Here is a 57,671-nt window from a genome sequence, read left to right on the forward strand (position 1 = left end):
ACAGTTTTTCTCTCTTCAACTGATGCCAATTTCTCTCTTGCTCACTAATCTCTGGCTCCAGGCGATCGCCCTCAATACCGTTTTATTAGCGATCGCTTTTTTGGCCCCGAAAAAATTACTGACCCCCCTGGGTTATCTCCATGCTTGGCTCTTAGGCGTTATCGTCTGGGGATGTTTGGAATGGCAGGGCTATGGCGTGGTCATGTTCTATTTCTTGGTGGGTTCAGGCGTGACCAAAATTGGCCTAGAACGCAAGGAAGCAGAAGGGATTGCTGAAAAGCGGTCAGGGCAACGGGGGCCAGAAAATGTTTGGGGCTCGGCACTCACGGCTACAATCTGTGCCTTATTAACCCTAATTTTTACGCCTGACTGGTATCCTTTCTTAATCCTGGGGTATGTCGCCAGTTTTAGTACCAAATTAGCTGATACTACTGCCAGTGAAGTGGGCAAAGCCTACGGGCAAAGAACTTTTCTGATTACCTCGTTACAACCGGTGCCCAGGGGAACAGAAGGGGCAATGAGTTTGGAAGGTACGATCGCCGGTATTGTGGCCTCTCTCTTAATGGCACTGGTAGCTTGGGGATTCGGTATGATCAACCTCTTGGGGATTGGCCTCTGTGCGATCGCGGCCTTTGTGGCGACCAATATTGAAAGTGTGATCGGTGCAACGCTCCAGAGTCGTTGGTCTTGGTTAACCAATGAAGTGGTAAATATCATTAACACCTTGATCGGAGCCTTATTGGCAATGGGTTTGGCTTGGCTACTTGCTTAAAATCACTCAAACCGGCTCATATAAAGTCGTTCTTTGTCGATAGGGTCTGCCCAGAGATTGAATCGCCCCTTGGAGTTGAGACACCGTTAGACCCGTTCCACCCTTGGCTCCAGCCATTGTCGTAATATGTTCCTCCATCAGGGTTCCGCCTAAATCATCACAGCCCCACTGCAAGGCTGCCGTTGCTCCCGTTAACCCTAACTTGACCCAACTGGGTTGATGATGACGCATCCAAGGGCCAAGATAGAGTCGAGCAACAGCCGTTAGTAGCAGAGTCGGAGCTAACTGGGGTTGATCATGCCCCACCCGTTTTCTGAGAGCTAAGGGAGCCTGTTCTCCCACAAAGGGCAACAGCACAAATTCGCTAATTCGAGTCGGATAGTTTTTTGCTTGAGCCGTTTTTTGCAGCGATCGCAGATGATCTAGATGTTGAATTTGTTGCGCTGGTGTTTCAATATGACCGGAAAGCATGGTGCTAGTGGTCGGCATTCCTAAACGGTGGGCCAAACTGACAATTTCTAACCAAGTCGAGGTAGAGATTTTCTCTGGACAAATTATTTTGCGAACAGAATCGACCAAAACTTCGGCAGCAGTGCCGGGCATGGAATCTAATCCGGCTTCTTGGAGATTAGCAATCACCTGTTCATAGGATAGGTGGTCTTGTCTAGCAATAAATTGAATTTCTTGAGGTGAAAAAGCATGGAGATGGAGTTGGGGAAATTGAGCTTTTAGGGTGGTGATCAAATGACGGTAATAAGCGAGAGTCGAACCCTTTAGCTTTGCCTGGGGATTCAAACCGCCCTGCATACAAATTTCCGTTGCGCCCTGTTCAACAGCCTCCGCCGCCTTGCTCAAAATTTGTTCACTATCTAACCAAAAAGCTCCTTCTGTTTCTGCATCTCGACGGAAAGCACAGAAATTACAATGCTGTTCGCAGATATTGGTAAAATTAATATTGCGATTGATGACATAGGTAACGGTGTCCCCCACCAATTGCGATCGCAGTTGATCTGCAGCTATTTGTATGGCTTGAATCGCTTCAGTTTCTTGGGTCGTCAATAAAAACAGGCCTTCTGAGCAAGTTAGCTCTTGTTGGGCCAAAGCTTTATCTAAAATATGGGTAAGAGATGGCGAGGTGACAGATAAGCTTGATACCATAATGACCTATTTATTGCGGTTGACATTTTCCAGCTCTAATTAAACCAATCCGTTTGGCGATCGCCTCCTCCCGTGAAGAAAAAGGCCCCCAATACTTAGGATAAACTGATATCTGAGCCGGATCTAAGGCTTGTATCTCACAGTTCCCACCGTCTATTTTAAGAATGTACCAATAAACTTGTTCTGTCATATCATTCCTGCCCTGGCCAGGCGATCAATCCCATGAATTCAAATATATCTCAACCGGTTCAAAGACTTTAAGTGATCATGCAAAATTAATTACATACTCAGTCCCGAAGCCTTCAAGCACTTTTGTGAGGGTGTGACCTTTAGTTGATGAAGGAAAAGAAAAGTGTTAACATGGGATGAAAAGTGACAAAGAGGAAACAATGATGACAGCAAAACTAATTAATGTAGAGGGTTCAAAGATAAAAATAGAACTAACATTAGAACTCAGTCGTTCAATGTTGGATACAGAAATAAATATTCAAAAAGGCTTAAACGAAGTAGGTTGCATCGCCAGCAAAGAAGCCTTGAAATATTTAGATACAGATGGTTCACCCTTAAAAATCGGTGAAGAAATCTGGAAGAGTAAGGGAGAGCAACCGAAAGAATATCAAACACCTTATGGTGAGGTTATAGTGAATCGTCATGTATATCAGCGTTCACCTTTGAGGAAAAACGTATTGCCCCTTAGAAAGAGAAGCAAGGATAATCATAACATCAACGCCATTATTGGCAAAACAGGTATCCTCAAAAATGTCAGGGATGGCAGGCAAAGAGGTGAAAAATGATTTATTAGAAAATCATGGTAGAAAAGTAGCGCTATCCTATATCCAAAGATTGAGTGAAGCAGTAGGAAGTGTGGTACAGGCAAAAGAAGAAGCGTGGAGTTATGCCCCGCCCAAGGAGGATAGCCAAATTGCAACAGTGGGAATAGGATTAGATGGAACCTGTATGCTGATGTGTGAGGATGGCTACCGTGAAGCAATGGTGGGAACCGTTTCCCTATACGATAGTGAAGGCGAACGTCAACCTACAATCTATCTAGGTGCGGCACCAGAGTATGGAAAAAAGAGTTTTCTAGAAAGATTAGAAAGAGAAATTGAGCGAGCGAAAAACCGTTATCCAGAGGCAACATTGGTCGGGATAGCAGACGGGGCAGAATCAAATTGGAAGTTTTTAGAAAAGCAAACGGAAGAACAGATATTAGATTTCTATCATGCCTCTGGTTACTTAGGTGCCTTGGCAGAAGCGTTGCATCCGAATACCGTGTCAAAACAAAAAGAATGGTTGACTGAAAATTGTCGAGAACTCAAGCATGAAAAAGGAAAAGCAGGAGAACTGCTAAATCTGATGAAAGAAGTCAAAGAAGAAAAAAGTCATTCTAAGAATCTTACCGAGAAACTACAAGCGGCGATTACTTATTACGAGAATCATCAGCATCAAATGGATTATGCTGAATACATAGAGAAAAAGTATCCGATTGGTTCAGGTGTTACGGAAGCAGCTTGTAAGACGTTGGTCAAACAACGATTATGTTGTTCAGGGATGCGATGGAAGGAAAAAGGAGCAGGAATTATTTTGAGCCTACGAGCTTTGGTATTGACCAAGGAACGATGGAGTCAATTTTGGGCAAAACTTGATCAATATGGGTTCCCTGTAGAACCCTGATTACAACAGCTTTTATCAACTAAAGGTCGCACCCGCTCATAAGGGTGTGACCTTTAGTTGATGAAGGAAAAGAAAAGTGTTAACATGAGATGAAAAGGGGTGCATCCCACTTAAGATAATACATTGACACTCAAAAGAGGAGAGTGATTGAGATAAGCACATCGTAGCCGAAGAATACGAGAAACATTATGAAGATGCCAACGTGCTCCCGACAATTTAACCCTAGCTCCCACCTGTTTAATCTTAGACTCCACATCACCAGAACCAATCACAATACCAAGCTGTTGATAGTATTGGTAATCAGGGATACGCTGATAATACTTCGTCAAATAGGCTTGAAAATTCTTTGCCCTCTTGCTTTTGACTCCATCAAACGCATCTATTGCCTTGTTTGCCTTGTTCACAAAACCCCGCCACAGTAAATGCTCCACTGCTTCTAGCCGTTTGAGAGAGCCACCCACTTTGAACAGATTCTCCTTGAGATGATACCAATCCAACACCTCTCGTCGTATCAGCCACGATTGAGTGGCGAAACTCTCTACCGCATTCCAGATTCCGGGATGACCATCTCCCAAAAAGGTCACTATTGGGGACAAAGGTTGAACATTGCTCCAATTCTTTAAGCCCTCTGGGTCTTGGAAAAAGGCTTCACAGACATTGCCATGAAGACTCACCAGTTTATAATCTCGCCACTGTCCCCCTTCCTTCTCCTCGCCCCGCAGACAAATCTTTCCCCCATCTATACTGACCCCCGCACTCTCTGACTGAGCTTGAGCTAAGGGCAGTTCTGTCCGTTCTACCAAGCGATGTAAACTGCTATGTCCTACTTTTATCCCCATCAACTCCTCTATATCTTCTTCTGCTTGTTGGTAGGATGTTTTCGCACTGGCTCTTAGACAGCATTTCTCTAAACCTGGACTTAAGACGATTTTTGGCGACACCTTTAGTTTTCTGGCTTGTTTTTGGCTTATTTCCACTTCTCCGACTAGGGTTTTGATTTTTCGCTTGTTTCCAGACCGTTTTTTTCCCCCTTCTGAAAAAAAAACTCCCCCATTGTTGGCCCCACAATTTCTAACATCTGGGTTCTGACTTCTACTTCGATGCTTCCAAAGTCCTTCTGTTTCTCTGGTTCCGTATATTTGCGCAGGATACGGGCTGATTCGGTGAGATGCTGTTTTAACAGTGCTTTTTCTTCTGGGGGAATCGGTAACATACTTTTTTCGCTCATCAGTTTTTTTCCATTTTACCCCAGATTCTATGTACTACTTTATCCGGGATGTACCCGATGAAAAGTGACAAAGAGGAAACAATGATGACAGCAAAACTAATTAGGGTCTGCTGAAAAAGTCCACAAAACGAACCTAGATGCCACAGGAGGCGAAAAATGGTGACTTCAGAGAGTAGTTTCCAATTTCAACCCCCAGTTTTCCAACGACGTGCATGGGCTTTGAGCCTCCAAAGGCCATAACCTTGCACCTGATCGTTTTTAAAATGCTTGAAAGCATTATCTGGCAAGGGTTCTATACTTATTCAGCAAGCCCTAATTAATGTAGAGGGTTCAAAGATAAAAATAGAACTAACATTAGAACTAAGTCGTTCAATGTTGGATACAGAAATAAATATTCAAAAAGGCTTAAACGAAGTAGGTTGCATCGCCAGCAAAGAAGCCTTGAAATATTTAGATACAGATGGTTCACCCTTAAAAATCGGTGAAGAAATCTGGAAGAGTAAGGGAGAGCAACCGAAAGAATATCAAACACCTTATGGTGAGGTTATAGTGAATCGTCATGTATATCAGCGTTCACCTTTGAGGAAAAACGTATTGCCCCTTAGAAAGAGAAGCAAGGATAATCATAACATCAACGCCATTATTGGCAAAACAGGTATCCTCAAAAATGTCAGGGATGGCAGGCAAAGAGGTGAAAAATGATTTATTAGAAAATCATGGTAGAAAAGTAGCGCTATCCTATATCCAAAGATTGAGTGAAGCAGTAGGAAGTGTGGTACAGGCAAAAGAAGAAGCGTGGAGTTATGCCCCGCCCAAGGAGGATAGCCAAATTGCAACAGTGGGAATAGGATTAGATGGAACCTGTATGCTGATGTGTGAGGATGGCTACCGTGAAGCAATGGTGGGAACCGTTTCCCTATACGATAGTGAAGGCGAACGTCAACATACAATCTATCTAGGTGCGGCACCAGAGTATGGAAAAAAGAGTTTTCTAGAAAGATTAGAAAGAGAAATTGAGCGAGCGAAAAACCGTTATCCAGAGGCAACATTGGTCGGGATAGCAGACGGGGCAGAATCAAATTGGAAGTTTTTAGAAAAGCAAACGGAAGAACAGATATTAGATTTCTATCATGCCTCTGGTTACTTAGGTGCCTTGGCAGAAGCGTTGCATCCGAATACCGTGTCAAAACAAAAAGAATGGTTGACTGAAAATTGTCGAGAACTCAAGCATGAAAAAGGAAAAGCAGGAGAACTGCTAAATCTGATGAAAGAAGTCAAAGAAGAAAAAAGTCATTCTAAGAATCTTACCGAGAAACTACAAGCGGCGATTACTTATTACGAGAATCATCAGCATCAAATGGATTATGCTGAATACTTAGAGAAAAAGTATCCGATTGGTTCAGGTGTTACGGAAGCAGCTTGTAAGACGTTGGTCAAACAACGATTATGTTGTTCAGGGATGCGATGGAAGGAAAAAGGAGCAGGAATTATTTTGAGCCTACGAGCTTTGGTATTGACCAAGGAACGATGGAGTCAATTTTGGGCAAAACTTGATCAATATGGGTTCCCTGTAGAACCCTGATTACAACAGCTTTTATCAACTAAAGGTCGCACACCTCCAGTTCCATTGAGTTTTCCAAAATTTAATTTATTGAGTGCAGACTGGGCTGAACTAGGAGTCATAAGCTTGACATACTTTAAATAATTGTAATGAATAAATTATAGCAAGCTTTTAACTCTTTTCTGCTTAAAATTGATGATTTATCAATTTATTAGCTCCAAAATATACGCTCCAAATTCGTCCTTTTTTCAATCTCTAATTGATGATGTTCTTAGATTGAATCCTAATCACACACTGTCTTTTTTTCTCCAAGACGAGTAACCCGTCAAAACCCATACTCTGTAAGGTTTCTGGGTTTCGTACTCATTCTTTTTGTGAGAAATGCGGGAAACAGCGCAACGGCAAGCAGGACGTTTTGTGTTAAGTAATGAGACGAAATTATTTACACATGACTTTGATGTTATACAAGCTTTTCAGTCTGATTTTTGTGTAATTAATTTTGTACAGCTACTTAGCGACCAACCAGTTAGATAAAGAGTCATGGAGTGATGAACAACTGCTTGTTCACTACAAGCAACAGCAAGGCATAGAGAGCAGCAATTCTAAATTTCAGCAATTCTCAGTTTTAGACACAGCAAGCCTTTTAGGGATTTAAAGAACATTTTAAAGGGGTTTTTGGGGCAATCCTAGGCGTACTATTGTGCCTAAAAGCTTGAAGACTCGTAAAATGAACTTGTTAATCCCGTTGAATTTTCCCCCGTATTACGCGAACTAAAATCTGAAACCCTTGCTACAGTGCAAATTTAGAATTGCTGCTAAAAGATTAAGTAATTTCGCTAATTCATAATTGTTGGTGTCAATATTTTGCCAATCCTCCTATTTGGGGCTTGCTGAATAAGGATGAAATCCTTGCTAGACAATACTTTCAGGCATTTTACAAGGGTGTGACCTCTAATTGATAAATCCTTGTTTAATGAGTCCTTTTGCCGGTAGATACTTCAGAACATCGTATGTTACGATTGATTGAAAAATCGATGTCCAGTAAACTTTTTAAAAACCTTATTTAATATCAACTAGAGGTCGCACCCTTTTACAAACGATCAGATGCAAGGTTATGGCATTTGGAGGCTCAAAATCCATGCACTTTGCTGGAAAAATGTGAGGTAAAACTGGAAACTGAGCTCTGAAGTCACCATTTTTCGCACCCTGTGGCATCTAGGTTCGTTTTGTGGACTTTTTCAGCAAGCCCTATTTGAAGCTAAATATACTCATGAATATCACTCCCGTGAACTAGCTGCTAAAACCTGTAGAAGAAAATTGTTATCCATCGCCGCCAAATAACGCTTCATCTTCAAGCTTTTTTGAGATGGCTCATGTTTAAGCAAATTAATACTTAAACGACGGAGCAAGCCCAAATTATCAGCCGCATTACCTTGACGCACTCGACTCGCATCCTCATTAAAAGTGACATCTAAAACCCAATGCAGACTATTTTCAATACTCCAGTGAGAACGAATCACATGGCTATGACGTTCGGCATCCGTAGGAAGACTGCTAATATAATAGCGAAACGTCTCTGTTGTTTTATGACCGAATTGAGTTTTACTTTTAACGGGTGCGACCTTTAGTTGATAAAAGCTGTTGTAATCAGGGTTCTACAGGGAACCCTGATTGATCAAGTTTTGCCCAAAATTGACTCCATCGTTCCTTGGTCAATACCAAAGCTCGTAGGCTCAAAATAATTCCTGCTCCTTTTTCCTTCCATCGCATCCCTGAACAACATAATCGTTGTTTGACCAACGTCTTACAAGCTGCTTCCGTAACACCTGAACCAATCGGATACTTTTTCTCTAAGTATTCAGCATAATCCATTTGATGCTGATGATTCTCGTAATAAGTAATCGCCGCTTGTAGTTTCTCGGTAAGATTCTTAGAATGACTTTTTTCTTCTTTGACTTCTTTCATCAGATTTAGCAGTTCTCCTGCTTTTCCTTTTTCATGCTTGAGTTCTCGACAATTTTCAGTCAACCATTCTTTTTGTTTTGACACGGTATTCGGATGCAACGCTTCTGCCAAGGCACCTAAGTAACCAGAGGCATGATAGAAATCTAATATCTGTTCTTCCGTTTGCTTTTCTAAAAACTTCCAATTTGATTCTGCCCCGTCTGCTATCCCGACCAATGTTGCCTCTGGATAACGGTTTTTCGCTCGCTCAATTTCTCTTTCTAATCTTTCTAGAAAACTCTTTTTTCCATACTCTGGTGCCGCACCTAGATAGATTGTATGTTGACGTTCGCCTTCACTATCGTATAGGGAAACGGTTCCCACCATTGCTTCACGGTAGCCATCCTCACACATCAGCATACAGGTTCCATCTAATCCTATTCCCACTGTTGCAATTTGGCTATCCTCCTTGGGCGGGGCATAACTCCACGCTTCTTCTTTTGCCTGTACCACACTTCCTACTGCTTCACTCAATCTTTGGATATAGGATAGCGCTACTTTTCTACCATGATTTTCTAATAAATCATTTTTCACCTCTTTGCCTGCCATCCCTGACATTTTTGAGGATACCTGTTTTGCCAATAATGGCGTTGATGTTATGATTATCCTTGCTTCTCTTTCTAAGGGGCAATACGTTTTTCCTCAAAGGTGAACGCTGATATACATGACGATTCACTATAACCTCACCATAAGGTGTTTGATATTCTTTCGGTTGCTCTCCCTTACTCTTCCAGATTTCTTCACCGATTTTTAAGGGTGAACCATCTGTATCTAAATATTTCAAGGCTTCTTTGCTGGCGATGCAACCTACTTCGTTTAAGCCTTTTTGAATATTTATTTCTGTATCCAACATTGAACGACTTAGTTCTAATGTTAGTTCTATTTTTATCTTTGAACCCTCTACATTAATTAGGGCTTGCTGAAAAAAGCTGAAACCTTTACGGAGAAAAATAGTAGGCGAATTAAGAACCGCTAGAATGCACGAAAATAGGGTAGAATGCCTCAAAACCATTGCATTAAGAAGAGAGAAAGCAGATGTACCGAAAGCAACAGTACTCAATTGAAACACCAGAAAACTTGAAAAATCTGTTCGGCGGGCAGTTAGACGAAGAAAATCGTTGGATAGAAATGTCAAAAATGATTCTTTGGGAAGAATATGAGGAAGAATATGCAAAAAACTTCACAGAAAAAAAAGGAGCCCCAGCCAAATCATTTAGAATGGCATTAGGAGCATTAATTATCAAAGAAATTTCAGGAAAAAGTGACAGAGAAACAGTAGAACAAATAAAAGAGAACCCTTATTTACAGTACTTTATAGGAATGGAAAGCTATAGTAGCAAAGAAGCATTTAATGCGTCAATGATGGTTCATTTTCGTAAAAAAATAGGAATGGAATTAATAAATAAAATTAATAAAGAAATAGAAAAAAAGCGACGGGTGTAGCGTCAGAAAAAAAAGAAAATGAAGGAAAGTTATTGTTAGATGCGACTTGTACACCAGCAGATATAAAATATCCAACGGATATAGGAATATTGAATGATGCCAGAGAAAAAACAGAAAAAATAATAGATAAGCTGTATGAAGAAATAAAAGAGAAAAGGAAAGAAAAGCCGAGGACTTATAGGGAAGTGGCAAGAAAAGAGTACTTAGCCATAGCAAAAAAACGTCGTGTGTCAAAAAAAGAAAGAAGAAAAGGAACAAAAAAACAACTAGGATATATAAAAAGAAACTTGTCTCATATAGAAAAAATGATAGAAGAGGGAGCAAAGTTAGAAAAACTAACGAAAAAAGAGCAAGAAGAGCTTGTAACGATAGGAAAAGTGTATGAGCAACAGTTAGAAATGTATGAAAAAAAGACAAATAAAGTAGAAAACAGAATTGTGAGTGTAAGCCAACCTCACGTGCGTCCAATAGTGCGTGGAAAAGCGGGAAAAGCAGTAGAGTTTGGAGCTAAAATATCGGCAAGTAATGTGAATGGCTTTGTCTTCTTAGACAAATTAAGTTGGGATAAATAGGGCTTGCTGAAAAAAGCTGAAACCTTTACGGAGAAAAATAGTAGGCGAATTAAGAACCGCTAGAATGCACGAAAATAGGGTAGAATGCCTCAAAACCATTGCATTAAGAAGAGAGAAAGCAGATGTACCGAAAGCAAAAGTACTCAATTGAAACACCAGAAAACTTGAAAAATCTGTTCGGCGGGCAGTTAGACGAAGAAAATCGTTGGATAGAAATGTCAAAAATGATTCCCTGGGAAGAATATGAGGAAGAATATGCAAAAAACTTCACAGAAAAAAAAGGAGCCCCAGCCAAATCATTTAGAATGGCATTAGGAGCATTAATTATCAAAGAAATTTCAGGAAAAAGTGACAGAGAAACAGTAGAACAAATAAAAGAGAACCCTTATTTACAGTACTTTATAGGAATGGAAAGCTATAGTAGCAAAGAAGCATTTAATGCGTCAATGATGGTTCATTTTCGTAAAAAAATAGGAATGGAATTAATAAATAAAATTAATAAAGAAATAGAAAAAAAAGCGACGGGTGTAGCGTCAGAAAAAAAAGAAAATGAAGGAAAGTTATTGTTAGATGCGACTTGTACACCAGCAGATATAAAATATCCAACGGATATAGGAATATTGAATGATGCCAGAGAAAAAACAGAAAAAATAATAGATAAGCTGTATGAAGAAATAAAAGAGAAAAGGAAAGAAAAGCCGAGGACTTATAGGGAAGTGGCAAGAAAAGAGTACTTAGCCATAGCAAAAAAACGTCGTGTGTCAAAAAAAGAAAGAAGAAAAGGAACAAAAAAACAACTAGGATATATAAAAAGAAACTTGTCTCATATAGAAAAAATGATAGAAGAGGGAGCAAAGTTAGAAAAACTAACGAAAAAAGAGCAAGAAGAGCTTGTAACGATAGGAAAAGTGTATGAGCAACAGTTAGAAATGTATGAAAAAAAGACAAATAAAGTAGAAAACAGAATTGTGAGTGTAAGCCAACCTCACGTGCGTCCAATAGTGCGTGAAAAAGCGGGAAAAGCAGTAGAGTTTGGAGCTAAAATATCGGCAAGTAATGTGAATGGCTTTGTCTTCTTAGACAAATTAAGTTGGGATAATTACAACGAATCGGGAGATTTACAAGCGCGAATAGAAGAATATAAAAGGGAAACAGGATGTTATCCGGAATCGGTTCATGTGGATAAAATCTATCGAACAAAAGCGAATCGAGCTTATTGTAAAGAAAGGGATATAAGAATGAGTGGTCCCCGATTGGGAAGACCGCCGAAAGAGGTGAGCAAAGAAAAAAAGAAAGAGGCACGCTCAGATGAAAGAGTGCGTAATGCCATTGAGGGTAAATTCGGACAGGGAAAGAGGAAATTTAGTCTTGGTCGAGTGATGGCCAAACTACCTGAGACCTCGGAAACGGTAATTGCGATGAACTTTTTGGTAATGAATCTTTCTACTCTACTTCAGAAGACAAAAAGTAAAAAGTTGTAGAGTCGTTTTTCTTGTGAAAAATGGTGTTAATTTTCCTCTCTTTTGTGAGGAGTGATTTGTGTTGACCTTTTTAGACAGAAAGGAACAATAGATTAAACAAAATCTGTATTTTGATTTGTTTCCATAAGGATAAGTTATCTATGCTTTTTCAGTCCATACTTCCCTAACCCACATTTCTTTCGTTTTTTGACTTTTTCAGCAAGCCCTAATTAGTTTTGCTGTCATCATTGTTTCCTCTTTGTCACTTTTCATCTCATGTTAACACTTTTCTTTTCCTTCATCAACTAAAGGTCACACCCTGCTGAATAAGGATGAAATCCTTGCTAGACAATACTTTCAGGCATTTTACAAACGATCAGATGCAAGGTTATGGCATTTGGAGGCTCAAAATCCATGCACTTTGCTGGAAAAATGTGAGGTAAAACTGGAAACTGAGCTCTGAAGTCACCATTTTTCGCGCCCTGTGGCATCTAGGTTCGTTTTGTGGACTTTTTCAGCAAGCCCTATTTGAAGCTAAATATACTCATGAATATCACTCCAGTGAACTAGCTGCTAAAACCTGTAGAAGAAAATTGTTGTCCATCGCCGCCAAATAACGCTTCATCTTCAAGCTTTTTTGAGATGGCTCATGTTTAAGCAAATTAATACTTAAACGACGGAGCAAGCCCAAATTATCAGCCGCATTACCTTGACGCACTCGACTCGCATCCTCATTAAAAGTGACATCTAAAACCCAATGCAGACTATTTTCAATACTCCAGTGAGAACGAATCACATGGCTATGACGTTCGGCATCCGTAGGAAGACTGCTAATATAATAGCGAAACGTCTCTGTTGTTTTATGACCGAATTGAGTTTTACTTTTAACCATCACAACAGTTGCTAAACCGACCCACTGATTTTGGCGATGCAATGCGGAAAGCTGATTGATTGACACTGTCCAGACTTGACGAGTTTCTAAACGGTAATGTCCTTTTTCTGTCTTCTCATGATAACTGTATTCAATTCCTTGCCAGTTCTGAGCGACCGCTTGTTTAAACCAATCCCTAACTTGTTTATTAAGTTTGCCCTGATTTCCTTTGAGAGCCAATACATAGTCACCTTCACCTTGCTTTATTTGTTTTGCGATTTCTGTCTGCGTTCCCATTGCATCTAGGGTTACTACTGCCCCCTTGATGTTAAGTAACTTCAGTAACAAGGGGACTGCTTTTATTTCATTAGATTTACTATCTACTTTCTTTTGCGCTAACATCAGTCCCCGCTCACTACTCCACGCACTTATGCTGTGTAACGCATTTAGTCCTTTTTCCCTATCATAAGAACCTCTTTTCGTTTTTCCATCTATCTGTATCAGCTCTATGTCCATTTTCTCCGTTAGACTGCTTATCCAGCTCAGAAAACTTTTTTCTAGTTCTTCTGTTTCCAACATTCCAAATACTCTTCCAAAGGTATCGTGAGAGGGAATTCCCTTTGGTAACTCTAGAAACATTTCTAGCCATTCTCGTTTGGCTTTGCCATAGGCTTCAATTGCTACGAAGCCATCTGCCCCTGACAATACTGCCAATATTCCTATGGTGACAATTGCTGTTAAGTTATGGTCTTGCCTTCTCCCTGTTCTCGGTTCTTTTAGGCACTGAAAATGTTTCAGTATGCTTCTTTTGATAATTTTGACTTCTTTTTCTTGTTGTGGGGTTAGAACTCTTGCGCCGAAGCCTTTTGCCATCTTTGACCTCACTCACTTACTTTTTTTAAATAATAAGCTGTCATCACTCTAAGTGGATATAAGGTAGAATATATAGACTTACTTTTTTGTATGACTATGCTGACGTTAAACTTCTTAGACCAAAAGACCAAGAAAGAGCTACAAAAAGCCCTTAAAACGGAAGAGCACGCAGTTACAAGAGAGAGAATATTGATTATGTTACTGAGAAATGAAGGAAAAACGTATGATGAAATATCAGGATTATTAGGATGTTGCAAACGACAAGTGTGGTACTGGTGCAATAATGGAAATCCGAAAGAGATAGAAAGCTTAAGAGACAAAAGAAAAAAAGGAAATCACAGGAAAGTAACAGAAGAATACATAGAGAAATTGACGGAGATAATAATCAAAGAGCCTGAAGAGTTTGGATATGAATTTGGACGTTGGACAGTAGCAAGACTATCAACTCATATGGAAAAAGAAACGGGTATATTGTTAGGAAATACACAACTTAGAAATATGCTTAAAAAAAAGCGATTTGTCTACATCTGGGCAAAATATAGTCTAGAAGATAAAAAAGATGAGCAAAAAAGAGAGGAATTTAGAAAGAAAGTTGAAGAGTACAAGAAGCTTTTGAAAGAAAAGCCAGAATCAATCCAGATATGGTTTTGGGATGAAAGTGGCTTCAGCTTAAGAGTAATACGGAGAAAACATTGGACAAAAAAAGGAAAGCGTAAAAAAGTGAGGGGAGATAGAAGAAAAGGAAGAGTCAATGTAATGGGTGGTATTAGATATACTGACAAAAAACGGTGGGTTGATTTGATTCCCACTGGTAACTCTCAGAACTTCAAGAGTGTATTATTAAAATTTTACAAAGACATACAAAGAGAATGGATAGAACAAGGAAATAAAAAAGAAGACTTTGAAAAGAATGGTCCGAAGATTGTGATTATTTTAGATAATGCGAGCTTCCACAAAAAGCAAGAAATTCTAGACGAGAGCACGGAAGAAATGCCAAACATTATTTTGGAGTTTTTACCCCCCTATAGTCCCGATTATAATTTAATGGAATTGGTATGGCATTCAGCAAAAGAATATATTGCAAATAAATTATTCAAATCAATTGAAGAATTAGAATCTCTCATCCATAAACTTCTTAATGAAGGTGGATTGACAATATGTTGGGGACGTAAAATCAAAAACAAGGGCTCAAGTATTATTGCAAGTTAAACTGATGACAGCTTAATAGCCTTTTCTTCTCTTAGATGACTGCTTCTTTTTTACACTATATTTCTCTCTTTTTGTCTGTATTTTTTGTAACAAATAAGATGCGATTACCCTGTAAAAACCACCTTAATAGAGACATTAACATCAGCTTTAGAACAACACTACGGAAAGTTCGGTTATCTACTGTCAGTTATTCCTTTTGATTCATGGCTGAGTAGTCCTCGTCTTTCAGAAATTCGGGATAAATTGCAGACAGAAGTAATTTTAGGAGCGAATTTTCTTAATAAATTAGTTGCTCATTATTTAATTGTGGCCATGCAGGTTGATCACGCTCTAGATTGGCTAACGGAAGAGAATACTCTGATTATTACGCCTGGCGATCGCGGAGATGCCATTTTAGGGATGATCCAAGCCCATCAATCTATTAATTATCCTCAAATTGCAGGAATTTTATTAACCACCGGTTTTAAACTCGCACCTCCTATTTTAAAACTTTTGGAAGGTTTGCCTGAATGTCCTCCTTTATTAACGGTTGATGCTAATACCTATGATACTACCGCTAGTTTAGGTAAAATTTATAGCTCTTTAACTCTTCAGGATCAAGAAAAAATTGATCGTAGTATTCAACTCTTTGAGCAATATATTGACCTAGAAAAACTAGAAAACAACATCCAAACAGTTCAGGTAAAAGGAATTACCCCCAAACTCTTTATTTATAGTTTACTTCAACAAGCGAAGAGCCATAAACAGCATATTGTCTTGCCAGAAGGCCATGAACCCCGCATTTTAAAAGCCGCCGCAATTTTATCAACCCAAGAGATTGTTAATCTAACCCTATTAGGTAAAAAAGCAGAAATTGAAGCGATTATCAAAAAACAGAATATTCCTCTCGATCTTGATAAAGTTACTATTATTAATCCTCAAGAAGCTGACTGCTTCGAGAGATATGTGCAAACTTTTTATGAATTACGGAAAAATAAAGGGTTAACTCTAGATGCTGCCAGGGATAATTTAACTGATATTTCCTATTTTGGTACAATGATGGTCTATTTGGGAGATGCTGATGGCATGGTTTCTGGTTCCGTTAATACGACTCAGCATACCGTTCGTCCAGCCTTACAAATCATTAAAACTAAACCTGGATTTTCTTTAGTTTCCTCGGTCTTTTTCATGTGTTTAGAAGATCGGGTTTTAGTCTATGGCGATTGTGCTGTCAAGCCTAATCCAACGGCGGAACAATTAGCAGAAATTGCCCTATCTTCTGCGGAAACAGCCCAGATTTTTGGCATTATTCCCAAAGTTGCTCTATTATCCTATTCCTCCGGCAGTTCGGGTCAAGGTGAAGAGGTGGAAAAAGTCCGAACAGCGACTCAATTAGCGAAGGCCAGAAATCCTCAACTTCTGTTAGAAGGGCCAATTCAATACGATGCAGCCGTTGATCCCATTGTCGCAGCCCAAAAATTGCCCCATTCCCTGGTCGCAGGTCAGGCCAATGTCTTCATTTTTCCAGATCTGAATACGGGCAATAACACCTATAAAGCCGTTCAACGGGAAACTAAAGCGATCGCGATCGGTCCTATTTTGCAAGGTCTAAAAAAACCTGTTAATGATTTAAGCCGAGGCTGTACAGTAGAAGATATTGTCAATACGGTGGTGATCACTGCCATTCAAGCAGGCAATTTAGCAGTGTACAGTGACTAATTATCTGTCGCCGAACAATGCGAGGAAAGAGAGTCTGGCACTATGCCATCCCAAATGGAGCTTTATGAGTTAGAATTTCCGGGCATATGTAGGGCAATATCTACTTGATCCCATAAATTAACACAAATACTCAAGAGTAGGCAAGTATTTTCCATCACTGGAATAGTCTTCTTCTGTTTATGAAGGAGATCGCAAGTGATAATAGAAACTTCATTTTTTATTTCTTCGATATTAGTAAACTTACCACTCTGAATGTCTTCTATAACAAATTTCAAATTTTGAATAATCTGATTTTTTATTTGTTTATCAACACTATCGTTTTCTAAGTTTGTTAATTCATAAATGGCAGATCGAATGGCATTAATAACTTTTTCAACTTGGTTCTTTGAAGCAAATATTGTTTGATTTTCTAGGGATTTTGCATACTTCTTGAGGGATAGTAAATTATACTTCAAACGTTCATAATCTGAGATTTATCAAAGCGTTGAAATCGTAAGGTGAGCAGAGAATCAAGCTCCTCCTTATATTTTACGTTAGCATCCTCAAGACATCCTGAAATTGCTGCAGAAAACTGCGTAAAATCTTCATAATATTTTGCGTATAAACACTTCTTCTTCACAAACTTCCACAGTCTTTCAATTAAATTCAAGTTAGGAGAATAAGGAGGTAAGTACAGTAACTCTATTCCTAATGATTCTGCCAACTCCTGCACAATTCGGCATTTTTGATAACGAGCATTGTCTAATACCAACGTAATCGGTATTAATAGTCCTAATTCTGCTATCTTTTCTAGGAGTTCACAAACCTGAGTTCCCGTAATATAAGAACTGTTCGTTACCATAATTACTTCATGGGTAATTGCATTTAATGCTCCTAACACATTAAAACGTTTTCTCCCTGATGGTGACTTAATAAAAATCCTCTTGAAGCACCATATAAAATTTACAAATGCTCCCATTACAAAATGAGAGGCATCTACAAAGAAAACTGCCCTTTTTCCTGCTTTTGCCTCTTCTAGCCTTGGTTCTAGCTCTTTTTCTCTATAGCTATCCTGAGCTTCTACATCTGCTTTTGATGGAATTGTTCCCACCTTTAGACACCTCATTCCTATTGACTTTAAAAATTTTCTGACTTGCGTCGGACTTCTTTTTATTCCTGTTAATTCTTCTATTCTTTTTACTGCTTCATTTATTGTTGCTGGTGGATTTGACTCAAAATATGCCTCAATTGTCCCTTGATGCTCTGTTAACTCACTTTTCGGGCGATTAAATTTTATTTCTTTTAGTTTTTCTATCCCGCCCTCTTGATAATCACGGATATAGCTTGTCACCGTATTTACTGAAACTCCTGCGAATTGAGCAATTTTTTGATGAGACAATCCCTGACTTTTTAGCCATAAAACTTCCATCTTTAGCTGCACTCTAGGATGCGGGTGATTAAACCGACCGTAAGACAACAGTCTTTTGTCTTCTTCTGTAAATTCTAACTTAATCATTTCTCAGCCTCTTGACTAATTTTTCTATTTTTATTATATTATCTCTTATTTTTAGAATTCGCAACCTGTGACCGTGTTTAGTATACTCCAGTTTCGGTCACTTAAAGAACCACTCTGACCCCATAGTAATACGCCTCCTTCATTTTTTCTGGGCTGTAATCTTTTAGAAGAGTAGCAATTACATCTCTACTAGTGAAACTAATCAGCGATCGCTCTTATCTTGATTATAATAAAAATAATCTGTCCTTGTAAACAAGAGGTATAAGCTAATGATTATGCAAGTCCAGCCAAAAATCATTTATACACCCGATGAATATTTGGCGATCGAGATTGCCTCAGAGACAAGACATGAATATATTAACGGAGAAATGATTTCTATGACGGGGGGCACACCTGAACATAATGAGATTGCTAGTATTCTTAATGCCATCCTCAGAATTAACCTTAGAGGAAAACCCTATAGTATTTTCATCGCGGATCAAAGACTGTGGATTTCAGAAAGAAAACTTTATACTTATCCTGACGTAATGATCATTCAATGCCCAATTCAATTGCAAACAGGTCGAAAAGATACGGTTACAAATCCCATTTTAATTGCAGAAGTACTTTCTCAATCGACTAGAAGCTATGATAAAGATGAAAAATTTTCAGCATACCGAACCATTCCTAGTTTCAAAGAATATTTATTTATTGATCAATATAGTCAACATATCGAACATTATTCAAAATCTAATTTTAAGCAATGGATTTTTAGTGAATATAATAACCCAGAAGATTGTATACAATTAGTATCAATTGGCTGTGAAATTTCTCTTTTAGAAATCTATGATAGCATTGAGTTTAAAAACAATTAATTTAGCCTTTTTAACGGCTACTTCAGCTTAAAATTAATCACTTTTCTAGTGCTTAAATGAATCGGCTAATTGGTGATCGCCTCTCTTCGATTTAGCTTGCTAGGGAAGTCATTTTAATTGTTGTATAATAACTACGTGACTCTTGAATCTACGTGTTTTTATTTGTTTGGATGAGGATGAATTTTATATGCAGCTAGAACCATTACAAATTCACGATGAGCAGAAACAGTTTGTACAGAATGCGATCGCTACTCGTTTGAAAAAAATGTCCGAATTTGCTAAAACTTGTGAGCTTGAAGCCAATCGCTCCAGTGGATTTAAACGTAAAGGACGATTGATAAATGGCATCTTGGGAGGTCTAACAGCACTGATCGGAGTTACTATCGCTGCTCTTCCCAGTAATGAGATTTGGCCTATTCCTATACTTAATCGTATTTCCGGTATTACGCAAGTTAATACAAGTGATATTAGTAGATCCCTAGGGCTTTTTGGTGCAATAACAGGTTCTGTAATTGGTACGATTGGTCAATTTCTTGATCCGACAAAATCCCGACAACGGGCTATTGATTTGCAGTTATTAAAGGTTAAACTTAGCAACTTGACAGAAGAAAATCAGATAATTTTTTTAGGCTTAAAAAATACTAATCCAGATACAATTGAGTTTATCAATTTGAACAAAAGCCTAATGGAGGAGTTCACTAATATTCAGAAAGAGGCATTTGAGCAGGGCGTAAATATTTAACATATTCCTTGTTAAGGCACTGGTTAAGTGTAGTTGTTGGGCTAAAACGCTTGCCGTGCAAGGGATTAGCAGAGAATACAAAGTTGAAGTAATTCCTACCAAGTTAAACCTTTTTGGAGAATACCAATGGTGACAGCAGAAACTTTTCTCGTTGTAAAATGATAACGGATAAAGTTATGAAACATCCAGAAGATATCGAGAACTCGTTGCAATCCTGAGACCGATTGAGCATAGATATTCTTACGACGGCGAAAGGCAGCTAAATAGGGCTTGCTGAAAAAGTCTACAAAACGAACCTAGATGCCACAGGGCGTGAAAAATGGTGACTTCAGAGATCAGTTTCCAATTTTACCCCGCAACTTTCCAGCAAAGTGCATGGATTTTGAGCTTCCAAATGCCATAACCTTGCACCTGATCGTTTCCAAAATGCCTGAAAGTCTTGTCTAGCAAGGATTTCATTCGTATTCAGCAAGCCCTAAATAGCGTCTGATAGCACTGTTAAATGCCTCTACCTGATTGGTATGTACCTCCTTCTCCTCTGGTTTTTCTCTTGTCTCAGGATGTTCAGGTTTGGGAGTTTCTACCTTATCCAATTTACCTCCCGTATCTCGACGTTTACTACTTTTGTTTGTGAGTCTCACACTTAATCCTTTTGGTAATACTTTACGCGGACGAGGTAGTTGCTGGCCTTGCTTCTCTGTCTTCAAAGTTTTATGGCAAATATCAAACAACAATTTACTGTATCGCCTTTCCACTTCGATGCTTTCAACGTCCTTCAGTTTCTCTGCTTCCGTATATTGGCGCAGGATACAGGCTGACTCGGTTAGATACTGGTTTAACAGTCCTTTTTCTTCTGGAGATATCGGTGACATACTTTTCTCGCTCATCAGTTTTTTTCCATTCTACCCCAGACTTTATGTACTATCGCGCCTGAGTGTACCTAATTGAAATTCCCCAAATCCTTGATATACTTGATGTATCTGACCAACGTTAATTGTAATTATTTGCAAAAAGAATTGAGGCTTAAAACAAACTGATGACAATCTATAACCCCTCCCTCCGTCAAGAACCTCGTTATGAACCGGCGGCGGTGTTACCCGTTACCCGTGATACCTCTCTACTAGATTGGTTACAGGAGACCCATCGTTTGATCCCGCGTGAAAAGGAAGATCCGCAGTTAGAACCTTTAAACGATGATGTTGAAATTTCAGAATTAATGGATGTGGATGATCACCTCTATGATGATGTCGAAGATGATCTCGATTTGAGCGATGAAGACTAAGGATGTTAGTCAAAGACTGGTTTGAGGATGTTTCCAGCCAAGAGAATATCCTTTTTGTCCCCTAAATCTCCCAAGACAGGGGGACTTACTGGTATATTTTTTGTGGGAAATTGCCTAAAAGAAAAATCATTATGAATGCCAAGTCTCCATCCTTAGATGTCTTGAAAAAGCCGACAGGTATCCAATTGTTGGTTTTGTTAACCGTGCTACTCCTCGGCTTAAGTGTGGGTCTAGGCCCCATAGATAGTAATTTTCAGGCTTTTCCAGATCTAACTTTATTGTTGCCCCTGGGCGTAACGGCTCTGTTGAGTGGATTACTGGGCTATGGGGTTGTACCGTTACTACGACAACTCAAGGCGGGGCAAGTTATCCAGGAAGATGGCCCCCAATCCCATTTAAAGAAAGCCGGTACACCGACTATGGGAGGGATTTTTTTTGTCCCTATTGCGATCGCCGTTGCCTTTCTCTGGACAAAGTTTAATCTGGACGTGGTAGCAGTCGGTTTAGTGACCTTGGCCTATATGGGGATCGGTTGGGTGGATGATTGGCAAATTCTTCGACAACAATCCAATAAGGGTCTTACCCCTCGCCAAAAATTAATCCTACAAATTGTGATCGCGGTTGCCTTTTGTGTTTGGATCTTTTTTAGCCAATCGGCTGAGATTACCCAGGTGCAGTTACCTGGACTAATCATTCCCCTCGGTTTTTTCTTTTGGTTCTTGGCGAGTTTTACCCTGGTAGCCGAAAGCAATGCCACCAATTTAACGGATGGGGTGGATGGTTTGGCTGCTGGAACCGCCGCGATCGCTTTTATGGGATTGGGGGTTTTGGTCTCTGGTGACTCACCCGCCTTAGGTATTTTTTGTGCCTGTGTGAGTGGAGGCTGTTTAGGCTTTGTCCAGCACAATCGCAATCCCGCTAAAGTGTTTATGGGCGATACAGGTTCCCTGGCTTTAGGGGGAGGATTAGCGGCTGTTGGCTTAATTAGCGGTAATCTTTGGGGTCTATTGCTATTAAGCGGTATCTTCTTGGCTGAATCCCTATCGGTTATTGCCCAGGTTGGTTACTATAAAGCCACTAAAGGCCCTGATGGTAAAGGCAAACGTCTGTTTAAAATGGCTCCCCTTCATCATCATTTAGAACTCAGTGGTTGGGCAGAAACTCAGATTGTCGGTATGTTTTACCTGATCAATGCCCTATTAGCGATTTCTGCGGTTTTACTCTCTTAGGTCTTAAGTTCAAAGTTCACACATCATTTTTGACCTAAATTGTCCCTAAAACAGCAATTATCCCCTCAAGGTAGGGGATTTTTTACAGCGATCACCGCTTTCTACTCATTTTGAGGTTGCCTAGAGGGTAAGCTCCAAACGGTTAAGCTTGTTTAAATTGACGGGTATAAACCTCGTCTTCTTTTCCAGTTTCAATTTTTAGATCGGAGCGAGGATAGGCAACACATAACAGGACATAACCTTCTGCCTGAAGTTCAGGAGAAATTCCCATGCCATCAGCTTGATCAACGATTCCCTCTAAAATCAAGGCCGCGCAAGTTGTACAAACTCCGGCTCCACAGGAGGTCGGTAAATCTAAGCCCGCATCCTGGGCCACGGCTAAAATAGTTTTATCTTCAGGAACCTGAATGGTATAAATATTTTGATCGTGATAGATCTCAACGTTATAGGTCTGGGACATAATGGAGTTAATAGCTATATAGTTTAAGTTTGGACCCAGATTATCTTAGCAAGTTTTTGTTTCGCTTGGCGCAATTCGCTGACTCAATCAGCAACTTCATGGCCCGCATCGGCGATCGCATTTCTAATATCAGTTTCGGCAGCCGTGGTGTCCACCGTGACTAACTTAGTCGCCACATCTACCTTGACCAGAGCATTGGGGTCTTGATTATGGATGGCTTTGGTAACACCTTCGGCACAACCTTCACAGGCAATACTCGATACCGTCAAAGAAATCGTCATAAAAGTCTATTTTCGGGATAATTATCGAGGTTAAGGAGAATTTTTACCACCTTAGGACAGAAGAGTCTAACCCTTGTTCCAGCTTAATTTTAGCATCCTTTTCAAACCAGACAATAATCTGATCCGGCGTAAGGTCTTCTACGGGCGTTTGGGTCTCTTCGGCAATCAGTTTTAACAGACGCAGGGAAGAAATGGTTAAACGAGTGAGAAACTTTTCTGGTTGAGTTAATAATGCCCTATCCACCGCCCCTGATTCAGTTTCGGTCAAAAATTGGGAAGATCGATCATTAATCATAATCAATAGTGATGACTAGCGTTACAAAAGATATTATCACAATGTAATTGGAGTCATTGACTTAACATCTCTTTTGGGGAACCGAATGAAAGTTTCTCAACACAGCAAAGTTACTTTTTAGAAGGCGAATTTTGAGGTGAGACAGGATACCATTTTTGATACCATTGCTCCATTTCATTAATTTCCTTGGTCTGGGCCTCAATAATCGCCTGAGCCAATTTTTTCATTTCGGGATGTTGACTATTGAGCAGTAAATGTTGAGACATCATGACAGCCATTTGGTGATGAGGAATCATTTCTTCAATAAAGACTTGATCAAAATTCTTGGCCTTACTTAATGCGGTTAGATCTGTCTTCATATTAGACATCATACCTGAATGACCCCCGTGCATCATACCGCCCATGCCTCCCATATTATTACTATTTGGCTTGGGAACGCTGGTTCCATACCACTGTTTATACCACTCCTGCATTTGCTTAATTTCTTGACTTTGACTGACTTTAATATTTTGAGCAAGTTGCTTGATTTCGGGATGTTGAGCACGAGTTAGTGCTAAATCGGCCATGGAGATCGCGCTTTCGTGGTGAGGAATCATCATAATAATGAAGTGTTGATCGTCCATCATGCCCATTCCCCCTCTGTGGTTAGAACCCGCTGACGGTTGGGGTTTAGGAGCCATTTGAGCCAGAAGAGGCGTAATCGAAGTCAATAGTAGGGGAGATAGGGTCAGGAGACTGAGACACAAAACACTGACTCTCGAAACAGATGGCCATGAGTTTTTCATGAATTTTTCTAAAAATTTTAACTGAGAAAATCAACAAGTTTGACGACCTGTCGAATGTGTCGATCATAACATAATTTTTCAAAAATAACCTGAAGCTAGATACCTAATCATTTTCTTTAAATTGACAATCGTTAGTAAATTTTTTCTGTTGAATAAAAATGGTTCTTCTTTATCAATTCTAGAACTTTATTTTTGAAATAAAATAACATCTTCTTGTTCATAGATTTTTTGAAAACGGCGATCGCCTTCTACTTTGGTTAAAAAAGAGGAAACTAACGCTGGTGAACTTTCCCAGCCTGGATGACGACGATTTAACAAAATATAATCAAATTGTCCTAGATCCAAATTTTCAGAGCCATTCACAGCCAGTTTAACGAGAGGACGGTGAGTAAGATGAGGGGCAATTTCCGCGCTAGTTAACACCCCACCCTCGGTTGTAATAGCAGCAATCGCCTGATTGGTTGCCTGCCAGGTATCCCAGGAAGAGAGATAACGATTGGTAAAATAGCCCACTTTAGCCAAAGCAAAAAAGCAAACTAAGGCCCAAAGGAGAATCCAACGGGGACGCTGAAGCCAACTTTTTTGGGCTGCTACAGTATTAATGACCACTAATAATAAAAAAGGTAAAATCGGTAGAGAATATTGATGTAATAAATCTTTTTGACCTTCGTCATTGGCCAGTAAATTCATCAATAATGCCGGTAATGCTGCGATCAAAGGTAATAGATAACGCGGTTTAAGACCCCAAATCAGAGGAATGAGTAATAATAGTAAATAACCTAAGTTCGTGCCATTGAATAATCCCCCTCCTAATAGTCCAGGTTTTAACCAGAAATTCTGAAAGATTTCTAGATAGGAATTGCCTAGATAACTATAGCGAGAGAGATGTCGATTAATGGATTCAGGATTATGGGTAAAAAAAGGAATGATCACTTTACTGGCAATTAAAAACCAACTACTACCTAGAATAAAAGCGATCGCGCCGTAGAGATAATTTTTTTCTAACCAGAGCCAAATTCCTAAACTAGCAACCGTTAACCCTAGAATACCTTTGCAACTACAAACGATTAACAACGCGATTATAAAACCGATTAAAGAGCGTTTTTTCGCAGCAAAAATTGCCCAGAGTAGGGCCGGTAGGGCTATGACATCAGGATGAAAGTCAAAAAGGTTAAGGTTAAAAATGAGCGGATAAAGTAAATAAACACCACTTAAGGTTAGAGCTAGTTGATCTTTAATATTTGCCTGTTTCGCTAATTGATAAATTGGAATCGCCCCCAAAGAAAGCGTGATCGCCTGAATCATCAATAACCAATACACTGACGCATAAATTTTATAAAATAAAGCCAGAGGATAGAAAATTAGAGCGGCATGGTCTCCGAGAATATGGGCATCTAAAAAGGAAGAAATTGGCGGTTTATCCTGACTAATTAAAAAAATAGCCTGATCAAAAATCCCTAAATCCCAGGCAGTGGATTGATACAGAAAATGTCTAAGGCTACTGGCGAAAAACAACACACAAGTACTTGTGAATGCCATGCCCCAAAGAGCGTAACGATTGCGAGACTTGTTCATTATTATTAAACGGATCAAGGTTATCAAAAAAATTGGGTCATGGAACTGGAGACAATCATAACTTAAGAAAGTCTTAACTTCCTAGCGAATAAATCACTTCTAAAATAAAACTGTCAACCTTCTCTGCCATTCTTGCTGGAATTAGCAATCATCACTTTTCATTCAAAACAGACTTAATATAGTCATTGACAGTACCCTTCTTTTTTACCTTTATTCTACTTTAATGATCCGATGAAAATTTTAGTCTTAAATGCCGGCTCTAGTAGTCAAAAAAGTTGTCTTTATAATCTTCTTGATCCTCGTGAAGGAAATACCTTAGACATAGATCTCCCCCAACCCGTTTGGGAGGCAATGATTGATTGGACAGCCCAGGAAGGCCAAGGACTTTTAAGGGTTGAAGCTAACGGGATTAAACAGACCATTCAACTTTCTAACGGTGATCGCCTAGCAGGGATTACCACTATGTTAAATACCCTACAAACAGGAGATACCCAAGTTGTAGAAACGCTCCAAGAAATTGATCGGGTCGGCCATCGAGTGGTATATGGCGGCAGTTATTATTCCGAAGCCACTCAAATTACCCCAGCCGTGAAAGCTGTCATTAAACAACTGATTCCTCGCGCTCCTACTCATAATCCCGCCCATTTAGAAGGCATAGAAGCGATCGAGAAAATTCTAGGGACAGTTCCTCAAATTGCAGTATTTGACACCGCTTTTCACACCACAATTCCTCCGGCGGCGGCCTTTTATCCCATTCCCCAAGCCTGGACAGCAATGGGTATTTATCGTTATGGTTTTCATGGCACAAGTCATAAATTTTGTGCTCAACAAACGGCAAAAATTCTACATCAATCCCTAGCGAATTTAAAGATCATTACCTGTCATATCGGTAATGGAGCGTCTTTAACTGCCATCAAGAATGGCTTAAGTATTGATACCACGATGGGATTTACCCCCCTAGAAGGTCTGATGATGGGGAGTCGCAGTGGTTCAATTGATCCGGCGATTTTGATTTATTTGATGCAGGAGAAAGGATTTACCGCCGAGCAACTCAATCATCTCTTAAATAAAGAATCGGGATTGAAAGGCGTTTCTGGTCTTTCTACGGATTTACGGGTTATCTTACAAGCTATCAAAAACGGTAATGAACAGGCAGAACGGGCTTTTGAAATGTATATTCATCGTTTTCGGGCCTGTGTTGGGCAAATGTTAGCCTCCCTGGGAGGTTTAGATGTTTTGGTCTTTACCGCCGGAGTCGGAGAAAATTCGGCTATTGTCCGAGAAAAAGTTTGTGCGGGATTTACTTTTTTAGGTTTAAAGCTAGACTTAGAAAAAAATGCTCAGTCTCCCCTAAATGAGGATATTGCGACTCCAGACTCTACCATTCGCATCCTAGTTATTCATACCGAGGAAGATTGGGCGATCGCGCAAGAATGTTGGCAATTTAATCTCGCAGAATAGACCCTTTATCAAACTTTCAGTATATGTCAAGCCCTTCTCAAGACCCATCTTCTGCCCAGCATAAAGAGCAAGATCTTTTTGATTATTATTACCATGCTCCAGGGAGTATGCCTGGAACGCTCAAAATCCAATCCGATGCCACTCCCACTGGTATTACTCTGATTGATTATACGGCAGAGACCTTGACTTCTTCCTGTTTCCTTGATCCAGAGGAATGCCGTCCTTATTTAGATGAAAAATCTGTTTCTTGGATTGATGTTCAGGGTTTAGGCAGTGAAAGTACCCTCAGAAAATTAGGAGAAATTTTTTCCTTACCTCCCTTAATTTTAGAAGATGTTGTCAATGTCCCTCAAAGACCTAAGCTCGAATATCATCCCGACTTTTTATTAATTACTACGCAAATGATCATGCCCAAAAAAGGTCATGGTTTTTGGATTGAACAAGTTAGTTTTATTTTGGGCAAAAATTATCTAGTCACTATTCAGGAAGAACCTTGGCGCGACCCTTTTGAGCCAGTTCGACAACGACTTCATCAAAATATTGGTTTTATTCGTCACTTAGGAAGTGATTATCTCTGTTATTCTCTCACCGATGCCATTATTGATAACTTCTTTCCGGTGCTAGAAATCTACGGCGATCGCCTAGAAGACCTAGAAGAAGAAGCCATTAGTCATCCTAACTATCGTACCCTGGCTAAAATTTATCAAATGCGGCGAGAATTGTTAGCTTTTCGTCGAGTCATTTGGCCCCAACGGGAAATTTTTAATACTTTAATTCGGGACGGGGATAACTATATCAGCCCTAATGTGCGTAATTATTTTCGGGATTGCTACGATCATACGATCCAAATTATTGATGTGATTGAAACCTATCGAGAATTAGCCTCTGGTTTAACAGATGTTTATCTGTCCGCAATGGGTCATAAAATGAATGAGATTATGAAGTTTTTAACCATTATTTCTACCATTTTTATTCCTCTTACTTTCATTGCAGGGATCTACGGCATGAACTTTAATACCGAGAAATCTCCCTATAATATGCCGGAATTAAATTGGCGTTGGGGTTATGTTGCTTGCCTATCCGTCATGGTGATCATTACTATCTTTCAACTGTACTTTTTCTGGCAAAAAGGCTGGTTCAAAAAAAGCTTGTTAGAAAAAAACAAATAAAGTAGGAGAAAGAACTTTAAGGGCAAAACAGATCATCTTCGTCATCTAGCTGAACATCCCATTTCGCTGACAAAACCTGAGTTACCATCGCTTCTAGGTTGGTCATCTCCAAGGAACTTCCCTGACTGAGTATCTGGTTAGGGCTAGAAATCGGTAATAAACGGAGTTGGCGATTTTCTTGCACGAGATCAATAATGGCTTGAGTTTCTTCTCTGCTAATTCTCAAGTAGTCAAAACTGGAAATATTAATATAAAGTGATTGATTGGTAACAATCGTTGCCTGGCAGTTATCCGCAAAAACTTCTAGTAGCCAACCTTCCCCTTCACTTTGTAAATCCCCATCTAGGGTATAAATATAGTGAACTTGTTCAAGATCATCTAGTAAACGAAGCATATCCTCTTTATTGACAATGATACCTGTATCAACAATACAAGGAGCGGGTAAAGTGGGGAGAGATTGGTCGTAGTTCATGGAAACTTCCAAATTATGGTTTCGACATGGGACAGATTGGCTAAAATACTTACGATGGTAAAACAATCTCTTGGCACCTTGGCAACCCAGGGATCGCTCTCCGTTTTTATCTTAACGCAATAAGTCCTAACGGTTTTTAAAAATTTAACAAAGTGTTCAATTGTTAGGGCGTGTCATCAATTCAGCAATTCCAAATCCAGAATGTAGTTCAAGATACAAAAGTCTTGAAGTGCTTACGGTCAAGGGGTTTTGTATCAATATGTGGAATCAGCGTAATGCTCTATTTAGTTATTGATCAAGTTTGTTCTACCTGTAAATAATTAGGGCTTGCTGAATAAGGATAAAATCCTTGCTAGACAATACTTTCAGGCATTTTACAAACGATCAGATGCAAGGTTATGGCATTTGGAGGCTCAAAATCCATGCACTTTGCTGGAAAAATGTGGGGTAAAACTGGAAACTGATCTCTGAAGTCACCATTTTTCGCGCCCTGTGGCATCTAGGTTCGTTTTGTTGACTTTTTCAGCAAGCCCTAATTAGTTGAGGATTAACAAGATTGAACAGGAAACCAAAGGGAAGTCCAGCAATGATTAAGTTCAGCTATCTTGAGCAAGCTTAAAGCCTTACTACCGTTAATGCTCCAACTTATACCCTTTTTTTCTGACGATGACCAACCACCAAATCTACCCCTTTTTCCATACGACCACTACCAATACTTTTACCGACTTTTCGCCAACCTTCGTAGTTGATGATTTCTGAGTGATGTTTCTCTAAATAACCAATGAGTTCTAACAAGACCTTGTTATTGCGTGCAACAACCTGATGTTTCAAGTAGTTGAGGGCAATGTCAGTCTGACCATGCCATAGTTGTGAGAGTAAAAACTTGATATGATTGGATTTTTCTTCTTTGTTGAAAGCAATCATAGACATCAGATTGCGCACTTTTTTGCATAGGTGATACCAGTCTAAAATGACAACAGGTAAAACACCAAAGATAGCCAAGAGGCGATGGCGAATGACTTTTGCCCCATCGGTGATAGCAACAATATTCAACGGTTTTGATTCCTTTTGATAGAGGTCGAGAATTCTCGCTCTAACGACTGTGGCAAGACTTATCGGTTCTTCTACATCAGTATCAAGAGAAGCAACGAGATATTCAAATTCCCCTGTGGGGGTTTGCAACATTGCCACATCGGTAAGGACGGCGGGAGTCTTATCCTTGGTGGTATCTGGACTTGGAGTATGGGCAGTAGATTGATTACGCGAATTACGCTCAGGCTTTTGTCCTTTGACTTGAATACCATCGTCAAATAGGAGAATTTCTGACTCCTCTACGTTATAAATCTCTACGTTTTGCTTTATCTGAATCTGCTCAGATGTGGTCGATTCTAACGATTCTTGTACAGTTTGTCGGATTTGCTGACTATAGGTTTCGGCTTTCCCTTTCACTATTTTCCAAATGGTCTGGTCACTCAATAAGTTTTCTCCTGTTACTCGTTCTACTAAACCAGCTACATTCTCATAACTGAGCCGATTCGCGTAATAACCGCATAATTTCTCTAGTCTCTGACTCACAAACCTTTCCTGCAATTGCTCCGATAACTGAAAATAGTTGCTTTCTTTTTTATTCTTTTGATACTTTTGATACTTTTGTAAATAAAACTCAAACTGACCGTGTAATGTTTTTATGCAGATTTTTCTCGTACCATTACACCACAAGTTTAGTTCTTCTTTTACTTTTTCCGTGAACTCGTTTTGTGCCTGTGTCAGCAAGGTTGCCTCTATTTCAGGCAATACTTTCTGTTTCATCTGTTCTACACCTCCTTCTATGTCATGTAAGCTTTGGGCTCCTATTTCCAAGGTCAATGGGGTGCGACCTTTAGTTGATGAAGGAAAAGAAAAGTGTTAACATGAGATGAAAAGTGACAAAGAGGAAACAATGATGACAGCAAAACTAATTAATGTAGAGGGTTCAAAGATAAAAATAGAACTAACATTAGAACTAAGTCGTTCAATGTTGGATACAGAAATAAATATTCAAAAAGGCTTAAACGAAGTAGGTTGCATCGCCAGCAAAGAAGCCTTGAAATATTTAGATACAGATGGTTCACCCTTAAAAATCGGTGAAGAAATCTGGAAGAGTAAGGGAGAGCAACCGAAAGAATATCAAACACCTTATGGTGAGGTTATAGTGAATCGTCATGTATATCAGCGTTCACCTTTGAGGAAAAACGTATTGCCCCTTAGAAAGAGAAGCAAGGATAATCATAACATCAACGCCATTATTGGCAAAACAGGTATCCTCAAAAATGTCAGGGATGGCAGGCAAAGAGGTGAAAAATGATTTATTAGAAAATCATGGTAGAAAAGTAGCGCTATCCTATATCCAAAGATTGAGTGAAGCAGTAGGAAGTGTGGTACAGGCAAAAGAAGAAGCGTGGAGTTATGCCCCGCCCAAGGAGGATAGCCAAATTGCAACAGTGGGAATAGGATTAGATGGAACCTGTATGCTGATGTGTGAGGATGGCTACCGTGAAGCAATGGTGGGAACCGTTTCCCTATACGATAGTGAGGGAGAACGGGGTACATCCCGGATAAAGTAGTACATAAAATCTGGGGTAAAATGGAAAAAAACTGATGAGCGAAAAAAGTATGTTACCGATTCCCCCAGAAGAAAAAGCACTGTTAAAACAGCATCTCACCGAATCAGCCCGTATCCTGCGCAAATATACGGAACCAGAGAAACAGAAGGACTTTGGAAGCATCGAAGTAGAAGTCAGAACCCAGATGTTAGAAATTGTGGGGCCAACAATGGGGGAGTTTTTTTTTCAGAAGGGGGAAAAAAACGGTCTGGAAACAAGCGAAAAATCAAAACCCTAGTCGGAGAAGTGGAAATAAGCCAAAAACAAGCCAGAAAACTAAAGGTGTCGCCAAAAATCGTCTTAAGTCCAGGTTTAGAGAAATGCTGTCTAAGAGCCAGTGCGAAAACATCCTACCAACAAGCAGAAGAAGATATAGAGGAGTTGATGGGGATAAAAGTAGGACATAGCAGTTTACATCGCTTGGTAGAACGGACAGAACTGCCCTTAGCTCAAGCTCAGTCAGAGAGTGCGGGGGTCAGTATAGATGGGGGAAAGATTTGTCTGCGGGGCGAGGAGAAGGGGGTGTGACCTTTAGTTGATGAAGGAAAAGAAAAGTGTTAACATGGGATGAAAAGTGACAAAGAGGAAACAATGATGACAGCAAAACTAATTAATGTAGAGGGTTCAAAGATAAAAATAGAACTAACATTAGAACTAAGTCGTTCAATGTTGGATACAGAAATAAATATTCAAAAAGGCTTAAACGAAGTAGGTTGCATCGCCAGCAAAGAAGCCTTGAAATATTTAGATACAGATGGTTCACCCTTAAAAATCGGTGAAGAAATCTGGAAGAGTAAGGGAGAGCAACCGAAAGAATATCAAACACCTTATGGTGAGGTTATAGTGAATCGTCATGTATATCAGCGTTCACCTTTGAGGAAAAACGTATTGCCCCTTAGAAAGAGAAGCAAGGATAATCATAACATCAACGCCATTATTGGCAAAACAGGTATCCTCAAAAATGTCAGGGATGGCAGGCAAAGAGGTGAAAAATGATTTATTAGAAAATCATGGTAGAAAAGTAGCGCTATCCTATATCCAAAGATTGAGTGAAGCAGTAGGAAGTGTGGTACAGGCAAAAGAAGAAGCGTGGAGTTATGCCCCGCCCAAGGAGGATAGCCAAATTGCAACAGTGGGAATAGGATTAGATGGAACCTGTATGCTGATGTGTGAGGATGGCTACCGTGAAGCAATGGTGGGAACCGTTTCCCTATACGATAGTGAAGGCGAACGTCAACATACAATCTATCTAGGTGCGGCACCAGAGTATGGAAAAAAGAGTTTTCTAGAAAGATTAGAAAGAGAAATTGAGCGAGCGAAAAACCGTTATCCAGAGGCAACATTGGTCGGGATAGCAGACGGGGCAGAATCAAATTGGAAGTTTTTAGAAAAGCAAACGGAAGAACAGATATTAGATTTCTATCATGCCTCTGGTTACTTAGGTGCCTTGGCAGAAGCGTTGCATCCGAATACCGTGTCAAAACAAAAAGAATGGTTGACTGAAAATTGTCGAGAACTCAAGCATGAAAAAGGAAAAGCAGGAGAACTGCTAAATCTGATGAAAGAAGTCAAAGAAGAAAAAAGTCATTCTAAGAATCTTACCGAGAAACTACAAGCGGCGATTACTTATTACGAGAATCATCAGCATCAAATGGATTATGCTGAATACTTAGAGAAAAAGTATCCGATTGGTTCAGGTGTTACGGAAGCAGCTTGTAAGACGTTGGTCAAACAACGATTATGTTGTTCAGGGATGCGATGGAAGGAAAAAGGAGCAGGAATTATTTTGAGCCTACGAGCTTTGGTATTGACCAAGGAACGATGGAGTCAATTTTGGGCAAAACTTGATCAATATGGGTTCCCTGTAGAACCCTGATTACAACAGCTTTTATCAACTAAAGGTCGCACCCGGAGAAGGAAGGGGGACAGTGGCGAGATTATAAACTGGTGAGTCTTCATGGCAATGTCTGTGAAGCCTTTTTCCAAGACCCAGAGGGCTTAAAGAATTGGAGCAATGTTCAACCTTTGTCCCCAATAGTGACCTTTTTGGGAGATGGTCATCCCGGAATCTGGAATGCGGTAGAGAGTTTCGCCACTCAATCGTGGCTGATACGACGAGAGGTGTTGGATTGGTATCATCTCAAGGAGAATCTGTTCAAAGTGGGTGGCTCTCTCAAACGGCTAGAAGCAGTGGAGCATTTACTGTGGCGGGGTTTTGTGAACAAGGCAATAGATGCGTTTGATGGAGTCAAAAGCAAGAGGGCAAAGAATTTTCAAGCCTATTTGACGAAGCATTATCAGCGTATCCCTGATTACCAATACTATCAACAGCTTGGTATTGTGATTGGTTCTGGTGATGTGGAGTCTAAGATTAAACAGGTGGGAGCTAGGGTTAAATTGTCGGGAGCACGTTGGCATCTTCATAATGTTTCTCGTATTCTTCGGCTACGATGTGCTTATCTCAATCACTCTCCTCTTTTGAGTGTCAATGTATTATCTTAAGTGGGATGCACCCGGGAGAACGTCAACAGACAATCTATCTAGGTGCGGCACCAGAGTACGGAAAAAAGAGTTTTCTAGAAAGATTGGAAAGAGAAATTGAGCGAGCGAAAAACCGTTATCCAGAGGCAAAATTTGTCGGTATAGCAGATGGTGCAGAATCAAATTGGAAGTTTTTAGAAAAGCAGACGGAAGAACAGATATTAGATTTCTATCATGCCTCTGGTTACTTAGGAGCGTTGGCAGAAGCGTTGCATCCGAATACCGTGTCAAAACAAAAAGAATGGTTGACTGAAAATTGTCGAGAACTCAAGCATGAAAAAGGAAAAGCAGGAGAACTGCTAAATCTGATGAAAGAAGTCAAAGAAGAAAAAAGTCATTCTAAGAATCTTACCGAGAAACTACAAGCGGCGATTACTTATTACGAGAATCATCAGCATCAAATGGATTATGCTGAATACTTAGAGAAAAAGTATCCGATTGGTTCAGGTGTTACGGAAGCAGCTTGTAAGACGTTGGTCAAACAACGATTATGTTGTTCAGGGATGCGATGGAAGGAAAAAGGAGCAGGAATTATTTTGAGCCTACGAGCTTTGGTATTGACGAAGGAACGATGGAGTCAATTTTGGGCAAAACTTGATCAATATGGGTTCCCTGTAGAACCCTGATTACAACAGCTTTTATCAACTAAAGGTCGCACCCGGTCAATGGACTATTTTGACCGAAAATATTGCCTTTATCGTCACGAATTACGAATTCTATCGTTACTTTCATCCTTTTTACTCCTTTTTTTTAGATAATCTGATTTTTTGCTTTCTCTTCATTTTATCTAACGCCTGATGTGAGTTGGAGCATGGAATGGCGTAAACTCGTTTAATTGATGCTTTCTCTAATTAAAGGGGGGGCTAAAACCCTTGCTGACTACTAGGTTATTTTAACTCACATCAGACGTATCTAATCATCAAGGTTCATCGGTAGTTACTATGCTAAGTCATTTTATCAACTCATAAAACCCTTGCTGTATAAGGCTTTCAGTTAAAACTGTCAGTTGACTTGGCATGAATTGAGTGTAAAGACAAGGAATCCCTTTCTTGGCATGGGTTCTGGAGTAGATAACCTCATATTTGGCGTAATCAATACTGAGGAACCATCATCAACTAATTATTTACAGGTGGAGTCTTTTCGTCTCGAGCTAGACGACACCACTGCCATGTGCTCCCGACTAAGGACGAGGCCATAACTTGACATCCTCTCCGCCGTAGAACGGCGAAGATTCCTAAACCTCACGATTTAGGTTTCTGCTTCATTCACCGTCGCATACCACAGTTTTAAAAACTATGTACTGTCTTACACAGAGTCCACAGACTTTTACCCCATTTCAGAAGCCCGATTCCGTGTGTCCCACGGTACGGTTTCAGCAAAATGCTTTTTGTACTTATTGCTTAGACTTTTTACCTTGCCAAGCCTTTCTAGCAAGAACCCCCTAGGCCTAGTTTTCAAGGTGTGATGCCGACCACTTGGTTTTCGTATTCAGCACCTCGATTCTAACACCTTGTAAAGCCGTCCTAGAAGGACGGGGTTTCAGACCCATTTTTTTCGATGAAACTTTCTCTTCTGAACCGTTTCCAATATTGCTTGCAGGGGGCTTGTTTAACGGCCCAACCTGATACCCTCAAGGCGATCGCTGCCATGACTCCCCATCTTAGTTTTGGCAAATCTTTATCCCTCACCGATTGGCAGGACTTGACGACCCCTGAGCAAATTTGGGTTGTCCTCATTCCCTTAATGCTTTTTTACCATGACTGTCCAGCCGCTTTTTATCAACAACTCCGGCTTTTACAGATGAATCAATGGCTCAATCCCTCAGAAACAGAGGCGATCGCCCTGATCTTTCAAATCATGAGCTTAATTTTACGGGAACGATTTGATCCGAGACGTGATTTAGTCAGTAATTTGGCCTGCCTGTCCGATTTCTGGAAGTTTGATTTTGAAAACGGTGAAGCCTTTTGGTTATCAGCAATGCTAGAGAAGCTAACCACCGCGATCGCTGATCACCTTTCTCTCTATCAGGTAAGACAATCTCTATTTCCACCCCAATCAGAACAAGAAGCCCCTGGTCTAGCTCTCTATTGTTGGCTAGATAGCCCCGATCACTTTAGCCTCAGTTGGCAACGAGCGAAGGTCACGCAAAATCCTCTGGCGATCATTTTAACCGGAACTTTGAGTGGGGCTTATAATGGAGGGGTAGGAATGCCCGCGAACGAATCTCTAACCTTCGAGTCTCAACCCCTAGAAACGCTCTTAGGCAAACTAAGCCAGAACTTATACTATCGCTGGTCTGGAGGACAATCGCCCGATCTCAATCGTCCCCAACCAGTGACAACGGCCCCTCTAGTAATGCAACGCCGTCTTGGTTTAAAATTAATTTCGCAGTGTGAGTATCAATAAGTCGATTTCGTCTTAAAGGTGAGGAGTTTTTCGTTCGTTTAGTGCTTCTGTTACTTTTCTTGGCCTTTGGCAAGATGAAACCTTTTCCTGATTGGCATCATTCTCTACAAGACTATTGGCAAAAAACCCAGATGTTTCGTCATCGTTTCAGTGAACATCCCTGGGTTTCCTTAAATACCCCTTTAGGGCGATCGCCCCAGCCAATTAACGGCCAAACTGAGCCGCAAACTTCTTGGTGGGAAAAATTGCACTGCTCTAAAATGGGAAAACGGATTCATCCTCCCATGATGTTTGGTATTGCAGTTATTTCCCTGACCAGTATTGTGGGCTATCGTTTTTATAATCAACCTCAACTCGCTGTCGGTAGCACCTCTCCTCTGACTATTGTGGCCCCTCGCGAGGCTCAATTTCCCGACGAAAAAACAACTGAGGAAAAACGGAGGGCTGTGCGGACTGGTATTGTGCCTCGTTTAAAGCGAGATACGGCTCTGACCCAGGAACTCAAACAAAATCGCGGTCAGCTATTAGATCAGATTAATCAACTGCGAAAAATTGGAGCCCCTTTTCCCTTTCTCAATCCCCAGCTTGTTCCCTTACTAGAGCAACAAAACCTGCGTAGTCGTCCCGAACCTGAATGGCAAAGTCTTAGAGAAAAACTTCTGACCCTGAGTAATTTATCCAATCTAGAAATAGAGAAAAATCCTTTACGCTCAAAACTGCCCAAAAGTCTGCAAACTCAAAGCGTTACAACCATTAAAGAGCTTATTCCCAAAATTGATGCGGCCCGCGATCGCTACCGACAGGTATTAAGCAAGCTATCCAAGGTTAATCTAGATCGTCTCTCCTCCGAGATCATTGTCACCGCCCTACAACTCAATGATCCAACCTGGCAAACAACTCAGCAGGTCATTATTCAAGTTTTTGATCGCATCCTTGTTCAGGGACTACCACCCGGCATTTCTCCTACCCTACTCAGAGAAACTATCGATCTACATTTACGCAATATCCTTCCCACTCAGTCAGAACGAGTGGCCACAGAGGTTTTATTTGCCCTGTTGGATAACCAATACAATTTAACGGTTGATAAGGAAGAAACCAAACGTCAGGCAGAACAAGCGGTGTTGGGCGTAGAACCCTTGATGGTTACGATTCAAAAGGGAGCCGTGATTGTCAAAGCGGGGCAAACCATTGACCAATCGCAATTTGTGTTATTAGATGGCTTGGGTCTCAGTCAACGGGGCATTAATTGGGAGGGGCTAGGACTAACAGCCGTTTTAGTGAGTGGTTCGGTCATTATCTTTTTGCTTTTGGGGCAACGGATTCATCGTCCTTTACGCCGTCGCGATCATTTGCTGCTCTGTCTGCTCAGTGTGAGCGCGCCCTTAATGTCGCTATTGAATCCCCGTTATACGGATTTACCCGCCCTGGGTTTATTAGTCGGCAGTTTCTATGGCCCAACTTTCGCCGTTTCCCAGGTGATCCTCGTGGGGGGCTTGTCTGGTTTTGCGGTTGAAAATATCAACTGGGAATATCTGTTGGCCGGTTTGGCGGGGGGAATTGTGGCCGGATTGATCGCCAATAAACTGCGATCGCGGGACGATTTGGCCGTACTGGGTCTGGGAGTAGGGGTTGTTCAAGGGGGCTTTTATTTGCTCTCCTATTTCTTACTTAGCACTAGTGTTCCCGCCCTATGGTACGTCATTTTACCTGGAGCGATTATCTATGGTTTATTGGGAACGGCCTGGACAATTGTGGCGATCGGCATTTCTCCCTACCTGGAACGTTTATTTGACGTGGTCACTCCTATTCGGTTAGTGGAATTGGCTAATCCTAACTGTCCCCTCTTACAACGTTTAGCCAAGGAGGCCCCAGGAACCTTTCAGCATACTCTCTTTGTAGCTTGCCTGGCGGAATCGGCGGCGAGGGAACTGCGTTGTAATGTGGAGTTAGTGCGAACGGGAACTTTGTACCATGACATTGGTAAAATGCACGATCCCCTCGGTTTTATTGAAAATCAGATGGGGAAAGTTAACAAGCATGATCTGATCAATGATCCCTACGCCAGTAAGACCATTATCAAAAAGCACGTTAGTGAAGGGCTAGAAATGGGACGGAAGTACGGTTTGCCCCAGGTGGTGCGCGACTTTATTCCCGAACATCAAGGGACTCTGCTGATTTCCTATTTTTATTATCAAGCCAAGGAAGCCGCTGAAAAAGCAGGACAGCCTCCCATTGCCGAAGCGGATTTTCGCTATGATGGCCCGATTCCCCAGTCACGGGAAACTGCGATTGTGATGTTAGCGGATAGTGCCGAAGCAGCCCTGCGATCGCTCAAGGAGGCTAATACGGATACCGCTCTAGTGATGGTTCACCGTATTTTTAAGGCGCGATGGCGTGATAATCAACTCAAAGATAGTGGCTTGAAATATGAAGAACTGCCCCTGATTGCGGAGGTGTTTGTCCGGGTCTGGCAACAGTTTCATCATCAACGTATTGTTTATCCTAAAGCCGCCCTAGAACCTGCCACGCTGGAAACAACGGCGATCGCGGCTCCTGAAGTGAGTCAGGTTTAAGCTGGATATTTTTGGGCGTTTTAGGCTATTCAATGAAGATCTTTTTCGATACAATCCCAGGTAACAGTTTGGAGCGATCGTCATGGATGTGAAAGCGGCAGTGGCCTGGGAAGCGAGTCAACCTCTCAGTATTGAAACAGTTCAGCTAGAAGGGCCTCAAGCAGGGGAAGTTCTAGTCGAAATTAAAGCCACGGGGGTTTGTCATACTGATGCCTATACCCTGTCAGGAAAAGATCCAGAGGGTTTATTTCCGACTATTTTGGGCCATGAGGGGGCTGGTATGGTCGTAGAAGTGGGAGAAGGGGTCAAAAGTTTAAAGCCAGGCGATCATGTTATTCCGCTCTATATCCCTGAATGCCGAGAATGTGAATATTGTCTCAGTTTTAAAACCAATCTTTGCCAGGCGATTCGACTTACCCAGGGTCGAGGCTTAATGCCGGATGGGACTAGTCGTTTTTCCTATCAGGGCAAAAAACTGCACCACTATATGGGCACTTCTACCTTTGCCAACTACACCGTATTACCCGAAATCGCCCTAGCCAAAATTCGGGAAGATGCTCCCTTCGACAAAGTTTGTTATATCGGTTGCGGCGTAACGACCGGCATTGGAGCGGTAATTAATACGGCAAAAGTGGAGCCAGGTTCTACGGTCGTCGTTTTTGGTTTGGGAGGAATTGGACTCAATGTTATTCAAGGGGCCAAGTTAGTCGGAGCCAGAATGATTGTCGGGATTGATATTAATACTAATCGACGTGAACTAGCAGAGAAGTTTGGCATGACCCATTTTGTCAATCCCCAGGACATTGAGGGAGATTTAGTCGCCTATCTGGTGGAGTTAACCAAGGGGGGAGCCGACTATAGCTTTGAATGTGTTGGTAATGTCAATCTCATGCGTCAGGCCTTGGAATGTTGTCATAAGGGTTGGGGCGTTTCTACCGTCATCGGTGTGGCAGGGGCTGGGGAAGAAATTGCTACGCGTCCTTTTCAATTGGTCACGGGAAGGGTTTGGCAGGGATCGGCCTTTGGCGGTGCCAGGGGACGGACGGATGTGCCGAAAATTGTGGATTGGTATATGGAGGGAAAAATTAAGATTGATGAGTTAATTACTCAGGTATTACCTCTCAGTCAGATTAATGAGGCGTTTGAGTTAATGCACCAAGGTAAATCGATTCGCACGGTCATTACCTTTCCAGATTGATACAGCCCTTATCAGGATATTGACGCACAGTTTTTTTAGAAACCTTGCTCAGTAAGCATTTTAGCTTTTTGTCTTTACACTGTGATCAAGCAAAGTGCTGTCTTCAGCAAACCCTAATTAAATTTACGACGTAATTTTTCTGCCCATGAATGAAAAGAGGCGGGCGTGGTTCGAGACGGTTTTTCTTCCTGTAAGTAACGATAATATTCCCAAATTGACCAATAGGGGCAACCTGGTTCTAAGCGGACTCCAGCCCAATGTAAATATTGTAAAAATTGCTGATGATTTGGATCATACAAAAGATGGTCTTTTTCAATAAATTGAGAACTTTTTGCCCAATTACCTGGAGCATTACCCGGTCTGCGAACCAGATTAAAACGGCGTGGAATTCGTTTCAAAATAAGATAATTAAGAATGGGTTGATCAGAGGTCTTTTGGGAAAAATCAAAGTACTCCGGATGAGCGGCGCATTCTGCAAATGTTTGATAGAGCTCTGCTTCACTGATTAAATTTCTTTTTGATGCCCAGAAACCGCCATTAAAAACATCTTGGCATTCTACTTCTGTCAAAACACCTGCCTCTAAAATTTTTGAGGTAAAGACATTAGCAATTCCTCCTTTGTGTTGATAATCACAGCTTAGAAAATCGTACTCATTCAAATAATCTAGATTGTCAATAATTTTCTCGAAAACGACAATATCGGTATCAATGTATAAAAATTCCTCGAAAGCACCATACCAACAAGCCTGTTTGCGAAATTGGTTAGCCCTGGCAAAAAATTTCTCTCCAAACGTTTGTTGTAATTGCTGAGAAAGTCGCTCAATCAGGTCTAAATCTTCGTAAAGAGTGACCCCAAAGCGTTCTTGTAAAATACTCGCAACCTGTTGATAATGATCATCGTAGGGAATCAGCACAATTTCTATCTCAGAATCATGCAGTCGAATGCTGTTTAAAAGCGCGATCGCCTGCTCCGTTGCTCGATCATTGGCTGTAATATAAATGCCTCGTTTCATTGACTTTGCTTGAATCTCCAACATCTCAAAATAAAGTAGTCTGCAAGGATTGGAATCAGTGACAAAAACTCCCACCACAATGGCAGGAGTTCAAAAATTTGAAGACTCAATCTAATTAGTCTAAATCAGGCATGAAGAGAGTTGGTTCACTTTCACGATCAATTCCTTTCTCAAAACCAGCAGCAGCAGCCCGCGCACGACCAGCGTGCCAGAGATGTCCAACTAGGAAGAAGAAACCGAGAACGAAGTGAGAAGTCGCTAACCAAGCACGGGGAGACACATAGTTAAACGAGTTAACGTCTGTAATAACGCCACCTACTGAGTTCAAAGAACCGAGGGGAGCATGGGTCATGTATTCAGCCGCCCGACGGACTTGCCAAGGTTGAACATCATTACGAAGTTTGTCTAAGTCCAGACCATTGGGGCCACGCAGAGGCTCTAACCAGGGGCCACGGAAATCCCAGAAACGCATGGTTTCACCACCAAAGATAATTTCTCCAGTCGGCGATCGCATTAAATATTTTCCTAAACCAGTGGGGCCTTGGGCAGAAGCAATATTAGCTCCCATCCGTTGGTCACGTACTAGGAAGGTAAAAGCTTGGGACTGAGAAGCTTCCATGCCAGTGGGGCCAAAGAACTCACTGGGATAAGCCGTATTGTTAAACCAAACGAAGACCGAAGCGATAAAGCCCATTAAGGACAACGCACCGAGACTGTAGGCAAGATAAGCTTCCCCCGACCAGATTAAGGCACGACGCGCCCAACCAAAAGGTTTGGTTAAAATGTGCCAGATACCACCGAAGATACAAATCAAGCCGATCCAAATGTGACCGCCGATGATATCTTCCATGTTGTTAACACTGATGATCCAACCTTCACCGCCAAAGGGAGCTTTGATCAAATAACCAAAAATCGTTGCGGGATTCAGGGTCGGATTGGTAATAATCCGTACATCACCACCACCAGGCGCCCAGGTATCATAAACCCCACCAAAGAACATGGCTTTAAACACCAACAACAAGGCACCACAACCCAACAAAATCAGGTGATAGCCAATGATGTTCGTCATTTGGTTTTTATCTTTCCAGTCATAACCAAAGAAGCTGGAATATTCTTCGAGGGTTTCGGGGCCGCGAATGGCGTGGTAGATTCCGCCTAACCCTAAAACGGCTGAAGAAATTAAGTGCAATACTCCCACTACAAAATAGGGGAAGGTATCAATGACTTCACCACCAGGGCCAACGCCCCAACCGAGGGTAGCTAGGTGAGGTAGTAAGATTAAACCCTGTTCGTACATGGGCTTTTCAGGAATGAAGTGGGCCACTTCAAAAATAGTCATGGCCCCAGCCCAGAAGACAATCAAACCAGCGTGGGCAACGTGAGCACCGAGCAATTTACCTGATAAGTTGATCAGACGGGCATTACCCGACCACCAAGCAAATCCAGTAGAGTCAATGTCACGACCCCCCCCGACCATAGAAGTATTAGAGAGCGTTACCACGGGGAAGAACCTCCTCAGGGAAAATAAAGTTTTCGTGGGGTTGATCCTGCGGAGCCATCCAAGCTCGCATCCCCTCATTTAATAGGATATTCTTAGTGTAGAACGTTTCAAACTCTGGGTCTTCAGCAGCCCGTAGTTCTTGGGAAACAAAGTCATAGGCACGCAGGTTTAAAGCTAAACCGACGATACCCACGGCACTCATCCACAGGCCCGTTACCGGCACAAAGAGCATGAAGAAGTGTAACCAGCGTTTGTTGGAGAAAGCGATCCCGAAAATCTGTGACCAGAAACGGTTTGCTGTCACCATTGAATAGGTTTCTTCGGCTTGAGTCGGTTCAAAAGCGCGGAAGGTATTGGCTTGATCACTATCTTCAAACAAGGTGTTTTCTACCGTTGCACCATGAATCGCGCAAAGTAAAGCACCACCGAGAATTCCCGCAACACCCATCATGTGGAAGGGGTTGAGAGTCCAGTTGTGGAAACCTTGTAGGAAGAGAATGAAGCGGAAAATTCCAGCTACGCCAAAGCTAGGGGCAAAAAACCAGCTAGATTGACCCAAGGGGTACATTAAAAAGACGCTGACAAAGACAGCAATGGGGCCAGAGAAGGCGATCGCGTTATAGGGACGAATGCCAACCAGACGGGAAATTTCAAACTGACGCAGCATAAAGCCGATCAAGCCAAAAGCACCGTGCAGAGCCACAAAGGGCCACAGACCACCGATTTGACACCAGCGAGTAAAATTACCTTGGGCTTCAGGGCCCCATAAAAAGAGAATGGAGTGACCGAAAGCGTCGGCGGGAGAAGAAACAGCAACGGTTAAGAAGTTAGCACCTTCGAGGTAGGAACTGGCTAACCCGTGAGTGTACCAAGAGGTAACAAAGGTGGTTCCCGTTAACCAACCACCGAGGGCAAGGAAGGCACAGGGAAATAGAAGTAACCCAGACCAACCAATGAATACGAAGCGATCGCGCTTTAACCAGTCATCGAGGGCATCAAACCACCCCTGTTCTGCTGGGGCGCGTCCGACAGCAATCGTCATAATTTCAATCCTCTTGCTTATTTTAATCCTCTTGCCCGAATCGGAATCAAAGGCAAGATCTCTTAAGGGGACATTGGGTATTTCGCGTTAAATCTCATTGTCTTATAAGACGAGACCCTTGAAAACTGGCTCAGTTTAACTGCATCCGGTTTTCTCAACGCGATTCATCCTATCCCAGAGGCATTCGTCAAAAAGACCTAGCCTATTACCTTATTTTTAAAGGGGGATTTTGCCAGGAAAATCCTAGCTAGTGGGGGTTTGGGCAGTTATAAGTCATAATCTACTTTAAACATTATTAGCAAAAAATTTACAAAATGACATATTTTTTCTCATTGTTTTCCTGGCCAGGGGAGCATCATCTATTTCGTTAAGCATTTCTACTTAAGAACATATTCTGCCTGGTTTTGAGCCGCGATCGCCGTTAGCCGCTCGAAATTGGGACAGGAAACCGCTAATCTAGAAAAAGACCAGGAAAAAGGAAAGGTGACTGTGGCGTTTAAGATTGGTTTGTTGGGCTTAGGGACAGTGGGGTCTGGAACCGTTGCTATTCTCCAAGATCCAGTGGGTCGGAGTCCTCTACTTAGGGAAATTGAGATCCATCGGGTGGGGGTACGTTCCTTGACAAAAGTGCGAAGCGTGAGTCTGGCTGCCGATCTATTGACCACTGACCTGGAAAGCATCGTCACTGATCCCGAAATTACCATTATTGTCGAACTGTTGGGGGGATTGGAACCGGCGCGATCGCTGATCTTGAAAGCCATTGCCCACAAAAAACATATTGTTACGGCCAATAAAGCGGTCATTGCTCGTTATGGCGATGAAATTTATACTGCGGCCAATGCTGCCGGAGTCTATGTCCTACTAGAAGCGGCTGTTGGTGGGGGAATTCCGATTATCAAACCCCTGAAGCAATCCCTAGGAGCCAATCGGATTCAAAGCATTATGGGGATTGTCAATGGTACAACTAACTATATCCTCACCCAAATGACCCATGAAGGGGCAGATTTTGCAGATGTGTTGGCGATCGCGCAGAAATTGGGCTATGCCGAAGCCGATCCCTCCGCCGATGTGGATGGTTTGGATGCCGCCGATAAAATTGCCATTTTGGCCTCCCTCGGTTTTGGTGGACGAGTCAAGCGAGAAGATGTTTACTGTGAAGGTATTCGTCAAGTGAGTGCAGTAGATATTGCCTACGCCGATAAATTAGGATTTGTGATTAAGTTATTAGCGATCTGTGAAACAGCGACAGAGCCTCACACAGAAGCATTACAAAGCGAAGAATCCGATGCCTTACAACTGCGAGTTCACCCGACCCTCTTACCCAAAGAGCATCCCTTAGCCAATATTAACGGCGTATATAACGGTATTTTGGTGACAGGGGAACCTCTCGGTCAAGTGATGTTCTATGGCCGAGGAGCCGGAGCTGGCCCTACCGCTAGTGCTGTCATTTCCGATATGGTTAATATCGTGGGTATTCTGTCCAGTAGCGACGATAATCCTGCCCTCGACCCGTTACTTTGTTGCACCCATCAACATTACTGTCAAATAACGCCGATTGAAGCTTTAGAGACACGTTTTTATGCCCGTTTTATTTGTCGAGATGTACCCAAGGTGATCGGTCATTTAGGCATGAGTTTTGGGGAGCATGGAGTTAGTTTAGAATCGGTTGTCCAAATTGGACTTCAGCAAGATTCCGCCGAAATTGTGGTCGTTACCCATAATGTTAGAGAAGGAAATTTCCGTGATGCTTTAAAAAGTATCAGTGAATTAGCCTCGATTAAATCCATTCCTAGCGTTTTACGGGTTTTATAGATTATTTAAAACCGCTCCTGAACGATCAACCACCATAATATCCCACTGCCCATTTTGGGCGACTTCAAAGGCAATTCTATCGCCATCGGCACTAATGGTAGGATTGCGGGTTTCAAAATTGAGAGACTCGCTTAAATTGCGTTTTTGCTGGGTTTCCCGATCATACAAATAAATATCCGATTTACCCTGACGACTGGCACTAAAGACAATATAACGCCCGTCTTCGGTAATAGCAGGATGGGAGGCAATTTCATTCAGAGAGTTTAGGCCTGGCAAATCCACTAATCGGCGGCGTTGAGTATCGAACAAATAGACTGCCTGGGAACTATTGCGATCGGAAACAAAAACCACATAGGGAGACGCTATCTGTGGGGTCAGTTCTTCGGCAGGACTATTTAATCCTCTACCCCCTGAGTCAAAAGGAAAATTAAGATAACGGGGATAACCACCACAAGCCGTTAGTAAATTAAGGGTCAAATAAGCGATCGCCCAAGGGGTAATCTGTTTCAACGGGCCTTTGAAGGTGAGGTTAGGGAGGATTAAGGAGGGTAGGGAGGAGCGTACTCGGTGAATGATTTTACGGGGGCGATTTAACGTCATTAAGGAACTTGAACAACTTTTATGCCAACTATAATAACCAAATGATCGATCCGCGATCGCCGCTTAACTTTTCACAACTTGCCCCAAAAAGTAGCAAAAATAACAGCCAAGAGGGCAGCCCTTACCCTGAGCCGATTCCATATTTAGAGTTATATTTTGATTGACTACACTATATCTGTGGTGTAAGCTAAGATAAATAGGGCAGAGTGACCCCTAAGCAACGTCCTCATTAAGCAACGTCCTCACCCGTTATCTTCATCATTAAACCTGTTCTATGCAACCAACACTGTCCCCCACGTTAACAGCCCCAAAAACTGATCACCCTTTCGCTCCCTTCGGCCTGTCTAACCCCAGTCATAAAATGATTCAAGTTATACGTCGTGATGGTTCCTCGACTGGTCTCAATATCAGCAAAATTCGGATTGTCGTTGAATGGGCCTGTCGCGGCTTGGAGGTTAATCCCATCGCCTTAGAGGCAGGGTTAACGACTCGTTTACGCGATGGTATTAGTACGCGAGAAATTCAGGATAATTTGATTGGTTGTGCTTTGGAAATGTGCAGTCCTGACGAACCAGACTGGCGATATGTGGCAGGTCGGCTTCATATCTGGAGTTTATGGAAAGATACTTTAGTGAGTCGCGGTTATCAGTACGGCAATTACGCCGAAACCGTTCGCTCTAAAATAGCGGCCCATCGCTACGATAATCGGTTAGCAATTTACTCAACGGAAGAATTACAAGAGGCTGGGTCTTGGATTCGTCCAGATTGGGATACGGATTATGACTACGCAGGAGCCGTTTTATTAACGAGTCGTTATTTATTACCCGATGAATTGCCCCAGGAAGCTCTGCTCACCTGCTCTTTACTGTTAGCGTCTGTGGAATCGGCCCATAATCGTCTTAAATGGGCTAAAAAATTCTATGAGGCGATCGCTTCTCGACAAATTTCTTTAGCAACGCCTATTTTAGCTAATTTACGGGTTCCTAATGGTTCTTTAACCAGTTGTTTTATTGTTGGCATTGACGACAATTTAGAGAGTATTTTTAACGAGATTACCAATGCGGCTCGTATTTCTAAAAATGGGGGTGGAGTCGGTGCAAACCTAAGTCGTATTCGGGCAACCGGTAGTTGGGTAATGCACAAAGCTAATGCGTCGGGCGGTGTTATTCCCTGGATCAAATTGTTAAATGATACGGCGATCGCGGTTAATCAGGGAGGTCGCCGCGCAGGAGCAGTAACGGTTGGCATTGATATTTGGCATTTAGACGTGCCAGAATTTTTAGAAATGCAGACTGAAAATGGTTAATTGTAGCCCTTTACATTAGCAATAGTGTAAATGCACCTCCTGAATTGCTGGAAAACCCTAAAGCTGCTCTAACTACAACATAACTAGTAATAGTCAGTGTGAACGTTTAAAAATAGACAGATGTAACAATGGGTCATCAGCAGCCGAGATTTGTGAAAATGAATCGGGTTCAACGACTATCCCAAAGGGAGTACACTCAAGCGAGTGGAAGTAGGAGGTATCCTATAAATTAAACTGTAGGATAAAGATATAGTCTGGTCTTACATGAAAGTGTAAGTTGTCTCAAATGTCTCGGTTCTACCTTTACCAAATCACAACCCCTAATCAAAAGATTTACATTGGCATTACCGATAATCCGCAACAAAGATGGAATCATCACTGTAAGCCATCTTCTGTCAGCCGAAGTGCGATCGCCGCCGCGATTCAAAAATACGGAAAGGACAATGTAAGATTCGAGATTCTCCAAACCTTTAACTCTGAGAAAGAAGCCTTAGCGGCTGAAGCGACAATCGTTAACGAAGATTTTGTAAAAAGCAAAAACACTTACAATCTTTGTTTGGGTGGTGGTAAACCCCCTAAAGTTAAGCCCAACGCTAAAGCGATCAAAATTCAAGGAAGTATCTATTCTACGATTACAGAAGCGGCTCTAGCCCTCGGCTATACCAGGGCACAGATAGATAGGAGAATTAAGCTAAATCTAATTGATTATGAATGGGTTGGGCTAATTTCTGAAAATAATAATCAAGAAACGCTCAAACGTGACAATTTGGTCAAAACGCCAAAAGTAGTCCTATTTAATAATGAGACATTTGCTTCCTATAAAGAAGCTTGCCAAAAGTATCATTTGACTAAAGATGAACTCCTGCAATGCCGACAAAAATTAGGAAGAGACCAAGTAACTCTAGCAGAAGTTTTAAGTTTTAGGGTCGGTAAAAAGCCTATTGAAATTGATGGAATTATGTACACTTCAAGGGTAGAAGCTCAAAACAAAACGGGGCTTTCGATGTACAAAATTCTAGAAATCGAAAAAGGCGCGCCGAGTTATCACCTAAAGAAAAAACAAGTAGCCATGATTTGCCTCGAAACCGATCAAGTGTTACGGATTTTTGAAACCATGACTCAAGCAGCAAACTTTGTGAATGCGGCTTCTTCTTCAAAAATTTGTATGTGTTGTAAAGGTCAGCGACAAAAAGCACACGGCTACAAATGGAGTTACTGGGAAGACAGTCTTGAGAGTAGCGAATCAAGATGAACATTAACGGATCAACGTCGTAAGGCGTATGATGTTTTTCCCCAATTAATCCTACCTGATGAATTTATGCGTCGGGTCGTTAATAAACAGGATTGGATATTAATTGATCCCTATGAAGTTCGTACAAATTTAGATATTGAATTAGCGGAATTATGGGGAGAAGAATTTGAACGAGCTTATCAATTAATTGAGAGTCAATTAGACCGGAAAATTACCCTCTATAAACGGGTGAATGCTCGTGAATTGTTTAAAACAATTATGCGATCGCAGTTAGAGACGGGAATGCCCTATCTAGCTTTTAAAGATACGATTAATCGCGCTAATCCTAATAAACACGCAGGTTATATTCCTGGCGTAAACCTTTGCGTTGCGGGAGAAACCAGAATCCTGACCGATAAGGGACAATTTGCCATTGCCGATCTAGTCGGTGAACAGGTTAATGTATGGAATGGTTCTGAATGGTCAGGTGTATTGGTCAAAAAGACGGGGGAAAACCAACCTTTGCTAAAAGTCCACTTTTCTAATGGCGAATCTCTAGAATGTACCTATTATCACAAATTCCATATCCAAAAAAATTACAAGGGAACCGTTGAGATTGTAGAGGCCAAGGATTTAAAGCAGGGAGATAAACTGATTAAATATCAACTTCCTCTAGTTCAGTCGGAAAACGATATTAATTTTCCCTATGCTTATACATCAGGGTTCTTTTGTGGGGATGGCAGTTATGGGGGCAAAGGAATACCAGAAATTGATCTCTATGGCGTGAAAAAAGAATTGCTTCCTTTTCTGGCTGTTCGTAATAAATATCGGGGGGGAGGCTCCCTAGAAAACGGAACACAATGGCGGAAGGAAACGAATATCGTTGCTGTTTATCATGATATTAAACAGGATCGAATTATTTGTAAGTTGCCACTAGATATTCCAGCTAAATTTACAGTGCCGCTTAACGGTTACACGATTAAATCTCGATTGGATTGGTTAGCAGGACTACTGGATGCGGATGGAACAGTTGCCCGTAACGGCTCTAATGAGTCTCTCCAGATAGCCTCTGTTAATCAGCAATTTTTGCTCGATATTCGCCTGATGTTACAAACCTTGGGTGTTGATTCAAAAGTTACTCTAATGGATGATGCTGGCTATCAGTTAATGCCAAACGGAATTGGTAATTATCAAGAATATCTCTGTCAGTCTAAATATCGATTGCTTATTTCTTCAGTTGGTTTATTCCAATTAGGTCAACTAGGACTGAAAACTCATCGCTTACAGTGGAATTTAAAAGAACCTCAACGATCAGCGAGTCAATTTATTCAGGTTCAAGAAGTTCAATTAACTTGTCGGCGCGATGACACTTATTGTTTTTCTGAGCCTAAACGTCATTTAGGAATGTTTAATGGTATCTTGACTGGACAATGTACAGAGTCATTTTCTAATGTGACCCCTGGGCAGGAAAGTCATTGCTGTAATTTAGTTAGCTTAAATTTAGCCAATGTCGAGGATAAAAACCTGGCAGAATGCTGTCAAATTGCGGTCAGAATGTTAGACAATACGATTGAGTTAACCCATCCTCCTTTTACCGAAGCAAAAAATCATAATGATCAATATCGCACGATTGGAGTGGGGGCAATGGGGTTAGCTGATTGGTTAGCAAAACGTCATTTAACCTACGATCGCCTCGATAAAATTAGTGACTTATTTGAGGATATGGGGTATTACTGTACTCAGGCTTCAATGGAGTTAGCTAAGGAACGGAAACCCTATCAAGCTTTTGTCGGTAGTGATTGGAGTAAGGGGCTATTAATTGGTTCTAAGCCGGTTGAATGGTTTCTGGAAAATGCGTCCCAGGGCGATCGCTGGCAACAACTTTCTGAAGATATTAAAACCTATGGTATTCGGAATTCTCACATAACGGCGATCGCGCCCAACACCTCATCATCTTTAGTACAAGGTTGTACGGCCAGTATTTTACCCGTTTATAGTCGTTTCTTCTATGATAAATGGGCTAAAGGAACCGTTCCCATTGCTCCTCCTTTCATCAATAAATGTTTCTGGTTTTATCCAGAGAATAAGAGTTTAGATCAGACCAAAGTGGTTAAGGCGGTTGCTACCATTCAGCAATGGATTGATACGGGAATTTCGATGGAATTACTCTTTAATCTCAATCATGGGGTGTATTTTCATGAAGAACCAGAACGCAGTTTAAACGCTAAGGACATTTTTGAGCTTTTAGTGCTGGCTTGGCAAATGGGTTGCAAGGCGATCTATTATGTTCGTACAGTACAGAAAGATAATTTCAAGGACTCAGAGGACTCTTGTACAGCTTGTGCCAATTAAAGCTTAAACGTGAATAATTCTGAGCTTAATTGATTAGAAAAATAGTTTCTAACTTACTTAAAAGCAACGTTAGTATTTTAGAAACTTATCTACTCCATTTTCCGCATTTTTGAAAATTTTGTTTGGTTTAAAAACGCTTTATCTTTATGAACAATGATTGTGTTTATATTCATGGCTTGGGTATTTCTTCTTATCGAAGCTTTCCTAAAGATATTCAACAGATATATCCTTTTAAAAAAGTTAATCTGTTTATCGGTCGCAATAACTCTGGCAAATCCAATATATTAAATTTTTTATACAAACATTATCTTTCGATATTTCGCGGGGAAGAGATAGAATTTGAGAATGTTGATTATCATGATTTTGCACTTTTGCAGAAAAATGAGATCAAAACAGAGTTTTACTTTTATGCTAGAAAAGGCTGGAAAGAAGAATTAATTAATAAACATAAATCTATTCCAAAGAATAATAATAATAGTTTCAGATACAAACTTGAAAATCAGCCTAAGAATGAAATTTTACAGAAAATTCTAGAATCAGATCAGTTATCTAAAAATGAAGATTCTTATTTTTGCCTAACCAATCATCAATATTCAATAGGTAGTCATTTCGAGTTTAAAAATTTAGAAATTAATGATTTTGAGAAAATAATTTCTTCAGATAAGCAATTTACAACAGAATACTTAGAAGGACTTCATTCCGATCTAAAACAAAATGGATTAGAGGGATGGAAAAATTTAACTGAAAACAGTAAAAAATCTGAAATTAAATCAATTAAACAAAGTTTCGATTCTTCTCGTTTTGATCATCCAATTGATCAAGAAAAAGAAAATAAAAGAATAGAAAATGATAATAAAATATCATACTTAAAAGAAATTTTTGGTTATGTTTGTGATTTTATGCTAGATTATTCAGGCTATTTTAAAAGTTATTTCAAAGAAGACTTTGGAATAAGTCTTATTCCTGCTATTAGGGAAATAGGAAATCCAGGTACGACTTTTGATGAAAAAAAAGAATTTAACGGTCAGGGCTTAATTGATGGATTACTAAAATTACAACAACCTGATTATTCTGAGCAACATAAAAAAGAACAATTTAATAAAATCAATCAATTCTTAAGAACTGTCACAGATAATGAATCAGCTAAGATAGAAATTCCTCATGATAAATCAAAAATATTAGTAGAAATGGATGGAAAAATTCTACCATTACAATCTTTAGGAACAGGAATTCATGAAGTCATTATCTTGGCGGCGGCGGCAACAATTAAAGAAAATCAAGTGATTTGTATGGAAGAGCCAGAATTACATTTGCATCCACTTTTACAAAAAAAGTTGATCAGCTATCTTCAAGAAAAAACTAATAATCAATATTTTATTACAACCCATTCCGCTCACTTTTTAGATACCCCTGACGTATCAATATTTCATGTTAGTTATGAAAATGGTTGCTCTATTGTCAACAGAGTTGAAACAGATAATCATAAAACTACGGTGTTATCTGATTTAGGATACAAGCCCTCAGATTTACTACAAACCAATTGCGTTATTTGGGTAGAAGGCCCATCAGACCGTATTTATTTAAACTATTGGATTCAATGTTTTTCACCAGAACTAAAAGAAAAAATTCATTATACAATTATGTTCTATGGTGGTGGCTTATTGAGTCATTTATCGGTATCTGATTCAGAAGATGAGGATGACTTAGAACAAGATTTGACCGACTTTATTTCTTTATTAAAAATTAATCGTAACACCGTAATTATGTGTGATAGCGATAAAAGTAATAAAAATGACTCTTTAAAGCCAGCCATTGAAAGAATTAAAGCAGAATTTGAAAATACCGAATTTGAAGGTTTTCACTGGATTACGGATGGTCGAGAAGTTGAAAATTATCTAAATCCTGATATCGTTGAAGAAATCATCAAGCAAAATCATCGCAATGTTGACAAAATAAGTGGCAAAACGATATACAGTTACTTTTGGAAATATAAAAGTAGCAAAGTCAAAAGAAGTCCAAATGCTGACAAAATAAACCTTGCTAGAAAGTTAGTAAAATCTTATCCAGTTTCAAAAGAAAATTTTGAAAAGATAACTAATTCTTCTATTAAAATTAAATTAGAAGGATGGATTGAAAAACTAATTCATTTTATTTGTAAATCTAATGGTATCCAAATAACATAGAGCCGTCGCTCTCTTTTTATTACTTTTGTTTAATCAATTTATAAATTAAATCCTATGAATTCAACTCTTTACAACCAAGATTATTATCAATGGATACAAGAAACAGTAAAAATCCCAGAGCAACGTAACTTTCAAGAAATTGATCTTGATAACCTAATTGAAGAAATTCAAGACTTAGCACTTAACGAAAAACAGGTCATTGAAACCAATTTAATCGTCGTTTTAAAACTTTTGTTAAAATGGCAATATCAACCCGAACAACGATCAGGAGAGATCAAAGCCTCTATTCGGCGGCATCGTTACCAAATTCGAGATGATCCGAAAGTTAGCCCCAGTTTAAAAACCTATCTATCCGAAATTTGGTTAGAATCTTATCAAGAAGCCAGATTACAAGCCGCCGATGAGACCGAATTAGCGATCGCGACTTTTCCTGAACAATGTCCTTATACGATTGAAAATATTCTAAATACAGATTATTTACCCTAGCAATAAACAATGTCAAAAAATGTCTCAATCAATTTTACAAGACGTTAAACAACAGATTGAGCTCCTAACTTGGAATGAATGTTTAGACCTAATCGCTTATATTGCTCAAAAAGGGATAAGCGATCGCAAAGTGGCAATGTGCGATCATACTTTTTCGGCGGAAGAAAGGGCAATTGAACGAATTTAAAGATTTAGACGATCCTAGTCAATGGATTACGACTATTCAAGAAGGAGAAGAAATTAATGAGAAGGAATTAAGAGAATGGTTAGAGTAAAGAGGCTATGAAGACTGAAGACTAAATACCTGATTCAATTGCACAAACTAATTGATATTGAAGATTTTCCTCTTCTACCTTCACAAGTTAGAGACGATTTTAAACAATATCAGCAAATTTTACTACCTGTAAATAATTCGTTGATAGCTTTTCCTGGGAAAAGGTATGATAAGACTTCCGTGATAACATCAGACATAATCAACGAAAAATTTACAATAAGCATAGAATTTAAACCGCTAAGGGTTTTTACAAACATTGGATAATCGATGCTTTTTCGAGTAATCCTAATAATTCACCACTGTCTTTAACCACTGCTAATTGCGGAATTTTGTCTTTTTCTAAACGTTGAGCAACTTCAAAGAGAGATTCAGTCGCATTGACCGTTTTTAGCTGATCAGGAGCTTGCATCACATCATGAATAGAAAACTGTGTCCAATCTGAAGTCGGAATATTTTTGAGAGCATCGACTTCTAGGCTGCCGACTAATTGACCGATCGCGTTCGTAACTAAGAATTTACGCCAAGGGGTTTTACCAATCACATAGTTATTAACAAATTCCCGTAAGTTTAACGCTTCTCCCACAATCGGGCTGTTGGGAATAATTGCATCCTGGGCAGTATAAGCAGACATCGTTTCTTTCACTTGGACATTACGGGCCGAAAAACCAGCATTTTGTAACAAAAACCAACCGACTAATACTGTCCAGAAATCACCCACTGGTAGAACGCGCAAAATCCCTAAACTGCCTACACCAATCGCTAACCAACCAAAGACTTGACCCACACGACTCGCTAACAAAATACCTTTATTTTGATTCCCAGTGATTTGCCAAACTAGGGCCTTGAGAATATTCCCACCATCTAAGGGCAAACCTGGAATGAGATTAAATAAGGCTAGTGCCAAATTAATTGCCGCTAATAGGGCAACGATCGCTTGCAAAGGTAACGGTAAAGATAGGTTTGCACCCAGGATTGTGAGTAATCCACATAGAATTAGACTCACCAATGGCCCGGCGATCGCCACTGCAAAAGCTTCTAGAGGCGTTTCCGATTCCTTTTCTAAATTGGCTAATCCTCCAAATAAAAAGAGGGTAATCGATTTCACTTCAATGCCCTGGGCGATCGCCAGTAAGCTATGACCCAATTCATGGGCAACAACGGAAGCAAATAGCAGCAAGGCAGTCACTAATCCTAAAAACCAAGGAGTAATCCCTGTTAACTGGGGAAAAACTGTCAATTCCTGCCCATAGGTCAGCGTCACCAGTCCTAGCACTAGAAACCAGGACGGATTCACAAAGAAAGGAATCCCAAATAAAGTACCAAGGCGCAGATTGTTATTCAAGCCAAACTCTCCAATCAGGTGAGAAGCGATATGTCCCAATTGTAACGAAATGTAAATTTAAATTAAGAATTCCTAAGGATGTAAATACCGCCCTAAAGCGTTCGGTTATCAGAGCGGGAAGTGGGGGGACTGGGAGCGAGGAGCGTCATTCAACGAAATCTTGCTCTTGCGATCCCTTCCTAAATAGCGGCCATCAAGACCTGGGTAGCGTTCTAACCCCCCTAACAGGTTCGGAAAACTACACTCCCTTAAATACACCTCTGCCAGGCACACTATAAATAAGTTCTCGAACTGCTAAAGACTTGATTAGTTTATAGACACTAATACAGTTCAGATCCTTAAGTAGTCCTTATAGTTATTTCGGAGCAACCGATATTATGGGAAAAGTAGTTGGTATTGATTTAGGAACGACAAACTCCTGTGTCGCTGTGATGGAAGGCGGCAAACCTACCGTTATTGCTAATGCCGAAGGGTTTCGTACCACTCCCTCTGTCGTAGCCTATGCTAAAAACGGCGATCGCCTCGTGGGTCAAATTGCCAAACGCCAAGCGGTCATGAACCCTGGCAACACCTTTTATTCCGTCAAACGCTTCATTGGACGGAAATATGACGAAATTACAAATGAAGCAACAGAAGTATCCTACAAAGCATTACGGGATAGCACGGGCAATGTGAAATTAGACTGTCCTGCCCAAGAAAAACAATTCGCTCCCGAAGAAATTTCGGCTCAAGTTTTACGTAAATTAGTTGATGATGCCAGCAAATATCTAGGAGAAACCGTTACCCAGGCAGTGATCACGGTTCCTGCTTACTTTAACGATTCCCAGCGTCAAGCCACCAAAGACGCGGGTAAAATTGCCGGTATTGAAGTGCTACGGATTATCAACGAACCCACGGCGGCTTCTCTGGCCTATGGTTTAGACAAAAAGAGCAATGAAACCATTCTGGTCTTTGACTTGGGCGGTGGAACCTTTGACGTATCTGTATTAGAAGTAGGCGATGGTGTCTTTGAAGTATTAGCAACTTCCGGTGATACCCACCTAGGTGGCGATGACTTTGACAAAAAGATTGTGGACTTCCTAGCGGAAGAGTTCAAAAAAGTTGAAGGGATTGATCTTCGTTCCGATAAACAAGCTCTGCAACGTCTCACCGAAGCAGCCGAAAAAGCCAAAATTGAACTGTCTGGTGTAACCCAAACCGAAATCAACTTACCCTTTATCACTGCTACCCAGGATGGCCCTAAACATTTAGATACCACCCTCAGCCGCTCAAAATTTGAGGAACTTTGTTCTGATTTGATTGATCGTTGCCGCATCCCTGTGGAAAATGCTGTCCGGGATGCCAAAATTGACAAGAGTGCTTTAGATGAAGTGGTTCTGGTTGGTGGTTCGACCCGTATCCCTGCGGTACAAGAACTGGTGAAAAAGGTACTAGGCAAAGACCCGAACCAAAGTGTTAACCCCGATGAAGTGGTGGCAGTGGGTGCTGCTATTCAAGGCGGTGTCTTAGCCGGTGAAGTCAAAGATATTCTCTTGCTTGACGTTTCACCTCTGTCCCTCGGTGTAGAAACCCTGGGCGGTGTGATGACTAAAATTATTCCCCGTAACACCACCATTCCCACCAAGAAATCGGAAACCTTCTCCACCGCAGTGGATGGTCAAACCAATGTGGAAATCCATGTGTTGCAAGGGGAACGAGAAATGTCCCGCGACAATAAGAGTCTGGGAACCTTCCGTTTAGATGGTATTCCTCCGGCTCCTCGTGGTGTACCTCAAATTGAAGTAACCTTTGATATTGATGCCAATGGTATTCTCAATGTCACAGCTAAAGATCGCGGTACTGGCAAGGAGCAATCCATCAGTATTACCGGTGCTTCTACCCTACCCGATACGGAAGTGGAACGCATGGTCAAAGAAGCCGAATCCAATGCAGCGGCAGATAAAGAACGTCGGGACAAAATTGATCGCAAAAACCAAGCTGATTCCCTCGTTTATCAAGCCGAAAAACAAATTAGTGAATTGGGTGACAAGGTTCCCAGTGCCGACAAAACCAAAGCTGAGGGTCTAATCAAGGATCTTAAAGAAGCGATCGCCGCCGAAAACGATGAGAAGATTCAAAGCTTACTGCCCGAATTACAACAGGTACTTTATAGTATTGGAACTAGTATGTATCAACAAGCAGGTGGCCCTGAAGGAACGGGAGCGGCTCCTGGTGGTAGTGCGGGCCCAACCCCTGGCAGTAGCGGTGGCGATGATGTCATTGATGCTGAATTCTCAGAATAGGATAATTGAACCTCATTACCGGCTGAGTAACGATGCTCAAAGGGTGATTGGCACTTATCCAAGAATAGCGATCGCTTTTTTCAAACATCGGAAGAGGCGATCGCTTTGCTAACTAATGGTTTGAAAACATCGACCAATTCAGGACGACTAACTGATAAACAGGGAAATGGGCAATCCCCATAATTTTCGCCAATCGTTAGGGGAAATTCGGTTTGAGGATCAAGGAAAATAAACAGCCCACCGGCTGCCCGTAAAATCGGCCAA

At 40.9% G+C, this 57,671-nt stretch carries 42 protein-coding genes and 11 pseudogenes (1 of these 53 running past the window's edge); 30 read left to right on the forward strand and 23 right to left on the reverse strand.

Going from position 1 to position 57,671, the window contains the following annotated elements; genetic code table 11:
• Positions 1-22: 22 nt before the first annotated feature.
• Positions 23-772, forward strand: coding sequence for a TIGR00297 family protein (locus tag KA717_35225; protein ID UXE60704.1), 750 nt, complete (start codon positions 23-25; stop codon positions 770-772).
• Between the two features lie 6 nt (positions 773-778).
• Here the strand turns inward: KA717_35225 and cofH are convergent, their stop codons facing one another.
• Positions 779-1,933, reverse strand: coding sequence for a 7,8-didemethyl-8-hydroxy-5-deazariboflavin synthase subunit CofH (gene cofH, locus KA717_35230; GenBank protein ID UXE64869.1), 1,155 nt, complete (start codon positions 1,931-1,933; stop codon positions 779-781).
• Between the two features lie 7 nt (positions 1,934-1,940).
• Positions 1,941-2,120 carry a hypothetical protein gene (locus KA717_35235; GenBank protein ID UXE60705.1) on the reverse strand — a complete coding sequence of 60 codons (180 nt, stop codon included), beginning with the start codon at positions 2,118-2,120 and terminating at the stop codon, positions 1,941-1,943.
• A 202-nt stretch (positions 2,121-2,322) separates the two neighbouring features.
• On the opposite strand from KA717_35235, the pseudogene KA717_35240 reads away from it, so the two are divergent.
• A pseudogene (locus KA717_35240) lies at positions 2,323-3,604 on the forward strand (ISKra4 family transposase).
• A gap of 110 nt (positions 3,605-3,714) precedes the next feature.
• On the opposite strand, the gene KA717_35245 reads toward KA717_35240, so the two are convergent.
• Both KA717_35245 and KA717_35250 read right to left on the reverse strand, forming a co-directional pair.
• The gene (locus KA717_35245; GenBank protein UXE64870.1) at positions 3,715-4,602 is read right to left on the reverse strand and encodes an ISKra4 family transposase; all 888 of its coding nucleotides are present in this window, start codon (positions 4,600-4,602) and stop codon (positions 3,715-3,717) included.
• Positions 4,590-4,832 carry a hypothetical protein gene (locus tag KA717_35250; GenBank protein ID UXE60706.1) on the reverse strand — a complete coding sequence of 81 codons (243 nt, stop codon included), beginning with the start codon at positions 4,830-4,832 and terminating at the stop codon, positions 4,590-4,592. The genes KA717_35245 and KA717_35250 overlap by 13 nt, the downstream gene beginning before the upstream one ends.
• A gap of 315 nt (positions 4,833-5,147) precedes the next feature.
• Between KA717_35250 and KA717_35255 the strand changes: the two are divergent.
• Positions 5,148-6,414, forward strand: a pseudogene (locus tag KA717_35255) (ISKra4 family transposase).
• A 1,256-nt stretch (positions 6,415-7,670) separates the two neighbouring features.
• On the opposite strand, the pseudogene KA717_35260 reads toward KA717_35255, so the two are convergent.
• Together KA717_35260 and KA717_35265 are read right to left on the reverse strand one after the other, a co-directional pair.
• Positions 7,671-7,955, reverse strand: a pseudogene (locus KA717_35260) (ISAs1 family transposase).
• An 85-nt stretch (positions 7,956-8,040) separates the two neighbouring features.
• Positions 8,041-9,307: pseudogene (locus KA717_35265) on the reverse strand (ISKra4 family transposase).
• A 125-nt stretch (positions 9,308-9,432) separates the two neighbouring features.
• On the opposite strand from KA717_35265, the pseudogene KA717_35270 reads away from it, so the two are divergent.
• Together KA717_35270 and KA717_35275 are read left to right on the forward strand one after the other, a co-directional pair.
• A pseudogene (locus KA717_35270) lies at positions 9,433-10,403 on the forward strand (IS5 family transposase).
• Positions 10,404-10,534: 131 nt separating this feature from the next.
• Positions 10,535-11,872: pseudogene (locus tag KA717_35275) on the forward strand (IS5 family transposase).
• Positions 11,873-12,425: 553 nt separating this feature from the next.
• Here KA717_35275 and KA717_35280 read toward each other — a convergent pair.
• Positions 12,426-13,616 carry an ISAs1 family transposase gene (locus KA717_35280; protein ID UXE60707.1) on the reverse strand — a complete coding sequence of 397 codons (1,191 nt, stop codon included), beginning with the start codon at positions 13,614-13,616 and terminating at the stop codon, positions 12,426-12,428.
• A 96-nt stretch (positions 13,617-13,712) separates the two neighbouring features.
• Between KA717_35280 and KA717_35285 the strand changes: the two genes are divergently transcribed.
• Both KA717_35285 and pta read left to right on the forward strand, forming a co-directional pair.
• Entirely contained in the window at positions 13,713-14,825 is a 1,113-nt protein-coding gene (locus tag KA717_35285) for an IS630 family transposase (protein UXE64871.1), read from the forward strand.
• A gap of 177 nt (positions 14,826-15,002) precedes the next feature.
• Positions 15,003-16,523 (forward strand): annotated as a pseudogene (gene pta / locus KA717_35290) (phosphate acetyltransferase).
• 62 nt (positions 16,524-16,585) lie between these two features.
• Here the strand turns inward: pta and KA717_35295 are convergent.
• Positions 16,586-16,978: a hypothetical protein gene (locus KA717_35295; GenBank protein UXE60708.1), complete on the reverse strand. Its 393-nt coding sequence runs from the start codon at positions 16,976-16,978 to the stop codon at positions 16,586-16,588.
• The gene (locus KA717_35300; GenBank protein UXE60709.1) at positions 16,975-18,018 is read right to left on the reverse strand and encodes an IS630 family transposase; all 1,044 of its coding nucleotides are present in this window, start codon (positions 18,016-18,018) and stop codon (positions 16,975-16,977) included. The genes KA717_35295 and KA717_35300 overlap by 4 nt, the downstream gene beginning before the upstream one ends.
• A 269-nt stretch (positions 18,019-18,287) precedes the next feature.
• On the opposite strand from KA717_35300, the gene KA717_35305 reads away from it, so the two are divergent.
• Together KA717_35305 and KA717_35310 are read left to right on the forward strand one after the other, a co-directional pair.
• Entirely contained in the window at positions 18,288-18,872 is a 585-nt protein-coding gene (locus KA717_35305; GenBank protein UXE60710.1) for a Uma2 family endonuclease, read from the forward strand.
• 187 nt (positions 18,873-19,059) lie between these two features.
• Positions 19,060-19,614 carry a hypothetical protein gene (locus tag KA717_35310; protein UXE60711.1) on the forward strand — a complete coding sequence of 185 codons (555 nt, stop codon included), beginning with the start codon at positions 19,060-19,062 and terminating at the stop codon, positions 19,612-19,614.
• A gap of 455 nt (positions 19,615-20,069) precedes the next feature.
• Here the strand turns inward: KA717_35310 and KA717_35315 are convergent, their stop codons facing one another.
• Positions 20,070-20,486, reverse strand: a complete 417-nt coding sequence (locus KA717_35315; GenBank protein ID UXE60712.1) for a hypothetical protein — start codon at positions 20,484-20,486, stop codon at positions 20,070-20,072.
• 164 nt (positions 20,487-20,650) lie between these two features.
• On the opposite strand from KA717_35315, the gene KA717_35320 reads away from it, so the two are divergent.
• Both KA717_35320 and mraY read left to right on the forward strand, forming a co-directional pair.
• Positions 20,651-20,896 (forward strand): DUF3134 domain-containing protein, encoded by a 246-nt coding sequence (locus KA717_35320; GenBank protein ID UXE60713.1) that lies wholly within the window; start codon positions 20,651-20,653, stop codon positions 20,894-20,896.
• Positions 20,897-21,024: 128 nt separating this feature from the next.
• Positions 21,025-22,125 carry a phospho-N-acetylmuramoyl-pentapeptide-transferase gene (gene mraY / locus KA717_35325; GenBank protein UXE64872.1) on the forward strand — a complete coding sequence of 367 codons (1,101 nt, stop codon included), beginning with the start codon at positions 21,025-21,027 and terminating at the stop codon, positions 22,123-22,125.
• Between the two features lie 142 nt (positions 22,126-22,267).
• Here the strand turns inward: mraY and KA717_35330 are convergent, their stop codons facing one another.
• The 5 genes from KA717_35330 to KA717_35350 all read right to left on the reverse strand — a co-directional run bounded on the left by KA717_35330 (position 22,268) and on the right by KA717_35350 (position 25,521).
• Positions 22,268-22,585 carry a 2Fe-2S iron-sulfur cluster-binding protein gene (locus tag KA717_35330; protein ID UXE60714.1) on the reverse strand — a complete coding sequence of 106 codons (318 nt, stop codon included), beginning with the start codon at positions 22,583-22,585 and terminating at the stop codon, positions 22,268-22,270.
• 83 nt (positions 22,586-22,668) lie between these two features.
• Positions 22,669-22,854: a heavy-metal-associated domain-containing protein gene (locus KA717_35335; GenBank protein ID UXE60715.1), complete on the reverse strand. Its 186-nt coding sequence runs from the start codon at positions 22,852-22,854 to the stop codon at positions 22,669-22,671.
• Between the two features lie 55 nt (positions 22,855-22,909).
• The gene (locus tag KA717_35340; protein UXE60716.1) at positions 22,910-23,161 is read right to left on the reverse strand and encodes a hypothetical protein; all 252 of its coding nucleotides are present in this window, start codon (positions 23,159-23,161) and stop codon (positions 22,910-22,912) included.
• A gap of 110 nt (positions 23,162-23,271) precedes the next feature.
• A complete protein-coding gene (locus KA717_35345; GenBank protein ID UXE60717.1) occupies positions 23,272-23,907 on the reverse strand; it encodes a DUF305 domain-containing protein in 636 nt (211 codons plus the stop codon).
• Between the two features lie 225 nt (positions 23,908-24,132).
• Entirely contained in the window at positions 24,133-25,521 is a 1,389-nt protein-coding gene (locus KA717_35350; protein ID UXE60718.1) for a DUF2079 domain-containing protein, read from the reverse strand.
• A 231-nt stretch (positions 25,522-25,752) separates the two neighbouring features.
• On the opposite strand from KA717_35350, the gene KA717_35355 reads away from it, so the two are divergent.
• Together KA717_35355 and corA are read left to right on the forward strand one after the other, a co-directional pair.
• Positions 25,753-26,982 carry an acetate kinase gene (locus tag KA717_35355; protein UXE60719.1) on the forward strand — a complete coding sequence of 410 codons (1,230 nt, stop codon included), beginning with the start codon at positions 25,753-25,755 and terminating at the stop codon, positions 26,980-26,982.
• Between the two features lie 23 nt (positions 26,983-27,005).
• Positions 27,006-28,151, forward strand: a complete 1,146-nt coding sequence (gene corA, locus KA717_35360; GenBank protein ID UXE60720.1) for a magnesium/cobalt transporter CorA — start codon at positions 27,006-27,008, stop codon at positions 28,149-28,151.
• 16 nt (positions 28,152-28,167) lie between these two features.
• Here corA and KA717_35365 read toward each other — a convergent pair whose 3' ends face one another.
• On the reverse strand, positions 28,168-28,623 hold the full coding sequence (locus KA717_35365; protein UXE60721.1) for a hypothetical protein: 456 nt from the start codon (positions 28,621-28,623) through the stop codon (positions 28,168-28,170).
• Positions 28,624-29,268: 645 nt separating this feature from the next.
• The gene (locus tag KA717_35370; GenBank protein UXE60722.1) at positions 29,269-30,432 is read right to left on the reverse strand and encodes a hypothetical protein; all 1,164 of its coding nucleotides are present in this window, start codon (positions 30,430-30,432) and stop codon (positions 29,269-29,271) included.
• A 106-nt stretch (positions 30,433-30,538) separates the two neighbouring features.
• Here KA717_35370 and KA717_35375 point away from each other — a divergent pair, with 106 nt between their 5' ends.
• The 10 genes and pseudogenes from KA717_35375 (at position 30,539) to KA717_35420 (ending at position 39,983) form a co-directional block, all read left to right on the forward strand.
• The gene (locus tag KA717_35375; GenBank protein ID UXE60723.1) at positions 30,539-30,967 is read left to right on the forward strand and encodes a hypothetical protein; all 429 of its coding nucleotides are present in this window, start codon (positions 30,539-30,541) and stop codon (positions 30,965-30,967) included.
• Complete coding sequence (locus KA717_35380) at positions 30,933-31,226, forward strand: hypothetical protein (protein UXE60724.1); 294 nt, start codon at positions 30,933-30,935, stop codon at positions 31,224-31,226. Before KA717_35375 ends, KA717_35380 begins: the two co-directional genes overlap by 35 nt.
• A gap of 34 nt (positions 31,227-31,260) precedes the next feature.
• Positions 31,261-31,503 carry a hypothetical protein gene (locus KA717_35385; GenBank protein UXE60725.1) on the forward strand — a complete coding sequence of 81 codons (243 nt, stop codon included), beginning with the start codon at positions 31,261-31,263 and terminating at the stop codon, positions 31,501-31,503.
• Between the two features lie 8 nt (positions 31,504-31,511).
• The gene (locus KA717_35390; GenBank protein UXE60726.1) at positions 31,512-31,793 is read left to right on the forward strand and encodes a hypothetical protein; all 282 of its coding nucleotides are present in this window, start codon (positions 31,512-31,514) and stop codon (positions 31,791-31,793) included.
• Positions 31,794-31,859: 66 nt separating this feature from the next.
• Positions 31,860-33,141, forward strand: a pseudogene (locus KA717_35395) (ISKra4 family transposase).
• A gap of 71 nt (positions 33,142-33,212) precedes the next feature.
• A complete protein-coding gene (locus KA717_35400; GenBank protein ID UXE60727.1) occupies positions 33,213-33,767 on the forward strand; it encodes a hypothetical protein in 555 nt (184 codons plus the stop codon).
• A gap of 5 nt (positions 33,768-33,772) precedes the next feature.
• Entirely contained in the window at positions 33,773-34,432 is a 660-nt protein-coding gene (locus KA717_35405; protein ID UXE60728.1) for a hypothetical protein, read from the forward strand.
• A gap of 931 nt (positions 34,433-35,363) precedes the next feature.
• Entirely contained in the window at positions 35,364-36,212 is an 849-nt protein-coding gene (locus KA717_35410; GenBank protein ID UXE60729.1) for a hypothetical protein, read from the forward strand.
• Positions 36,213-36,442: 230 nt separating this feature from the next.
• Positions 36,443-38,785: pseudogene (locus KA717_35415) on the forward strand (HD family phosphohydrolase).
• An 82-nt stretch (positions 38,786-38,867) separates the two neighbouring features.
• Complete coding sequence (locus KA717_35420; GenBank protein ID UXE60730.1) at positions 38,868-39,983, forward strand: S-(hydroxymethyl)glutathione dehydrogenase/class III alcohol dehydrogenase; 1,116 nt, start codon at positions 38,868-38,870, stop codon at positions 39,981-39,983.
• Positions 39,984-40,096: 113 nt separating this feature from the next.
• On the opposite strand, the gene KA717_35425 is transcribed toward KA717_35420, so the two are convergent.
• The 3 genes from KA717_35425 to psbD form a co-directional block, all read right to left on the reverse strand.
• Positions 40,097-41,020, reverse strand: coding sequence for a methionine synthase (locus KA717_35425; GenBank protein ID UXE60731.1), 924 nt, complete (start codon positions 41,018-41,020; stop codon positions 40,097-40,099).
• Positions 41,021-41,111: 91 nt separating this feature from the next.
• Complete coding sequence (gene psbC, locus KA717_35430; protein ID UXE60732.1) at positions 41,112-42,497, reverse strand: photosystem II reaction center protein CP43; 1,386 nt, start codon at positions 42,495-42,497, stop codon at positions 41,112-41,114.
• Entirely contained in the window at positions 42,481-43,539 is a 1,059-nt protein-coding gene (gene psbD, locus KA717_35435) for a photosystem II D2 protein (photosystem q(a) protein) (GenBank protein ID UXE60733.1), read from the reverse strand. The genes psbC and psbD overlap by 17 nt, the downstream gene beginning before the upstream one ends.
• Positions 43,540-44,028: 489 nt before the next feature.
• Here psbD and KA717_35440 point away from each other — a divergent pair, with 489 nt between their 5' ends.
• Positions 44,029-45,351: a homoserine dehydrogenase gene (locus tag KA717_35440; GenBank protein UXE64873.1), complete on the forward strand. Its 1,323-nt coding sequence runs from the start codon at positions 44,029-44,031 to the stop codon at positions 45,349-45,351.
• On the opposite strand, the gene KA717_35445 is transcribed toward KA717_35440, so the two are convergent.
• Positions 45,346-45,861 (reverse strand): Tol biopolymer transporter periplasmic protein, encoded by a 516-nt coding sequence (locus KA717_35445; GenBank protein UXE60734.1) that lies wholly within the window; start codon positions 45,859-45,861, stop codon positions 45,346-45,348. The genes KA717_35440 and KA717_35445 overlap by 6 nt on opposite strands.
• Positions 45,862-46,225: 364 nt before the next feature.
• Between KA717_35445 and KA717_35450 the strand changes: the two are divergent.
• From KA717_35450 to KA717_35470, 5 genes and pseudogenes are all read left to right on the forward strand, one after another.
• Positions 46,226-47,254: pseudogene (locus tag KA717_35450) on the forward strand (ATP cone domain-containing protein).
• Positions 47,255-47,543: 289 nt separating this feature from the next.
• Positions 47,544-48,509, forward strand: coding sequence for a GIY-YIG nuclease family protein (locus KA717_35455; GenBank protein UXE64874.1), 966 nt, complete (start codon positions 47,544-47,546; stop codon positions 48,507-48,509).
• 9 nt (positions 48,510-48,518) lie between these two features.
• Positions 48,519-50,840 (forward strand): annotated as a pseudogene (locus KA717_35460) (hypothetical protein).
• A 146-nt stretch (positions 50,841-50,986) separates the two neighbouring features.
• A complete protein-coding gene (locus tag KA717_35465; protein ID UXE60735.1) occupies positions 50,987-53,023 on the forward strand; it encodes an AAA family ATPase in 2,037 nt (678 codons plus the stop codon).
• Between the two features lie 54 nt (positions 53,024-53,077).
• On the forward strand, positions 53,078-53,509 hold the full coding sequence (locus KA717_35470; protein ID UXE60736.1) for a DUF29 domain-containing protein: 432 nt from the start codon (positions 53,078-53,080) through the stop codon (positions 53,507-53,509).
• Positions 53,510-54,030: 521 nt separating this feature from the next.
• Here KA717_35470 and KA717_35475 read toward each other — a convergent pair.
• Positions 54,031-55,155, reverse strand: coding sequence for a site-2 protease family protein (locus KA717_35475; protein ID UXE64875.1), 1,125 nt, complete (start codon positions 55,153-55,155; stop codon positions 54,031-54,033).
• A gap of 347 nt (positions 55,156-55,502) precedes the next feature.
• Here KA717_35475 and dnaK point away from each other — a divergent pair, with 347 nt between their 5' ends.
• Positions 55,503-57,407, forward strand: coding sequence for a molecular chaperone DnaK (gene dnaK / locus KA717_35480; GenBank protein ID UXE60737.1), 1,905 nt, complete (start codon positions 55,503-55,505; stop codon positions 57,405-57,407).
• An 80-nt stretch (positions 57,408-57,487) separates the two neighbouring features.
• On the opposite strand, the gene KA717_35485 is transcribed toward dnaK, so the two are convergent.
• Positions 57,488-57,671: the final stretch of an inositol monophosphatase family protein gene (locus tag KA717_35485; GenBank protein ID UXE60738.1), read on the reverse strand. Its footprint extends 632 nt past the window's final position; the window shows 184 of its 816 coding nt (coding positions 633-816); its start codon lies off the right edge, out of view — the gene reads right to left on this strand; the stop codon is at positions 57,488-57,490.

Source organism: Woronichinia naegeliana WA131 (assembly GCA_025370055.1).
In the GTDB taxonomy this organism is placed as follows: Bacteria; Cyanobacteriota; Cyanobacteriia; order Cyanobacteriales; family Microcystaceae; genus Woronichinia; species Woronichinia naegeliana.

Coding starts and splice junctions, on each gene's coding strand:
- KA717_35225 (UXE60704.1), top strand. CDS start 23: ATGCCAATTTCTCTCTTGCTCACTAATCTCTGGCTCCAGGCGATCGCC.
- KA717_35235 (UXE60705.1), bottom strand. CDS start 2,120: ATGACAGAACAAGTTTATTGGTACATTCTTAAAATAGACGGTGGGAAC.
- KA717_35250 (UXE60706.1), bottom strand. CDS start 4,832: ATGAGCGAAAAAAGTATGTTACCGATTCCCCCAGAAGAAAAAGCACTG.
- KA717_35280 (UXE60707.1), bottom strand. CDS start 13,616: ATGGCAAAAGGCTTCGGCGCAAGAGTTCTAACCCCACAACAAGAAAAA.
- KA717_35285 (UXE64871.1), top strand. CDS start 13,713: ATGCTGACGTTAAACTTCTTAGACCAAAAGACCAAGAAAGAGCTACAA.
- KA717_35300 (UXE60709.1), bottom strand. CDS start 18,018: ATGATTAAGTTAGAATTTACAGAAGAAGACAAAAGACTGTTGTCTTAC.
- KA717_35305 (UXE60710.1), top strand. CDS start 18,288: ATGATTATGCAAGTCCAGCCAAAAATCATTTATACACCCGATGAATAT.
- KA717_35310 (UXE60711.1), top strand. CDS start 19,060: ATGCAGCTAGAACCATTACAAATTCACGATGAGCAGAAACAGTTTGTA.
- KA717_35315 (UXE60712.1), bottom strand. CDS start 20,486: ATGTCACCGATATCTCCAGAAGAAAAAGGACTGTTAAACCAGTATCTA.
- KA717_35320 (UXE60713.1), top strand. CDS start 20,651: ATGACAATCTATAACCCCTCCCTCCGTCAAGAACCTCGTTATGAACCG.
- KA717_35330 (UXE60714.1), bottom strand. CDS start 22,585: ATGTCCCAGACCTATAACGTTGAGATCTATCACGATCAAAATATTTAT.
- KA717_35340 (UXE60716.1), bottom strand. CDS start 23,161: ATGATTAATGATCGATCTTCCCAATTTTTGACCGAAACTGAATCAGGG.
- KA717_35350 (UXE60718.1), bottom strand. CDS start 25,521: ATGAACAAGTCTCGCAATCGTTACGCTCTTTGGGGCATGGCATTCACA.
- KA717_35355 (UXE60719.1), top strand. CDS start 25,753: ATGAAAATTTTAGTCTTAAATGCCGGCTCTAGTAGTCAAAAAAGTTGT.
- corA (UXE60720.1), top strand. CDS start 27,006: ATGTCAAGCCCTTCTCAAGACCCATCTTCTGCCCAGCATAAAGAGCAA.
- KA717_35365 (UXE60721.1), bottom strand. CDS start 28,623: ATGAACTACGACCAATCTCTCCCCACTTTACCCGCTCCTTGTATTGTT.
- KA717_35370 (UXE60722.1), bottom strand. CDS start 30,432: ATGAAACAGAAAGTATTGCCTGAAATAGAGGCAACCTTGCTGACACAG.
- KA717_35375 (UXE60723.1), top strand. CDS start 30,539: ATGAAAAGTGACAAAGAGGAAACAATGATGACAGCAAAACTAATTAAT.
- KA717_35380 (UXE60724.1), top strand. CDS start 30,933: ATGTCAGGGATGGCAGGCAAAGAGGTGAAAAATGATTTATTAGAAAAT.
- KA717_35385 (UXE60725.1), top strand. CDS start 31,261: ATGAGCGAAAAAAGTATGTTACCGATTCCCCCAGAAGAAAAAGCACTG.
- KA717_35405 (UXE60728.1), top strand. CDS start 33,773: ATGCACCCGGGAGAACGTCAACAGACAATCTATCTAGGTGCGGCACCA.
- KA717_35410 (UXE60729.1), top strand. CDS start 35,364: ATGAAACTTTCTCTTCTGAACCGTTTCCAATATTGCTTGCAGGGGGCT.
- KA717_35420 (UXE60730.1), top strand. CDS start 38,868: ATGGATGTGAAAGCGGCAGTGGCCTGGGAAGCGAGTCAACCTCTCAGT.
- KA717_35425 (UXE60731.1), bottom strand. CDS start 41,020: ATGTTGGAGATTCAAGCAAAGTCAATGAAACGAGGCATTTATATTACA.
- psbD (UXE60733.1), bottom strand. CDS start 43,539: ATGACGATTGCTGTCGGACGCGCCCCAGCAGAACAGGGGTGGTTTGAT.
- KA717_35455 (UXE64874.1), top strand. CDS start 47,544: ATGTCTCGGTTCTACCTTTACCAAATCACAACCCCTAATCAAAAGATT.
- KA717_35465 (UXE60735.1), top strand. CDS start 50,987: ATGAACAATGATTGTGTTTATATTCATGGCTTGGGTATTTCTTCTTAT.
- KA717_35470 (UXE60736.1), top strand. CDS start 53,078: ATGAATTCAACTCTTTACAACCAAGATTATTATCAATGGATACAAGAA.
- dnaK (UXE60737.1), top strand. CDS start 55,503: ATGGGAAAAGTAGTTGGTATTGATTTAGGAACGACAAACTCCTGTGTC.